Raw genomic sequence first — 56,636 nt, forward strand, 5'->3', positions numbered from 1 at the left:
CATCGCCCAGCGTCATCGGGTGCCCGATCTGCTGGCCCGTGTTCTCGCAGGCCGGGGCGTGGAGATCGACGATGTCCCCGGGCACCTCGATCCCACGATTCGCGCCTTGCTGCCCGATCCCAGCACGCTCACTGACATGGACGCCGCCGTCGAGCGTCTGGCAGAGGCGGTGTGCACGCAAGAGAGTGTCGCGGTCTTCGGCGATTATGACGTGGACGGGGCCACCGCCACCGCCTTGCTGGTGAGCACGCTGCGGGCGGGTGGGCTGGATCCCCATTTTCACATTCCCGACCGGATCTTCGAGGGCTATGGCCCCAATGTGGGCGCCATCGAGCAATTGGCCGCGCGCGGCGTTACGCTTCTGGTGACGGTGGATTGCGGCACCACCTCCACCGAGCCGCTCGCAGCCGCCCAGCGGCTTGGCCTTGATGTGGTGGTGCTCGACCACCATCAGGCCGGCGAGCGCCTGCCCACGGCCACCGCCATTGTTAATCCCAACCGGGAAGACGACCTCTCGGGCCTTGGCCATTTGTGCGCGGCGGGTGTTGTTTTCCTGACCTGCGTCGGCCTTGTGCGCCGGCTGCGGGAGGAAGGCCACTGGACCACTGCCCGCCCCGCGCCGGACCTGCTCTCGAACCTCGATCTGGTGGCGCTGGGTACGGTCGCGGATGTGGTTCCCCTGACCGGCCTCAACCGCGCCTTCGTGACCAAGGGCCTCATTGCGCTGCGCCGCCGGGAACGGCCCGGGCTGACCGCCCTCATGGATGCCTCGCGTCTCGATGGCCCGCCGCGTCCCTGGCACCTGGGTTTTCTGCTCGGGCCTCGCATCAATGCGGGCGGGCGCATTGGAGACGCGACCTTGGGTACGCGCCTTTTGCTGACGCAGGATGGCATGGAGGCGCGCGCGATCGCGGCCGAGCTGGACCGGCTGAATACCGAGCGCCAGGAGGTGGAGCGCGCCATCCTGGCCGCGGCCGAGGCCGAGGCCTTCGCCGCCCACGGCCTGGATGATGCCGGCGCGGCCGTGGTTGTGAGCGGCGATGGCTGGCACCCGGGCGTGGTGGGTCTTGTCGCTTCGCGCCTCAAGGAGAGGTTCAACAAGCCGGCCTTCGCCATTGCGTTTAATGGGGAAACTGGAACAGGGTCTGCCCGCTCCATTCCCGGGGTCGACCTCGGCAAAGCGGTTCGCTCAGCGGTCGAGGCAGGGCTTCTGGTGAAGGGTGGCGGGCATGCCATGGCGGCCGGCCTGACGGTTGAGCGGCACCGGCTGGGAGACCTGAGGCTTTTCATCGAGCAGGCGCTGGCCGCCTCCGTGCTGAAGGCGCGGGGGCAGGATGCCCTCTCCATTGATGGCGCCCTGACCGCCTCGGGGGCGACGCCGAACCTTGTGGACATGATCTCCCGCGCCGGTCCTTTCGGCGCCGGCTGTTCGGAGCCGGTCTTTGCCTTCCCGAACCACAAGGTCACCTATGCGGAAGCATTTGGGGCCGGCCACGTGCGCGCCCGCCTCACGGCCGCCGATGGCACCAGCGTGAAGGCGGTCGCCTTCCGCGTTGCCGAAGAGCCCATCGGCCGGGCGCTTCTGGGTGGGCGCGGACGCATCCTCCATGTGGCGGGAACGCTGGATGTGGAGCACTGGCAAGGCGAGGCCCGCGTGAGCGTACGCGTGCGGGACGTGGCGGAACCCGCCTGAACCCCTGAAACTCGGTGAATCGGCCTCTTTTCAATAAGTTAGAGGGTGATTCGCCGATCCGGAGGAACTGACTTGCAGTTCCGGAGGGTCGGATCGCGCTCTAAAGCATTTCCGAGAAAGTGGGCACCGGTCCGCGTGAAGGAAGTGCGTGAAACCAAGGAGATAGAGCCCTTCAGGGGTGCCATGAATAGCTGAAACGTTAGCCGTCCCGCTGTCGCTTGCCGCGCTTGCCTGTGCCGAGAAGAATGCCGCGCTCGACGGCGGCATCCCCGAATTTGGCCTTCAGCTTGTCCATGGCCGCCTCCGCCGCCTTGATGCGGGGCGTTCGGGTGTCGATGAGGTCCACCGGGTCAGCCTCATCCGCCGGGCCAAGGTCGGAAAGGCCAACGCCAACCAGGCGATAGCGCGTGCCGTCCACTTCCTTCACCAGCAGGTCATGCGCCGCCTCATAGAGGCGGGCGGCCAGGATGGTTGGGCTCTCCAGCATGCGCGAGCGGGTACGCAGGCGGAAATCGGCTGTCTTCAACTTCACTGTCACGGACCGCCCCGCCATGTCCTTGCGCTTCAGGCGGCCGCACACTTCCTCGCACAGGGCATAGAGGGTCTGCTCCAGCGGGCGCAATTCGGCGATATCGGTGTCGAAAGTGGTCTCGGCGGAAACGCTCTTGGCCTCGCGGGAAGGCTCCACCGTGCGCCCATCAAGCCCCTGCGCCAGCCGCCACAGGCGCAAGCCCTCTGCCCCATAGAGCCGGCCGAGCTTTGACGCGTCCGCCCGCTGGATGTCGCCGATGCGCGAAAAGCCATCCTTCGCGAGCCGCGCGCCAAACGCCGGGCCGACACCCCAGATGAAAGTCACCGGACGTCCGGCAAGAAAGTCTGCCGCCTCCTCCAGCCCCAGAACCGAGAAGCCGCGTGGCTTGTCGAGGTCGGAGGCGGTCTTGGCCAGGAACTTGTTGGCGGCAAGGCCCACCGACACGGTAATCCCGATCTCCCGCTCCACCTGCCCGGCAAAGCGCGCCAGCGTGCGCGCTGGGGAGAGTCCGTGCAGCTTCTCGGTGCCGGAGAGATCGAGAAAGGCCTCGTCGATGGAGAGTGGCTCCACCAGCGGTGTCAGGTCCTGCATCATCGCGCGCACCTGTCGGCCCACGGCGGCGTATTTGCGCATGTCCGGCTTCACGATCACCGCCTGCGGGCAGAGCGCCTTGGCCTTGAACATGGGCATGGCGGAGCGCACGCCATGGATGCGGGCGATGTAGCAGGCGGTGGACACCACGCCACGTACGCCCCCGCCGATGATGACGGGCACATCCCGCAGGGCAGGGTTGTCCCGCTTCTCAATGGCCGCATAGAAGGCGTCGCAATCCACATGGGCGATGGAGAGGGTGTGGATCTTGGGATGCCGCACCAGCCTCGGACTGCCGCAGACCCGGCAGCGCGGCCCATCCCCCGCCTCCGCCAGGCAGTCGCGGCAGAAGCCGGGGGCAGGGCGGGTCCCCTCGCTCATCCCCGGCGGACCGGGGAATCGGGGTCGAAAGGCGGGTCGAGCACCGCATGGGCGCGAATCACATCCTCCGGCCGAAAGCCCGCGTCGGCGCAGAAGGCCAGCAGCATGGGCTCGTCGGACAGGATGAAGCCCAGCACGCCGGCCCCGAATTCCGGCTGGGACGCCGCCGCGCGCAAGTCCGCCGGCCCCATGCCGGTGGCGGCCAGGAAGCCGCCGATGCGCTCCACATCCTTGGCCAGGAAGGACAAAGCGGTCACGGCAAGCTCCTGCGCGGCGGCGCGGACCTCCTTGGGCGAGCGCGAATTGAAACCGGGGCGATCCTTGATAGGCATTTGCGCTTCCGCAACGATTGGTCTCTAGCTATGCCCATGATGGACGATCCGCGCGCCCCTGCGAAGCGGATCGGCAGGTGGCGGGGACCAGCGGGCATGCCGAAGACCGTGATGATCGTGGAAGACAACGAGCTCAACATGAAGCTCTTCCACGATTTGCTGGAAGCGCACGGCTATCGCACGGTGCAGACCCGCAATGGCATCGAGGCCATGGGCCTCGCCCGCCAGCACATGCCCGACCTCATCCTCATGGACATCCAGTTGCCCGAGGTGTCCGGCCTTGAAGTGACAAAGTGGTTGAAGGCTGATCCGGAACTGAAGTCGATTCCCGTCGTGGCGGTGACCGCCTTCGCCATGAAGGGCGACGAGGAGCGCATCCGCTCGGGCGGCTGCGAGGCCTATCTCTCCAAGCCCATTTCGGTGGCTAAGTTCCTGGAGACGGTCAAACAGTATTCAGGCGGCTAAGACACAGACGATTCTCTCGCGTTGATTTCCTATGGCTTTCCGCTACCTTTTAAGGTGAAGGCACTGCCTCTCGGGCAACCGCCACCGGCGATGTCCGATGCCATAGCCCTGCGGGGTGCTCAGGTCCGCCGCATCTCCTGGGTCCGTGGGGTTCGGCCGGCGTGCGGGCGACATCGGGTGGCCTCCCCGACCGCTCGCCGCCGGCCACCTTCATACAGGGGCCACCTCTTTCAGGCGCCAATCCTGCCGCCGATGCTGTACCGCGATCGGCCACGCTTGACGGGCCGGCCGCCCCCGGATACGCCCGATCCATGACGTCAAAAGCCTTCATCGTCGGCCTTTCGGGGCCGGTCCTGACCGTGTCCGAGAGGTCCTTCCTGGCGGCGCATTCGCCGTGGGGCCTGATCCTCTTTGCGCGCAATGTGGAGACGCCGGATCAGGTGCGCCGACTGGTGGAGGAGGCCCGTGCCGCCATTGGCTGGCGCGTGCCCGTCCTCATCGACCAGGAGGGTGGGCGCGTCCAGCGCCTGAGGCCGCCACATTGGCCGGAATACCCCGCGGGCGAGGTCTTCGGCGCCCTCTATCGCAAGGATGCGGCCGCCGGCCTTGAGGCGGTGCGCCTGAACTCACGCCTCATCGCGGCCGATCTCCATGCCCTTGGCATCGATGTGGACTGCCTGCCAGTTGCGGACCTGCGCCTGCCCGAGGGTCACGGCATCATCGGCAACCGGGCCTATGGGGAGGAGCCGGTCTCGGTGGCCGCGCTCGCCCGCGCCGCCGCCGAGGGGCTGCTTGAGGGCGGCGTGCTGCCCGTGGTGAAGCACATACCCGGTCATGGGCGCGCCCCGGTGGACAGCCATGAGCGCCTGCCGGTGGTGCATGCGTCCCGCGCCGAGCTGGAACGCAGCGACTTTGCCGCCTTCCAGCCGCTGGCCGACCTGCCGCTCGGCATGACCGCGCATGTGGTCTATGCGGACCTGGATGCGGAGCGTCCCGCCACCACCTCGCCGGTGGTGATGGAAGAGGTCGTGCGTCGCTTCATCGGCTTTTCCGGCCTCGTCATGAGCGACGATCTTTCCATGGGCGCGCTCTCGGGAACTGTCGCGACACGGGGCGAGGCCGCCCTCGCCGCCGGTTGCGACATGCTGCTCCACTGCAATGGCCGCCTGGACGAAATGGAGCCCATCGCTGCCGTCACACCGGCGCTCTCGGGCCTCGCGCTGGAACGGGCGGAGCGGGCGCTCAAGGCGCGCATTACCCCCGCGCCCTTCGATGCCGAGGCTGCCCGCGCCGAGCGCGACCGGCTCCTGCGCCTGACCGATTGAGGCCATGACCAGCGCGCCCGTCTCCCCCGATTTTGCCGAGGACGTGCTGCCCTCGGAGGCGGCGGACGGGGCCTTCGTCGTGGACATTGACGGGTTCGAGGGACCGCTCGACCTGCTGCTCGCCTTGGCGCGCACGCAGAAGGTGGACCTGACCCGCCTGTCTATCCTGGCACTGGCCAACCAGTATCTCGCCTTCATCGAGGCGGCGCGGAAGGTGCGCCTGGAACTGGCCGCCGACTATCTGGTGATGGCAGCCTGGCTTGCCTACCTGAAATCGCGCCTCCTCCTGCCGCCCCCGCCGCGCGAGGACGGGCCGAGCGCGGAGGAACTGGCTGATGCCTTCGCCCGCCGCCTGCGGCATCTGGAGCGCATAAGGCAGGCGGCCGAGAAGCTGATGGCGCGCAAGCGTCTCGGCATCGACGTCTTTCCCCGCGCCCAGGTTGAGGCGCCGGAGGTGGAGGGCAAGGTCACCTATACGGCGACGCTCTATGACCTCCTTTCTGCCTATGCCGCGCAGCGGCAGAAGTCGGCGCTGTCCTACGTGACGCTCAAGACACGGGCCGTCTGGTCGCTCGCCGATGCGCGCGCGCGGCTGGAGCGGCTGGTGGGCCTGACGGGGGACTGGATCCGGCTCGACCAGTTCCTGATCGAATATCTCACCGAGCCCGACCAGCGGGCCACCGCCATCGCCTCCAGCTTCACCGCCAGCCTGGAACTGGTGAAGGAAGGCCTCCTGGACATCCGCCAGGACGCCCATTTCGCCCCGCTCTGGCTGCGGCCGCGAGCGGACGACAAAGGCGGGGAGGGGGTGTCGTGAGCCGCGCCCCCAGCCGGTCGGCGCCGCGCATTGACCTTTTCGATGAACGTCCCCTGGACGCGCGGGAAGAGGCGCTGGCGCGGGACGTGCGCGTGATCGAGGCCTTGCTCTTCACCGCCACCGCCCCTGTAACGGCCCGCGAGATGGCGCCCCATCTGACGCGCGAGGCGGACATCGGCGCCCTTATGGATCTGCTGACCGCCGACTATGCCCGGCGGGGCGTCAACATCGTCAAGGTGGCCGGCGGCTGGATGCTGCGCACCGCGCCGGACCTCGCCCATCTGCGCGCCGGCGCCGGCCCCGAACCGCGCAAGCTGTCGCGCGCCGCCACCGAGGTCTTGGCCATCATCGCCTACCACCAGCCGGTGACGCGGGCCGAGATCGAGGAGATCCGTGGCGTCACCACCTCCAAGGGGACGTTGGATGTCCTCCTGGAAAGCGGCTGGATCCGCCTGAGGGGACGACGCAAGGCGCCTGGGCGTCCCGTGACCTATGGCACCACGTCCGCCTTCCTCATCCATTTCGGTCTGGATGCGGTGCAGGATTTGCCCGGCCTGGACGAGCTGAAGGGAGCCGGGCTCCTGGACGGCCGCATTCCGCCCGGCTTTGCCATTCCTCTCCCCAGCGACGATGACGCCTTGCGCGACGACGAGGAGCCGCTGGAGGAGACCCCGCTGGACTTCACGCTGACCTCCGGCCAGAAGGACGAGGATTGAGGCGCCTTTCCTGTGGGAGGGCGCGCCGGATTTGCGGCGGCACGCGCTATATAGGGTCGCATGATGTCCCCGTCTTCCGCCGAGTCGTTTTCCCCTTCCACGCCCGACCCGTCGCGCGAGCCCAGGAACATCCTGCGCCACGTCTTCGGCTACGAGGCGTTCCGGGGGCGGCAGGCGGAGATTGTCGACCATGTGGTGAGCGGCGGCGACGCCCTTGTCCTCATGCCCACGGGCGGTGGCAAGTCGCTGTGCTACCAGGTGCCGGCTCTCGCGCGAGCGGGCACGGGCATCGTCATCTCCCCGCTCATCGCCCTGATGCACGACCAGGTGCAGGCGCTGCGCCAATTGGGCGTAAAGGCGGCCATGCTCAATTCCTCCCTTTCCCCGGCCGAGGCCCGGCAGGTGGAGCGGGACCTGGCCATGGGCGAGCTGGACCTCCTTTATGTGGCGCCCGAGCGATTGCTGACCGATGGATTCCTGACTCTGCTGCAGGGCGCGCGCATCGCCCTCTTCGCCATCGACGAAGCGCACTGCGTGTCCCAATGGGGGCACGACTTCCGCCCCGAATATCGCCAGCTGACCATCCTGCATGAGCGCTTCCCCTCGGTGCCGCGCATCGCGCTCACCGCCACCGCGGACGGCCCGACCCGGCGGGAGATCGTGGAGCGGCTGGGGCTGGAGGACGGGGAGGTGTTCCTCTCCTCCTTCGACCGGCCCAATATCCGCTATCGCATCCAGCCCAAGAACAATCCCAAGGCCCAGCTCCGGGCGCTGCTCGACGCCCATGAGGGCGAGGCGGGCATCGTCTATTGCATGAGCCGGGCGAAGGTGGAGGCCACGGCCGAGGCGCTGGCCGACGAGGGGCGGGTGGCGCTGCCCTATCATGCGGGCCTCGATCCCCAGGTGCGCGCCCGCAACCAGGACCGCTTCCTGAAGGAGGAGGGGGTGGTGATGGTGGCCACCATCGCCTTCGGGATGGGCATCGACAAGCCGGACGTGCGCTTCGTCGTCCACCTCGACCTGCCCAAGAGCATCGAGGCCTATTACCAGGAGACCGGCCGCGCCGGCCGCGATGGTCTGCCCTCCGAGGCGCTGTTGCTCTATGGCATGGAGGACGTGGCCAAGCTCATCCAGTTCGTGGATGCCTCCGACGCCTCCGAGGCCAGGAAGCGCGTGGAGCGGCAGAAGCTCGATGCGCTGCTGGGCCTGTGCGAGACGGCCAGTTGTCGCCGCCAGGTGCTGCTGGCCTATTTCGAGGAGGAACTGCACGAGCCCTGCGGCAATTGCGACACGTGCCTCGAGCCCGTGCGCACCTATGACGGCACCGAGGCGGTGCAGAAGCTGCTCTCCTGCATCTATCGCACCAAGGAGATGTTCGGGGCGGGCCACGTGATCGACGTGCTCACTGGCACCGCCACCGACAAGGTGCACAAGTTCGGCCATGAGAATTTGAGCACCTTCGGCATCGGCAAGGAGGTGAGCCGCGACGAGTGGCGGGCCATACTGCGGCAGGTGGTGGCGCTGGGGCTCGTGGCGGTGGATGTGGAAGGCCATGGGGGCTTGTCCCTTACCGCCGCCTGCCGGCCGGTGCTGCGCGGCGAGCGGCGCATTGAGCTGAAGGTGGAAAAGCGCACCCGCCCGGCCCGCACCCAAGGCGGCGCCCGCGTGCCGCGCGCCGGCCCCACCGATCCGCGCGACGAGGCGCTCTACCAGAAGCTGAAAGCGCTGCGGCTGGAATTGGCGCGGGCGCAGGGCGTGCCGCCTTATGTGATTTTCCACGACACCACGCTCTTGGACATCGCCCATGCCCGGCCGCGCTCCCTGGCGGCCTTCGGCGACATTTCGGGCGTCGGCGAGGCCAAGCTCGAGCGTTATGGCGCCCAGTTCCTGGCCGTCGTGCGGGAGGCGGGCGAGGGGCGCTGACGGGGGAAGGGCGGTGAGCGCCATTGCCTCCCCAATTCCCCCCTTGCTATAGGCCACGACGAGGATTTTTCCGGAGGCCCGCCCCGTGCGGGCCATCCACGGGTCAGCAGAGGGCCACGCCGCCGATGCATCAGGGTCGGGGCGGCCCAGGGAGCAAGACATGTCCGTCGATCAGGCGACCGTACGGAGGGTGGCGCATCTGGCGCGCATCGCCGTGCGCGAAGAGGAACTTTCCGCGCTCCAGGGCGAGCTGAACGCCATCCTCCAGTTCGTGGAGCAGCTCTCCGCCCTCGACGTGTCGGGCGTCGAGCCCATGACCGGCGTGGTGCCGCAGAACCTGCCCATGCGCGAGGACGTGGTCTCGGACGGCCATTATCCCGAAAAGATCCTCGCCAATGCCCCCGAGGCCGAGGGCGGCTTTTTCACGGTTCCGAAGGTGGTGGAATGACCGCGCTCAACCAGCTCACCTTGACCCAGGCCCGAGAGGGCCTCGCCCAGGGCGAATTCACCGCGGTCGAACTGACCGAGTCGTACATCTCGGCCATGGAGCAGGGGCGCGATCTCAACGCCTATGTGCTGGAGACCGCCGACAAGGCGCGCGACATGGCCAAGGCCAGCGACGAACGGATCGCGTCCGGCGATGCCGGCCCGCTGGAGGGCTTGCCCCTTGGCGTCAAGGACATGTTCTGCACCGAGGGGGTGGAGACCACCGCCTGCTCGAACATCCTGAAGGGCTTCGTGCCCCAGTATGAGTCCACCGTCACGAGCCAGCTCTGGAAGGCCGGCGCGGTGATGCTGGGCAAGCTCAACAATGACGAGTTCGCCATGGGCTCGTCCAACGAGACCTCGGCCTTCGGCCCCACCGTGTCGCCCTGGCGGCGGGACGGGTCCAGCGCGCCGCTGGTGCCCGGCGGCTCGTCGGGCGGTTCGGCGGCGGCGGTGGCCGGCTTCCTGTGCGCCGGTGCCACCGGCACCGATACGGGCGGCTCCATCCGCCAGCCGGCGGCCTTCACCGGTACTGTGGGCATCAAGCCCACTTATGGGCGCTGCTCGCGCTGGGGCATTGTCGCCTATGCTTCCTCTCTCGACCAGGCTGGCCCCTTCGCCCGCACGGTGAACGATGCCGCCATCCTCCTGAAGTCCATGGCCGGTTATGATCCCAAGGATTCCACCTCGGTGAATCTGCGGGTGCCGGACTATGAGGATGCGGTCGGCCAGTCCGTGCGCGGCAAGCGCATCGGCATTCCCCGCGAGTATCGCGTGGATGGCATGTCGCAGGAGATCGTCGAGCTCTGGGACCAGGGCACGGCCATGCTGCGGGACGCCGGCGCCGAGATCGTCGACATCTCCCTGCCGCACACCAAATATGCGTTGCCGGCCTATTACATCGTGGCGCTGGCGGAGGCCTCCTCCAACCTCGCCCGCTATGACGGCGTGCGCTATGGCCTGCGCGAACCCGGCCGCGACGTGGTGGAGATGTACGAGCGCACCCGTGCCGCCGGCTTCGGCGCCGAGGTGCGCCGGCGCATCATGATTGGCACCTATGTGCTCTCCGCCGGCTATTACGACGCCTATTATGTGAAGGCGCAGAAGGTTCGCACCCTCATCAAGCGCGACTTCGACGACGTGTTCGCCCAGGGCGTGGACGCCGTCCTCACCCCCGCCACGCCCTCGCCCGCCTTCGGCATCGCCGAAAAGGTCAGCGCCGATCCGGTGGAGATGTATCTCAACGACGTCTTCACCGTGACGGTGAATCTGGCCGGCCTGCCGGGCCTGTCCCTGCCGGCGGGCTTCTCCGCAGACGGCCTGCCGCTGGGCCTCCAGCTCATCGGCCGTCCGTTCGAGGAGGAGACGCTGTTCTCGCTCGGCCAGGTGATCGAGGAATCCGCCGGCCGCTTCCCGGTGGAAGACCTCTGGTGGGTGGATTGAGCCCCGTCCCGGAAGGCCTTCGTGCCGCCCGCGTGGAGATCGACGCCATCGACGATGCGATGGTCGATCTCCTGGTGCGGCGGCTGAAGGTGGTGGAGAAGGTGGTGGCCATCAAGGCGGAGGCGGGAATCCCCGCCTTGCTGCCGGATCGCGTGGAAGAGGTGGTGGAGCGGGTCTGCACCCGCGCGCGCGCATTGGGCCTGCCGGAGGACCTGCCGGAGACCCTGTGGCGGGAAATCATCGCCTGGACCATCCGCTACGAAAATGCCCATCTCCCCGAGACGGGAGCTTCCGGCGCCTCCACCTGAGGCGCCGTTTTTTTATCCGGGCATGCGCTTCATGAAAGAGCGCTTGAGCTTGCGCAGGCGCGCGGCGAGCGCCTCGCGGAAGGGCGCGTTGCGCTTTTCAAGCGTTCGCCGTGCCACTTCCAGCTCACGCGCGCCGGCCCGCCCGGTCTCCACCAGCGTATCCAGCGCCGACATGATGCGGCGATAGGGAAAAGCCTGCGCCAGATGCGGATAGCGCAGGGCGCCGCGCCGATCGGTGAAGGGCTGGCGCCGCAACGGACCGACCGATTCGGGGATATAGGCGGCCAGCAGCGCCGCCGGATCGCTCACCGCCAGGGCCGGCTCGGCCGCCAGGAGGCGAGCGCCATCCATGTGGCGGATCGCGGTGGTTGCTTGATAGTCCGGCCGCGCGCGCCAGCGCACATATGAGGCGAGGCACTTGGCCACCAATTGGTCGGTGGAGCGCACCGGAAAATGGGCGAGGTCCGCATTCGGCAAAAGCACCGGCGCCACGTCCTTGTGCCAGTGGCTCACCCCGTGATTGCCGTCCGAGATCAACGTTTCGGGATGGGCGGCGAGGGACCGGGGCACCACCACCTTGTTCACCTGCCGGGGAATGTCGAGCACATAGGTCAACCGCGCCAGCGGGTCGGTCTCGGTGAGATCGTCCTGCGGCTGCGGGATATAGTGCGTCATGGAAAAGGCGCCCACCGCCCCGGCCGGCAAGCTTGCCAACTCCGCCTCAAGGGCCGCGCGGTCGGGCAAGGCGATGAACTCGTCCGCATCCAGCGGCAGGATGAAGTCGAACGCCTCGTCCGCCATGGCGCGGTGCATAAGGGCGGTGGTGCGCACGCCTTGGTGATAGGCGCCATGCACGCCGTCGGAGACCACCACCAGCGGAACGCCCTCCGCCGCAAGGAGACGCAGGATGTCCGGCGTCGCATCCGTGCTGCCGTCATCCACCACATAGAGGCGGTCCACGAAATGCAGGTTGTGGCGGACGAAGCGCTCGATAATGTCCGCTTCGTCCCGCGCCAGGGTCACTGTGGCAAGCCGCATATGCCGTTCCGTCTCTCACCGCCTCCGGCCGGCCGAAAGCGTCGCAGCCTATAGCACAGGTGGGCGAGGCGGTTGCCAGAGAGCCAAGCCTTCGAGTAGGGACAGAGTTTGATAAACGCGGCCCCGCCGCGCGCCAGTTGCAGGGACAGACATGACCGCTCATACGCGACCCGCCGACGCCAAGAAGCTCATCCGTGGAGCCACCGGCGATTGGGAGGTGGTGATCGGCATGGAGGTGCACGCCCAGGTCTCCTCCAACGCGAAGCTGTTTTCCGGCGCCTCCACCGCCTTTGGCGGCCCGCCCAACGACCATGTCTCGCTGGTGGATGCGGCCATGCCGGGCATGCTGCCGGTCATCAACGGGGAATGCGTTGCCCAGGCGGTGCGCACGGGCCTTGGGCTGAAGGCGCAGATCAATCTGCGCTCGGTGTTCGACCGGAAGAACTATTTCTACCCGGACCTGCCCCAGGGCTACCAGATCAGCCAGTATAAGAGCCCCATCGTGGGCGAGGGCGAGGTGATCGTCGACCTCGCCGACGGCGAGAGCATCGTCGTCGGCATCGAGCGCCTGCACCTAGAGCAGGATGCGGGCAAGTCCATCCATGACCTCTCCCCCTCCCTGAGCTTCGTGGACCTGAACCGCTCCGGCGTGGCGCTCATGGAGATCGTTTCCCGCCCCGATCTGCGCTCGGCGGACGAGGCCCGCGCCTATGTGACCAAGCTGCGCTCCATCCTGCGCTATCTCGGCACCTGCGACGGCGACATGGAGAAGGGCAATTTGCGCGCCGACGTGAACGTCTCCGTGCGCCGCCCCGGCGAGCCCTTCGGCACACGCTGCGAGATCAAGAACGTTAATTCCATCCGCTTCATCGGCCAGGCGGTGGAGACCGAGGCGCGGCGCCAGATTGAGATCATCGAGGATGGCGGCGTGATCGAGCAGGAAACGCGCCTGTTCGACCCCGTGCGGGGCGAGACGCGCTCCATGCGCTCGAAGGAAGAAGCGCACGATTACCGTTACTTCCCCGATCCGGACCTGTTGCCCCTGGTGCTGGAGCCGGGCTTTGTCACCGAGCTTGAGGCTGACCTGCCGGAATTGCCCGACGCCAAGAAGGCCCGCTTCATCGCCGATTACGGCCTCACCCCCTATGACGCCTCGATCCTCGTGGCCGAGAAGGAGACCGCCGATTATTTCGAAGCGGCGGTGCAGGCGGGCGGCGTCGCCCGCAATGCCAAGCTGGTGGCCAACTGGGTCATGGGCGACGTGGCCGCCGCGGCCAATGCGGCGGGCCTGTCCATCGCCCGTGGTGTCGTCTCCGCCGAGCAGGTGGCCGGCATCGTGGACCTGATTTCGGACGGCACCATTTCCGGTAAGATCGCCAAGGACGTGCTGGTCATCATCCTGGAGGAGAAGTCCACCGCCCATCCGCGCGAGCTGGTGGAGGCGCGGGGCCTGAAGCAGGTGACCGACCTTTCCGCCATCGAGAAGGTTGTGGACGAGATCATCGCCGGCAATCCCGACAAGGTGGCGCAGGTCCAGGCCAAGCCCACCATGCTGGGCTGGTTCGTCGGACAGGTGATGAAGGCCTCGGGCGGCAAGGCCAATCCGCAGGCGGTCAATGATCTCTTGAAGAGCAAGCTGGGTATCTGATCCGGCCAGTCCGGTCGGCTTTGGCCACGGGGCGGCAGGTGCCGCCGGGAGGGGTTCATGGGGGCGTTCCATATCCTGGGCGGTGTCGTTGCCGCAGTCTGCCTCGTCGCGCCCGCGCAGGCCGCTGACGTGCCGAACCTGGTGGGCCGCTGGACGGCTCTGGAGACCTCCGGCTCGTCGGTTGTGGTCACGCCCATGGACCAGATGAGCAAGCCGGCGGACCCCTCCGTCCTGGCCAGCCGCCCCAGCGGCGAATCCTGGGATGTCCGCATCGATGCACAAGACGGGCGCGCTTTGGCCGGTGCGCTGATCTCCAAGGGCGGCAAGGAGCAGACATTGCTCGGCACGCTGCGCCTCGACGGCAAGCGCCTCGTGATCGCCACAGACTTCAGCGCCGGATCCGGCGAGTTGGAGGGCGACACCATGGAATTGTGCTGGGTCGACCTGATCCCCAATTACATCGCCACGTCCTGCACGGTGTACAAGCGGGCGAAGGCCGGCGCGCAATAGGGCGGCGACCACCTCCGGGTCGCCCCTTGCGCGCGCTGGAGCGGTCCCTCGTCAACAGGTCCGCGCAGGCGCCATGGTCATTTCGGCAGCCTGTGCGCCCACGCGACGGTTCAGGCCGCCACGGGGGCCGTGAGCGTCTCCGCCCGCACGGTGGGTCCGAAAATCTCTTCGAACGCGACTTTCAGAACCGCGTCCACTTCCGCCATTCCCACCAGGTGGCCCAGTGCGACGAGGCTCGTCACCCCGTGCTCGCGCACCCCGCAGGGGACGATGCCGGAGAAATGGTCGAGGTCAGGGTCCACGTTCAGCGATATGCCGTGGAAGGTCACCCATTGGCGCACGCGGATGCCGATGGCGGCGATCTTGTCCTCGCCCCCGGCACGGGGCACCCAGACGCCCACACGGTCCTCCCGGCGCTCGCCCGTGACGTTGAAGGCGGAAAGCGTGCCGATGAGCCAGTCCTCCAGACCCGCCACATAGCGGCGCAGGTCCGGCACGCGCCGCTTCAGGTCCACCATCACATAGGCCACGCGCTGGCCGGGGCCGTGATAGGTGAACTGCCCGCCGCGCCCGGTCTCGAAGACAGGGAATCGCGCGTCCAGGAGATCCTCGCGCCGCGCGCTGGTGCCGGCGGTGTAGAGCGGGGGATGCTCCACCAGCCACACCGCCTCCGCGGCCCGGCCGGCGGCAATGTCCGCCACACGCGCCTCCATGAGTCGCACGGCCTCGGGGTAGGGGACGAGGGAATCGGCCACGATCCATTCAACAGGCGGAGCGCCGGATTCCCGCGGCATCAGGCGGGCGTCGAGGGAAGAACGGCTGGAAACGGGTGCGATCATTTGGCTGCCAAGGTTTTGACGGGGCGGCACGCCGCACTCGTCCACAGGCTTCATATAGATGTTGCGATCGTCGCTGTTGAGGCCTTGTAGCGCCGGAGTCGATCTGTTAGACGATGGCCCCCGGCGGACGGGACCTGAACAGGAAACACCGCCGAGCCTGATCTGAATGCGGTCGTGGCGGAATTGGTAGACGCGCTAGCTTGAGGTGCTAGTGGGGAGACCCGTGGAGGTTCGAGTCCTCTCGTCCGCACCAGATTGGCTGGGTTTTCCCGCCCGGTGCAGGGAAACGAAAAAGGCGGCCGCGAGGCCGCCTTTTTCGTTTCTGTGCCTGAAGGAAGCGGCCGACGCGCCGTGGGTGCGCCGGGCTTGCCTCATTCCTGCGGCGTGCCACTCCCGGTGGCATGGGCCTGGCCGTCCGGCTTCGGCGTCATGTCCGGCAGCAAGCGCGGCCACAGTTGGTTGAAGAAGGTCTCCACCGGATTCTTCGGGGCCGGCTCCGCCTCCGCCACAGGAGCTGACGCGGGCTGGGGCAGGGGCGCGGGAACGGGGCGCGGCGCGGCTGCCGGCTTGGCGGGCGTCACGGCCACGGCCGTGGTGGTCGCGGGAGCACCGGCGGGGAGCGCCGCGGGCTGCACGCTGAGGGTGGCAGGAGCGGCCGGCTTGCCGGGGGCGAGGGCCACCGGCGCGGTGGTCGCCGGCTCCACATGCACCACCTTGAAGCCCCGCGCCTTCAGCTCCTTCAGGAAGGTGGGCAGCATCACGGCCGTGGAGGGCTGGATGTCGTGCAGCAGAAGGATGCCCGAGCCGCGTGCCTCCAGGCGGTCGAGCGCGCGCTTCATCACTTCGTCCGGCTTCAGGTGCATCCAGTCGTCGGCGACGAGATCGACGCTGAAGACCGAGATGCCGTTCTGCTGGAGATAGTTCTCATAGAACTTGGTGCGCCCGAGCCCCGGGAAGCGGAAGAAGGGGCCGGAATGGGCGCCAATGGGCGCAAGGCCTGCATCGGTTGAGGCAAAGCCCTGGCGGATCTCCTGGAGGCCTGCCTCCTGGGTGAGCTTGGGAAAGATGAGCGGGTGCGTCTGGCTGTGGGTGCCAATGGAATGGCCGTCCTGAACCACGCGCTGAAGCACAGCGGGATGGGCGCGCGCCATCGTTCCGACGATGAAGAAGGTGGCCTTCACGCACTCCGCCTTCAGCGTGTCCAGGACTCGCGTGGTGTAGGGCGGCAGGGGGCCGTCGTCGAAGGTGAGAATCACCTCGCCCTTCTGGAGCGGGATGGTCTGCTTGTATTGCAGGGTGCCGAGGAGCGGCATGGCCTTGGGATCGACGGTGACCGCCCGCGACGTGCCGAGCGCATCCGGATTGGGGCAGCTTTCCGCAGCGAGCGCCCCGCCGGCCATCACCGCCATCGCTCCGGCCAGAAGAAGGGAACGCATGCCCGTCACTCCAGTTCGCCCCTTAGGGCCCGTCCAGGGGGCCCAGAGCCGCAGGCTCCGGTAGCGGCTCAACAAGAGAAGCTCTTAGTGACCGGCGGATGTCTGACCGACTGGAACCACATGAACAATGTGATAACCAAGCTTTCGTAAAGCCTGCAAGAACGACGGAATCATGGCTGCGGTATAGGTCTTGGTGTCGTGGAAGAGCACGATACCCCCCTTCGAGGCCTCGAGCCGTTTGAGCACCAGGTCCAGTTCCTGCTCGGGCGTCATGACGTTCCAGTCACTGGCCCAAAGGTCCGCCCCGAACACGGCGATGCCCCGTTTTTCCAGATAGGCGAGCAATTGGGGGGTCGAGGCAAAGCCCGGAAAGCGGAAGAAGGGCACGCGCGGGGTTCCGCTCGAGGTGCCGTAAGCGGCCTTCTCGTCCGCCGCGATGCCCTTTTCGATCTCCCCCACCGCCGCTTCATAGGGAATGTGCGCGAGGGTCGCGGCCGGATGGGTCATGGTGTGGTGGGCGAGGGTATGGCCCTCGGCGACGATCCGCCGCGTCAAGGCTGGCCGGGCCTGGGCATTCTGGCCGATGACGAAGAAGGTGGCGCGCACGCACTCCGCCTTCAAGGCGTCCAGCACGGTGGCCGTGGTGCCAGGCCAGGGGCCGTCATCGAAAGTGAGCACCACCTCCTTGGGCGCAAGGGGCAGGGTTTGCGGGAAGGATTTGGTGCCCACCCGCACGCCTGCCGGCACTTCAAGCACGCGGGCGGTGCCGAGAGCGTCCGGCCCGCAATCCGCGGCGGCTGCGGGATATGTAAGTGTCAGCAGGCACAAGCCGACGAGGCCTGGAAAAAGGCAGCGGGCCAGGGCGAACAGCGGACGAGAGCGCTTCTTGTGCATGGCCCTTCTTAATGCGCGGCGACAGCCCCGAAAAGCTGCGCAGCACCGGGCCTTGCTGCATCGCACACTTTTTCCCGGGCGCGGGCCGGAACCTTGGGCGAGGCCGGGCCGTTGCACAGGGAGAAGCAAGCCTGTCGTGCAAAGATCAGGACCGGGTGGAATGCCGCCGGTTGGCGCTTCCCTATGGCAGCTTGCCGCACTAGTAAGACGAGCAGTTGCGAAGCGTTCTGAGTTCCAGCGCGGAAAGGGGAGGGGATGCGCGAGCACGATCCCGCCATCGACGACAAGGTCGCCCCCGCTGTCCGCGATGAGGAGGGGGCTCTCCTTCCTGAATTCACCTCAAAAGTGTCCGCCGCCATCGCGGAGATGGACCGGGGCACGCTCAAGCAAGATCTGGCCGGCCTGCATGAGGCCGATCTCGGCGACCTCATCGAGGCGCTCGATCCAGAGCAGCGCCCGCAGCTCATCGAACTGCTGGGGCGGGATTTCGACTTCACCGCCCTGACTGAACTCGACGAGACCATGCGTGTCCAGATCCTCCAGGCGCTCAAGCCCTGGACGGTGGCCGAGGGTATCCGTGACCTGGATTCGGACGACGCGGTCTACATCCTCGAGGATCTCGAGGAAGACGAAAAAGCCGACATCCTGAAATACATTCCCGCCCCTGAGCGGGTCGCGCTGCAGCGCTCTCTGGACTATCCGGAGGAGAGCGCCGGCCGGCGCATGCAGACCGAGTTCATCGCCGTGCCGCCCTTCTGGACGGTCGGCCGCACCATCGACTATCTGCGCGACACGACGGACTTGCCGGAGACGTTCTACGAGGTGTTCGTGGTGGATCCCGGCTACCGCCTCATCGGGGCGGTGGCGCTGGACCGTCTGTTGCGCACCCGCCGCCCGACCTTGCTCACGGCGGTCAAGAACGAGCAGCGTCATGTGGTGAAGGCGAGCGACGACCAGGAAGACGTCGCCCGCATGTTCGAGCACTACAATCTGGTTTCGGCCCCCGTGGTCGATGATGCGGGTCGCCTCGTGGGGGTCATGACCATCGACGACGTGGTGGACGTGATCCAGGAGGAGGCCGACGAGGACCTGCGCGCCATGGCCGGCGTCGGCAGCGACGAGGAGCTGTCCGACACGGTTCCCTACACCGCCCGCAGCCGCCTTCCCTGGCTGGTGATCAACCTTGGCACCGCTTTCCTCTCCGCCTTCATCATCGGCCTGTTCTCGGCCACCATTGAGCAGATGGTGGCGCTGGCCATCCTCATGCCCATCGTGGCCTCCATGGGCGGCAACGCCGCGAACCAGACCATGACTGTGGCTGTGCGCGCCCTCGCGACCAAGGACCTGGGAAGCCATAATGCCCGGCGCGTGGTGACCCGCGAGGTCTTGGTGGGCCTCCTCAACGGGGCGATCCTGGCGGTGGCCCTCGGCATGATTGCCGCAGCCTGGTTCGGAAACATCCAGCTCGGGGGGGTAATTGCCGCCGCGCTGGTGGTGAACATGCTGGCGGCCGGGCTGTTCGGCATTCTGGTTCCGCTGACAATCCAACGCTTGAAACTGGATCCGGCGGTTGCATCGGGCGTGTTCGTCACAACCGTAACGGACAGCGTTGGTTTCTTTACCTTTCTCGGATTTGCTTCGCTCTGGTTTGCAAAAGGTTAATATTCACGCCGAGGCGCAAGTTGCCCTTGCGCATTCGACGTCGCTCCTCCAAATACGGCCTCGCTGCCAGAAAAGAAATTCAGGCACAAACGTGCAGCGGCGCTACGGAGGCTGAAATTCCCAGGCGTTCGGGCGCCGTAGCCCACACCTTTACTTTCGCCACCGCGGCAGCGGTGTCGGTCATTCTCGTCTGCCTGCTGGCCCTGGTGGTGCTGGTCATGGTCGATCGGGACCGGCGCGCTCTGCGTGCCGAGCAAAGAGAAGTGCGTGCCGCGCTCCACCACCATGCGGAGGTGATGAACCGCACCCTTGCGCTGTTGGCCGAGGAAGCAGGACCCATTGCTGTCTCCCGCAGGGACGCCGCTTACCAGATCCACGACCGCCTGGCGGCCCCCCTGTTTCAGCGTTACTCCTATGAGCGCACCTACCTCGTGGATGGCAGCGGCACCGTGCTTTATGCCACCTCCGACGGGGACCCGGTGTCCGATCCGGCAAGCTTCGAGGCCCTGCGGAACACGTTCCGCCGCCTGACGTCCGAGCCAACCACACTTGCCGAAGGCGGCAGGGAAGGGATCCTGGTGGACGGTAACACGGTGGGCCTTGCCACGGTTCGCCGCATGTCATCGGCGGGAGAGACGGGGCCGCATACCCTATACCTGATCGCCGTGGACTTGCTGGACCGGGACCTCCTTGGCCAGATCGAAAGCCGCGTCGGGGTCCAGGACCTGCGCCTCACCGCCGAGCCCGCGGCGCAGGCGAGCGAGAATGGCATCGCATTGGCCTCGGTGAACGACACCGGCATGATCAAACTGCTGCTGGCGTGGCGGTCGGAGCGGTCCGACTGGATGTCGCTGGAGCGCGTGACGCCCATGGTGGCGCTGCTGTCCTCGCTGCTGCTGGCAATCTGCGTCACCCTGCTGGTCCGTGCCCGACGCTATAGCCGGGCGCTTGCCTCCAGCGAAGCCCGCGCCCGCGCGCTCGCCTCGCGGGACTACCTGACCGGCCTTCACAATCGGGGCCATTTCATCGGCGAACTGACGCGTCAGGTGGACGGACTGAAGGAGGGGGAGAGCCTCGCCCTTCTCTTCATCGACCTCGACGGCTTCAAGGACATCAACGACACACTGGGCCACTCTGTCGGCGATGACCTTCTGCGGCATGTGGCCGAGAACATTCGCGACTGCCTCGGGTCCGACGGCCTGACGGCGCGGTTCGGCGGCGACGAGTTCGTGGTGTACCTGACGCCAGACGGCATCCAGAAAGCCTTCGACTTGGCCCCCCGCCTCCTGGAGGCGGTGCAGGTCCCCTTTGACGCCGAAGGCCACGGGCTGAGCGTCGGCGCCTCCATCGGCATGGCGTTCGCGCCCGAGCATGCCACCGAGGCGCGCGAGTTGATGCGACTTGCCGACATTGCCCTCTACCGGGCCAAGGAGGAGGGACGGGGGATCTTCCGGGTCTTCGAGAAGCAGTTGGAAGTGGAGGTCCGCAACCGCCGCTCTGTCGAGCAGGAGCTGGAAAACGCCATCGCCCGTGGTCAATTGCTGCTGATGTTCCAGCCCATCATAGAGGTCGAGGGCGAACGGATCGTGGGGTTTGAGGCGCTGGTTCGATGGCAGCACCCGGTACGGGGCCTGCTGCTGCCGGAGGCCTTCGTGCCCGTGGCCGAGCGCACGCGGCTCATGCCCAGTCTTGATCGCTGGGTCCTGCGGGAGGCGTGCCGGCTGGGGCGCGACCTGCCAGGCGTGTCCATCGCGGTCAACATGTCCGCGGTGAGCCTGCGCCAGATCGATCTGGCCGACCGGATCCTGGAGATTCTCCAGGAGGAAGCCTTCGATCCGACGCGGCTGGAAATCGAAATCACGGAGAGCGCCCTGTTCCAGACCACGGGTCATACGGGCCCCGCGCTCCTCCGCCTCCGGGAGGCGGGGGTGCGGATTGCGCTCGATGACTTTGGCACGGGGCACGCCTCCCTCATCCATGTGCGTCACGTGCCGGTCACCAAGATCAAGATCGACAGGTCGTTCATTTCCAACCTGGGGGTGGACCGGGACGCGGCCTCCATCGTGGAATATGTGGTGCGCCTTGGCCGTGCGCTGGGGATCGTGCTCACTGCCGAAGGTGTGGAGACGCGGGAGCAATTGCGGTTCCTGCGTGCCTTCGGGGCCCAGCAGGCGCAGGGCTATCTGTTCGCTCCGCCCTTGGCCATCGGGGTTGCCCGCGCCATGCTGGCGGCGCAGGATATCCAGCCGCCGCAGGCCGGCGCCCAACGTCGCCTCGTCGATCCGCCGTCCGGAACCGATGCCGTTTCCTGAACGCCGCAAACCTGACCACCTGCATATTCAGGTTGAATAAACGGCCATTCGTTTTATTTTTGTCGCGCCCCGGGCAGTGGAACCCGCCGCAGGCGTCGCCGCGCAAAATGGTCGAGGGGCTGGAGGAGATCGCTCATGTTGTCCAACTCCCATCGTGGCTTCGACTTCGACCTCGGCGAGACCGCCGACATGCTGCGCGACACGGTGCGCGCCTTCGCCGATGACAAGATCGCCCCGCGCGCCGACGAGATCGACAAGACCAACCAGTTCCCCCGGGACCTGTGGCCGCAGCTCGGCGATCTCGGACTGCTGGGGATTACGGTCGAGGAGGAATATGGCGGATCGGGGCTCGGCTATCTCGAGCACGTCATCGCCATGGAGGAAATCAGCCGCGCCTCCGCCTCGGTGGGCCTGTCCTATGGCGCCCATTCCAACCTGTGCGTGAACCAGATCCGGCGCAACGGGTCCGCCGATCAGAAGGCCCGCTATCTCCCCAAGCTCATTTCCGGCGAGCATGTGGGCGCGCTCGCCATGTCGGAGCCGGGCGCCGGCTCAGACGTGGTGTCCATGCGCACCCGCGCCGAAAAGAAGGGCGACCGGTACATTCTCAACGGCTCCAAGATGTGGATCACCAATGGTCCCATCGCCGAGACCCTGGTTGTCTATGCCAAGACCGATCCCAATGCCGGCCCGCGCGGCATGACGGCCTTCCTGATCGAGAAGGGCTTCAAGGGCTTCTCCACGGCGCAGAAGCTGGACAAGCTGGGCATGCGCGGCTCCGATACGGGCGAGCTGGTGTTCGAGGATTGCGAGGTGCCGGAGGAGAACGTGCTCGGCGAGGTGGGCCGTGGGGTCAACGTCCTCATGTCCGGTCTCGACTATGAGCGCGCCGTCCTCGCCGCCGGCCCGGTGGGCATCATGCAGGCCTGCATGGATGTGGTGCTCCCCTATGTCCATGAGCGCAAGCAGTTCGGCCAGCCCATCGGCACCTTCCAGCTGATGCAGGGCAAGATCGCCGACATGTATGTGACCATGAATGCGGTGCGCGCCTATGTCTATGCGGTGGCCCGCGCCTGCGACCGTGGCGCCACCACCCGGGAGGACGCGGCCGGCGCCATCCTCTTTGCCGCCGAAAAGGCCACCTGGATGGCGCTGGAGGCGATCCAGACCTTGGGGGGCAACGGCTATATCAACGACTATCCCACCGGCCGCCTGCTGCGCGACGCCAAGCTCTACGAGATCGGCGCGGGCACCAGCGAGATTCGCCGCATGCTGATCGGACGCGAACTGTTCGACAAGACCGCGTGACCTTTTTACCTCCAGGCCGCGACAAGGCCAGAAAATATCCTGTCGCGGCCACACTATCTGAGGTGATGGAAGGCTGAGGTTGCTGTCCGCCCCTTTCCCTCCCTGTCCCGAATGTCTAAGCCGGGGCGCGGGGTAGGGAGAGGCACGTGGACGATTTCTTCACGTTATCGAAAATCCTTTGGACCCTCGCGGTCCCCTCGAACCTTTTACTCCTGCTCTCCGCCATCGGCTTCGTCATGCTGCTGGTGGGGGTGTGGCGGCCGGCCATCCTGGCCTTGGCGCTCGGGATTGGAGGGCAGGTGGTGGCGGGCTTCTCGCCGCTCGCCAACTACCTCGTCTCTCCGCTCGAGGAGCGATTCCCGCCTTTCGTGCCCGACGGGAAGCCCGTGGATGGCATCATCCTGCTGGGCGGGTCGGAGGTGCCGGACATCGCGCTTACGCGCAATGTGCCGGCGGTGAACGATGCGGGCGAACGGGTAATCGTCTTCAGCGCCTTGTCGCGGGTTTACCCGGAGGCGCAGCTGGTTTTTTCCGGCGGCTCCGGCGAGCTGGGGGAGAGCGCGCCCATGGAGGCGCGGGCCATCCGCGCGGCGCTGAAGGACGTGGGCGTGGATCCCGATCGGGTGCTCTATGAGGGACGCTCCCGGAACACGGCGGAAAATGCGAGCTTCGTGCGCGCCATGATCGAGCCGAAGCCCGGCGCGCGATGGCTCCTCGTCACCTCGGCCTTCCACATGCCCCGGGCGGTCGGCGCCTTTCGCGCCGTCGGCTTCCCCGTGATTGCCAGCCCGGTCGACTATCGCACCATTGGCCCGGATGGCCTTGGCACGCCGTTTCTGCGGGCCGCCCAAGGATTGGACCTGACTGATCTGGCGACCAAGGAATGGGTGGGCCTGGCGGCCTACTATCTGACAGGTCGTACGACGGCACTTTTCCCCGCGCCGTGATGGCGATGCAGCCTCAGTCGTTGCGGGGCAGCCCCAGTCGATAGACGCCCCGGAACTCTTCCGGATCCACCGGCTTGCCTTTTCGGAAGATCATGAGGCGGCCTTCGCGGGCAAGGGCCACCGCGACCCGGCGCACGAGGGGCAAGGCCCGCTGCCACTGGTCCGGCGGCAAAAGGGCTTGCGCCACCTGCGTGGGGGAGATGGTGCCGGTCTCTCCGCTTTCGGCGGCGAGAGCCAGGAGGGTGCGGCTCACCTCATCCTCGGCGGGAAGGGGCGCGCGGCTGGTGTCTGCGTCAGGCATGCTCATGCGCTCCGTCTGGCATCACAGGCGGCTGCGCGCAAGGCTCGAGCCCTCATTGCCGGCCTGTGGCCCGGTCCCGGTCGCGACCGCATGGAAGAAACGCCGCAGGGCGAGTCGCTCCATACGGGCGGGGCTTGCATGAGGCTGTGCATTGCACAACGATCGCCATTGCAGTTTGATGAACAATTCATTAATTAACGCGTTTGCGCAGTGCATCATGCACGTGGCGCTGCGGCGGCCGCGTCAGCGCCACGTAATCAGACCAACACGTCCAACCAAGACACCCAAGGGTATCCTTGTCATCATGACAACCTCGACCGATCGCTCCTGCTGGTGCTTTGCACGTCGGATGATCGCCGTTTTCCTCGTCGCCATCTGCCTCGTCTATCTTTTTGGCGGTTTTGAGCCGACCCTCGTCGCAGGCCGGTGAGGCCTGCGCGGTTTTCCCTTTCCTGATGCCTCCCTCGATGGTGGGGAGCCGTCGCTTCGCCTGTGGGCGGCGCGCGGTTCGTATGAGCTTGGCCGGCGCCCTGCTGTAAGGTGGGACGCGCCGGGCGGTTCGCGACGGATCGCAGGGAGGGGCACATGACACTCACTTTGATCATCGGCAGCAAGAATTATTCCTCCTGGTCCATGCGGCCCTGGCTGGCCATGAAGGCTGCCGACCTGGATTTCGAGGAGCAGTTGCTGCTTCTCGACAGCGATCAGTTTCGCCAGACCGTGCCAGGGCTCGGCGCCGCCGGGCGGGTGCCGGTCCTCGTAGATGGCGAAGACAAGATCTGGGAATCGCTGGCCATTATCGAGCATGTGGCCGAGCGTTATCCTGATCGCCCCTTCTGGCCCACGGATCGGTCCGCCCGCGCCATGGCTCGGTCAATCGCCGCCGAGATGCATGCCGGCTTCGCGCATCTGCGCCGTCACCTTCCCATGAATCTGTGGCGCCCGCCGGAGCCGCGGGCATTGAACGAGGGCGTCGAGGCTGATCTTGCCCGCGTCACAGAAATCTGGACCACGGCGCGGACGCGGTTCGGCAAGGACGGGCCGTTCCTGTTCGGCCGCTTCAGCGCCGCGGATGCCATGTTCGCCCCGCTCGCCACGCGCCTGCGCACCTATGACGTGCCCATGGCGCCGGAGGTGGCGGACTATGTGGCCGCCATCCATGACTATCCCCACTTCATCGCCTGGCGGGATGCCGCGCTCACGGAGACCTGGTCGGTTCCGGCGGACGAGGTGGACTGGCCCCTGGTCAAGCGCTTTCCGGCGCCGCAACAGGCCCCAAAGGCATGAGCGCACCGCTCCATCTCATCAAATTGTGCGTGGGCGCGGAGTCGGTCGAGGACCTCACCGACTGGATCGCCGAGCGCCTCGCCGAGAAGGAAGCGCGCGGCGAGCCGGTGGAGCAGTATCACACCACGCGCATGGTGCCGTCCCGCCCCGACGAGCTCAAGGCGGGCGGATCGCTCTATTGGGTCATCAAGGGCGAGGTCTTGTGCCGTCAGGCGCTTTTGGACATCCGCCCGTTCGTGGACGGGGAAGGTATCCGCCGCTGCCGGCTGGTGCTGGATCCGCAGGTGGTGCGCGTGGTGCCGCGGCCCTCGCGCCCGTTCCAGGGCTGGCGCTACCTGAAGGCAGCCGATGCGCCGGCCGATCTCGATGCGGCCCGCAGCGCCCCCGATTTGCCAGAGGCGCTGCAGAAGGAATTGCGGTCCCTCGGCCTGTTGTGAGCGCAGAGACCGGGCGCGCGATCAGGCGCTCTTTTCGATCGGCTTGCCGCTGGAGGCCCATTCGGTCCAGGAGCCGTCATAGAGCGCCTGCGGGCGCTTGCCGACGCTCTCCAGCGCGATCCACAGGATCGCCGCCGACACGCCCGAGCCGCACGAGGTGATGACGGGACGGGAGAGGTCGACCCCCGCCGCCTCCAATTCCTTGCGCACCACATCCGGCGGCACCAGCTTGCCATCCTGCACCAGGTTCGAGGAGGGCAGGTTCAAGCTCCCGGGGATGTGGCCCGAGGACAGGTTCGGCCGGGGCTCCGGCGCCTCGCCGGTGAAACGGGCGGCGGCGCGGGCGTCCAGGATTTGGGTCGGGGTGCCGATGGCCTTCTCGATATGGGCGATGTCAGCCACCACCGAGCGGTCGAGCCGGGAGGTGAAGACCGCCGGCTTGCGGGTTGCGGCGCCCTGATCCAGCGGGCGGTCCTCGGCCATCCATTTGGTGAGGCCGCCTTCCAGGATCTTCACATCCTGCGCGCCGAAGGCCCGGAAGGTCCACCACACGCGCGGCGCCGAGAACAGGCCGACCGTGTCATAGACGACGATCCGCACGCCATCGCCGATGCCGAGCGCGCCGACAGCGGTCGCGAAGTCGCGCGGCTCGGGCAGCATGTGGGGCAGATCGGTGCTGTGGTCGGAGATGCCATCCAGGTCGAAGAAGACGGCGCCGGGAATGTGACGCTCCAGGAACTCGGCCTTGCCGTCGCGCTGCGCATTGGGCAGGTACCAGGACGCATCCACGATCACGAGATCGGGGGCGTTCAGATTGTCCGCGAGCCATTCGGTGGTGACGAAGATCGACATGGTGGGCCTTCTCAATCGGGCGTTTGGACGCGTCCTTCAGACGAGGACGTTGGGAACCTCGGCCTTGCGCTCCAGCCAGCCGGGAACCGGCAAGGATTTGGACCGCAGGAAGTCCGGGTTGAACAGCTTGGACTGATAGCGCGTGCCGTAGTCACAGAGAATGGTGACGATGGTATGCCCCGGCCCCAGTTCCCGCGCGAGGCGGATGGCTCCGGCCACGTTGATGCCCGACGAACCGCCCAGGCACAGGCCCTCGTGCTCCAGAAGGTCGAAGACGATCGGCACCGCCTCCTCGTCGGGGATCTGATAGGCGAAGTCCAGGGGTGCGCCTTCCAGATTGGCGGTGATGCGGCCCTGGCCGATGCCTTCCGTGATGGAGGAGCCTTCGGACTTCAACTGACCTGTCGTGTAGTAGGAATAAAGCGCCGCACCCATGGGGTCGGCGAGGGCGATCTTGACATTGGGGTTGCGCGCCTTGAGGGCCATGCCGATGCCGGCGAAGGTCCCGCCCGTGCCGACCGCGCAGACGAAGCCGTCCACCTTGCCGTCGGTCTGGTCCCAGATTTCCGGACCGGTCGTGTCGATATGGGCCTGCCGGTTGGCCACATTGTCGAACTGGTTGGCCCAGACGGCGCCGTGCGGCTCGGTCTTGGCGAGCGCTTCGGCGAGGCGGCCGGAGACCTTCACGTAATTGTTCGGATTGGAATAGGGAACGGCCGGCACCTCCACCAGAGTGGCGCCGGCGAGCCTCAGCATGTCCTTCTTTTCCTGGGACTGAGTCTCGGGAATGACGATGACGGTCTTGAACCCGAAGGGTGCCGCCACCAGCGCAAGGCCAATGCCTGTGTTGCCTGCCGTGCCTTCAACGATCACGCCGCCGGGCTCCAGCGTGCCCTTGTCGATGGCGTCGCGGATGATGCCCAGCGCCGCGCGATCCTTCACCGATTGTCCGGGATTGAGGAATTCAGCCTTGCCCAGGATCTCGCAGCCGGTCTCCTCGGAGGCCCGCTTGAGGCGGATCAGGGGGGTGTTGCCGATGGAGTCCACCAGCCCGTTGCGAATGTTCATGGCACCAACCTCTCGCACGCCGGACGTCATCGCCAGTGCCGCGCCGCCCTGCCGGCCAGGGGAGGGCATCTGCCGTCCTTGCTCATTACCCCCATGGTGCGCGTGAAGAAAGGCGAAATCCAACAGAAACGACGGGCGCATTGTCGCTAAGACCGAAGGTTTTCTGTGATTTATCCCGCTGCCCGCTTGATCTTCTCGAAGGCGGCCAAAGCCCGGTCGCGGGCGGCGGCATGGTCCACCATCGGGCGGGGATAGGTGACACCGAGCTTCACGCCGGCCCGCTCCAACGTCGCGCGATCCCCCGTCCAAGGCTTGTGGATGAGCGCCGACGGCATGCGCGCCAATTCCGGGACATAGGTGCGCACATAGGTGCCATTGGGGTCGAACTTCTCGCCCTGAAGTACCGGATTGAACACCCGGAAATAGGGTGCGGCATCGACCCCTGATCCCGCCACCCATTGCCAGCTGGCCGGGTTGTTGGCGGGGCAGGCATCCACCAGCGTGTCCCAGAACCACGCTTCACCGTGTCGCCAGTCGATCAGCAGGTGCTTCGACAAGAAGGAAGCCACCACCATGCGCACCCGGTTGTGCATCCATCCGGTCTGCCAGAGCTGGCGCATGCCGGCATCGACAATGGGATAGCCGGTCAACCCCTTCTGCCAAGCGGAAAGCTCGGAGGGGGCGTGGCGCCAGGGGAAATCGTCGAAGGCAGCCTGGAGATTGCGCCCGGCCATGTCCGGCTCGGCGGCGAGCAGGTGATGGGCAAATTCCCGCCAGTATAGTTCCGATTCGAACTTGTCCGCGTCCCGTGCGGACACCGCCCCCGCTTCCTCCGCGTGGCGCGCCACCGCGCGCACTTGTCGAGGTGAGATTTCCCCGAAGCGCAGAGCGGGAGAGAGGCGTGACACATGCTCGGCTGAAGGCACGTCGCGGCCTTCTGCATAGCCCTTAAGCCCCTCAGAGACGAAGGAATCCAGACGCGCCTGCGCCGCCGCCTCCCCGCAGGTCCAGGTGGCGCGCAGTCCGGCGGCCCAGTCGGGCGATGTGGGCTCCAGGCCCCAGGTGTCGAGGGAATCGCCCTTGATCTCGCCGGACCATCCGGTGAGGGGCTCGGGAACGGGCAGGGGCGCCCGCAGCCGCCGCTCCTTCAAGGCGGCCCGCTGAAAGGAAGAGAAGGTGCGCGGCAAGGTCCCGGCCTGGGTGGACACCGTCCCCGGCGGATGCAGCAAGTGCCCGTTGAAGACCTTCACCTCGGCCTCAAGGGAGCGAACCGCCTCGGCAACTTGGGTGTCGATGGCGTGCTCGGCCGCGCCGGGACGGGCATCGAAGGTCAGCGCCTCGGCTTTCAGCTCCGCCATCACCGCCGGCACCACTTCGCCCGCCCGCCCTCGGCGCAGCACCAGGGGAACCCCGCGGGCGGAAAGGTCCGCCGCCAGCGCCCGCAGCGATTGGGCGAGCCACCAGCGGGCGGCACCGCCCAGCGGTCGAAGGCCGGCGCTCTCCTCATCCAGCACGAACAGGCCGACCACCGGGCGTCCCGCGCGGGCGGCCTCGGTCAAGGCGGGATTGTCGGAGAGGCGGAGATCCGTTCGGAACCAATGCAAAGCGGGAGACGGCATGACACCTCGCGAACCGGGACCGACCTGCGCGCGGCCGCGGTAGGCGATTAACGCATATGCAAGGCGGGCGGATCAGTGCTGCGCCATTGGGCTCGTGCCGGGCTTTAATCCGGCTATGATCCAGGTGTCAGCCAAAACTTCCCGAGGACCGCTTTGCCCGACATCGGAACCGTCGTCCAGGACATCGCCGCCCGCATGTCGCTCCGCAAGGAGCGCGGCAAGGTGGCGAGCTATATCCCCGAGCTGGCCAAGGTCTCACCCGACCAGTTCGGCATCGCGGTGGTGACGGCGGAAGGCGAGATGCATGTGGGCGGGGATGCCGACACCCATTTCTCCATTCAGTCCATCTCCAAGGTCTTCACCCTGACGCTGGCCCTCGGCAAGGTGGGCGACGCTCTGTGGAACAAGGTGGGGCGGGAGCCGTCGGGCCACCCGTTCAACTCCATCGTCCAGCTGGAATATGAGAAGGGCAAGCCCCGCAATCCCTTCATCAATGCCGGCGCCATCGCGGTCACCGACGTGCTGCTGGCCGGCCACCAGCCGCGCGAGGTGCTGGGCGAGATCCTGCGCTTCATCCGCTTCGTGTCCGAGGACGACAGCATCGCCATGGACCAGCACGTGGCGCGCTCGGAAAAGCAGACCGGCTTTCTCAACACCGCGCTCGCCAATTACATGCGGGCCTTCGGGGTGTTGGAAAACCCGGTGGACCATGCGCTGGGCGTTTATTTCCACCATTGCTCCATCGCCATGTCCTGCCGCCAGATGGCGATGGCCGGGCGCTACCTTGCCTTTTCCGGCCGCCTGCCGGGCTCGGGCATCCGTGTCATTTCCGCCGAGCGGGCGCGTCGCATCAATGCGCTGATGCTCACCTGCGGCCATTATGACGGCTCCGGCGACTTCGCCTTCCGCGTCGGCCTTCCCGGCAAGAGCGGGGTGGGCGGCGGCATTCTCCTGGTGGCGCCCAACAAGGCATCCATCTGCGTCTGGTCGCCGGGCCTCGACCCGCAGGGCAATTCGGTGCTGGGCACCCAGGCACTGGAAGAATTGGCCAAGGCCATGCGCTGGTCCGTGTTCGGCGAGTAAGCCGCCGCTTTCCCCAACGCCCCAACTTGTCTAGTTTGCCGCAGGTTCGCGTCGCGCCTTCGCGCGTTGGTCTTCGTGCATTGTTCGGAGTTCGAGGTCTTGCTTTACGTCTCCACCCGCGGCGAGGCGCCGCCTTTGTCATTCGCCGATGCCCTGCTTGCCGGGCTTGCGCGCGATGGTGGACTTTATGTGCCGCAGGACTGGCCGACGCTGAAAGCGGACGAGATCGCCGCCCTTGCGGGCAAGCCCTATGCGGACGTGGCGCGCCGCATCATCACGCCTTTCGTGGACGGGGCCATTCCCTCGGCCGCGCTCGACGTGATGATCACGGATGCCTACCGCACCTTCCGCCACACCGCCACGACGCCTCTGGTCCAGATCGCGCCCAACCGCTTCATCCTGGAGCTGTTCCACGGCCCGACCTTGGCGTTCAAGGATGTCGCCATGCAATTGCTGGCGCGCATGATGGACCATGTGCTCGCCCAACGGGGCGGACGGGCCACCATTGTAGGCGCCACCTCGGGCGACACCGGCAGCGCCGCCATCGAAGCGTTCCGGCATTCGGACGCGGTGGACGTCTTCATCCTCTATCCGCACAAGCGGGTGTCCGAGGTGCAGCGGCGCCAGATGACCACGGTGGGCGGGGCCAATGTGCATGCCATCGCGGTGGAAGGCACGTTCGACGATTGCCAGGCCCATGTGAAGGCCATGTTCAACCATCACGCCTTCCGCGACCGGATGGCGCTGGCGGGGGTCAATTCCATCAACTGGGCCCGCATCGTCGCCCAGGTGGTCTATTACTTCTACGCCGCCTCGGCATTGGGCGCGCCCCACCGCGAGGTCTCCTTCGTGGTGCCCACCGGCAATTTCGGCGACATCCTCGCCGGCTGGGTGGCCAAGCGCATGGGCCTGCCGGTGCGCGACCTGACCATCGCCACCAATGTGAACGACATCCTCGCCCGCACGCTGGAAAGCGGGCGCTATGAGGTGAAGGGGGTGCAGCCCTCCTCCTCCCCGTCCATGGACATCCAGGTCTCGTCCAATTTCGAGCGTCTGATCTTCGAGGCGGTGGATCGGGACGCGGCCAGCGTGCGCACCCTGATGGCCCAGCTCAGCCAGTCCGGCAGCTTCACCCTGCCGCGCCCGGCGCTGGAAGCCATTGCCGGCGACTTCTCCGCCGAGCGCGCCGACGAGCCAGAGACGGCAGCCACCATCCGCAAGGTCTATCAGGACACCGGCTACGTTCTCGATCCGCACACGGCGGTCGCCATGGCGGTGGCGAGCAAGGTGGAGCATGCCGCCCGCGTACCGCAGGTGGTGCTCTCCACCGCCCATCCGGCCAAGTTCCCCGATGCGGTGGAAGCCGCCACCGGGAAGCGCCCGCCTTTGCCGCCCCATATGGCGGACCTGATGACGCGCAAGGAGCGCACCTCCGTGCTGCCCAACGACATCGGCGCCATCGAAGCCTTCATCACCAGCCATGCCCGCATCTCGGCGGGGGCGCACGCATGAGCGTGAAGCGCACCACGCTGGAGAACGGCATCACGGTCATTTCCGACGCCATGCCCCATCTGGGCACGGCTTCGCTCGGCATCTGGGTGGGCGCGGGCGCGCGCGACGAGGAGGAGGGCGAGCACGGCATCTCCCACCTTCTGGAACATATGGCCTTCAAGGGCACGCGCCGACGCTCCGCCCGTCGGATCGCGGAGGAGATCGAGCAGGTGGGCGGCGACATCAATGCCGCCACCTCGGTGGAGCAGACCTCCTACAATGTGCGGGTGCTGGGCGAGGATGTGGGGCTCGGCCTCGACATTCTCTCGGACATCCTCACCGAGCCGGCCTTCGCCCCCGACGAGCTGGCGCGGGAGAAGAATGTCATCGTCCAGGAGATCGGCGCCGTCCAGGACACGCCCGATGACCTCGTGTTCGACCTGTTCCAGGAGACGGCCTTTCCCGGACAGGCGGTCGGCCGCTCCATCCTGGGCACCCCGGAGACGGTGCGCGCGTTCGATCCGCAGGCGCTCGGCGCCTATCTGGCGCGCACCTATCGCGGGCCCCGCATGGTCGTCTCCGCCGCCGGCGCGGTGGACCATGACCATCTGGTGGAAGAGGCGGCGCATCGCCTGAAGTCCGTTGCGCCCGTCCAGAAGCCGGTCACGCCCGTCGCCCGTTATGGCGGCGGCACCTTGCTCACCCCGCGCGACCTGGAACAGGTGCACGTGGTGCTGGGCCTGGAAGGGCGCACCTACAAGGATCCCGGCTATCACGCGTTGCAGGTGCTCACCAATGTGCTGGGCGGCGGAATGTCCTCGCGCCTCTTCCAGGAGGTCCGCGAGGAGCGGGGCCTGTGCTATTCCATCTATGCCTTCCACTGGTCCTATGCGGACACCGGCCTGTTCGGCGTCTATGCCGGCACCGACGTGGGGGATGTGGGCGAGCTGACCAGCGTGGTGATCGACCAGATCATCGCCGCCGGCAACACCGTCATCGAGACGGAGGTGGCGCGCGCCAAGGCACAGATGAAGGTGGGGCTCCTGGCCGCCCTGGAAAGCTCCGGTGCGCGGGCCGAGCAACTGGCCCGGCAGATCCTCGGCTTCGACCGGGTGATCCCGTTGGAGGAGATCGTGGCGAAGGTGGAGGCGGTCACGGTGGAGGGCGTGCGCCAGGCGGCGCGCGACCTCGTCGCTGGCGGACACCCCACCCTCGCGGCGATTGGTCCGGGCGCGGGGCTTGAACCTGCCGCCCGGGTGGTGGAACGTCTGGGCGCATAGCCGGCACTGGAATGCTCGGGCCGGTCGTCTTTTTGGCGTAAGGTGCTGTTGCTGCTGGCGCTCGCGAGAGTGCGCGCAGCTCCGGCATTGTTCAAAGTCGCTGGCACGAGCCCCGTCCATGTGGTTCCTGAGGACCGTCTTCGGCAATGAAGTGCTTCCCGTGATCCCGGGGCGCGGCGTCTATCTGCGGGTGCCGCAGATGCAGGACTACCCCGCCTGGCGCGACCTAAGGGAAGAGAGCCGCGCGTTCCTCACGCCGTGGGAGCCCCTCTGGCCGGCGGATGACCTCACCCGCACCGCCTTTCGCCACCGCCTGCGCCGCTATGCGCGGGACATGATGTCCGACGAGGCCTACCCGCTTTTCATCTTCCATGAGCGCGACCACGTCCTCTTGGGTGGCCTGACCCTGTCCAACGTCCGCCGGGGCGTGTGCCAGGCGGCGAGCCTCGGCTATTGGATGGGCGCGCCCTATGCGGGCAAGGGCTATATGCGGGCGGCGGTGAGCGCGGTCCTTCCTGTGGCCTATGAAGCGCTCCGCCTGCGCCGGATCGAGGCCGCGTGCATGACCAACAATATGGCGTCCATCCATCTGCTCGAACGGCTGGGCTTCATCCGCGAGGGCTATGCCCGCCAATATCTGTGCATCAACGGCAATTGGGAGGATCATTTCCTCTTCGCCCGCCTGGCCAGCGATCCCCCGGCGGAGCTGGCGGCGTCCTTGAACGGGCGCACGCGGCAATCCCAGCCGGCACAGTGAGTCCTGACCTTATGGCGGAGGATGAGCGGCAGGATTCGCTCAGAACCTCAAGAGCTCCAATCAAGCCTTTGGATTCGCACGCGTTTTAAGTCTCATCGTCACCACTTCACTGGGGCGAGGGCGCCTTTGTCGTGGCGTCAGTTCCCTGCCTTTGCCGGCACGGGGGGCAAGGCGGAGGGCTTGGCCAATTGCTCGATCACCGAGCGCACCGCCGCCTCCCCATTGGTCCGGTTGCGCACGGCCTCGAGCAAGGGTTGGGCGGCCCCGGAGCGACGGATCAGCATCTGGGGATCCAGCACCACGAAGGCACCGCTCCAGGGACCCTGCACCATGAAGGGCAGGTCGAAGTCGGGCTTGGGGCGCTCCGCCCCCGTGGCGGGCGCTGGCGAGAGCAGGATGGCTTCGCCCTTCAGGTCGATCTCCCGCCGGGCCACCGACACATTGCCGGCGAGACTCAGGCTGACCTGCTTTCCGCGGATGGATGCCTCTTCGATGGTGGCTGTCCCGCCGTCGAGACGGATCTTCGCGGCCAAGGTGTCATAGGCGGTCTTTCCGCCGCGCAGATCGCCGCCGCCGGACAGGGGGCGCCGCTCGATCCGATTCAGCACCTGCGCGACGTCGATGCCCAGCACCGCGCCATTGGCACCGGTCAGTTCGATATGGCCATTCAGGGACTGGGCGATGTCGAGAATGCTTACCCCCGATCCTTCCAGCTGCACTTCCAGGTCGCCGGTACCGTCCAGACGGCGGACACCCATAATGTCATCCAGGGCAGGCAGCAGAGCCACCTTGTTGCCTTCCGCCTCGGCCCGCACCAGGGCGCCGCCATTGGCGTTCGGCCCGACTGAGAGCGAGGCGCGGATGTCCCCACCCCAGGCCTGTGCCGTGCCAACAGCAACCGTCAGCCGGCCGGAGCGGATCATGGCGCTCGTGGCGACTCGTTCGAACGTGCTCGCATCAGCCGTCACCGAAGCGGCCGAGAACCGCAGGTCGAGATCGAGCCGATTGAGGGTCCTCAGGTCGAGCGGCGTACGGTCCCACACATTGGTGGCGCTGTCGGCGAGGATCATGCGCCCATAAGGCGTGACATCGAGGCGGTCGGTGGCGAACGTACCCTGGATTGTGGGATGCCCGGCTTCCAGCTTGGCGCTCAAGGCGCCCTCGGTCTGGTTGCCGTCCAGCTTCAGAGTGACGGCGGTAAAGGCGGCCGAATCCTCAGTGGCTTGAACCTTGCCGGAAAAAGCGAAGTGCTTCAGCCCGCCGGCGGTGGGCGGCTCGACGCCGATCCAGGTGAGCAGCCCCCGCAGCGATGGGGTCTCGCCGGAGACATCGCCCGTCGCGCCCGGCTTGCGCCCGCCGGAGGCCGTGCCACGAAAGCGCGCCCAGGAGCCGCCGGTGGCCAGTTCGACGCGGGTGTCCGCAGCCTTGCCGGTCAGAAAATCCAGGACATTGGCGATGGAAATGCGGGCCTCGCATTCCACATCCCGCCAGATGAAGGCAGCCGAAAGGGAAGCGCCCGCGCCGCCCGCGGTGCGCACCAGGCGCGCATCGATGCCGTTGATGATTTCCCGCGTCAGCCCGTCGCGCGAGCGCAGGACAACGGTGCCCTTCGTCAGCCTCAGTTCCGGCGCGTCCTTGGCCACCACCAGCGCAGCCACGGCCACGGGCGGCGCGGAAGCGGTGGAGGTTACGACGAGGGTTGGTCGTTCCAGCGCGACGTCGGCCACCTCGATGCGACCCACCAGAAGCGGCATCAGCTTGAGATTGGCGACGGCGCCCTCGGCATCCAGCGTCCCGCCGCCGGGCAAGGGAAACACCACCCGGGTGAGATGCACCTGGGGGAGAGGGAAGAGCTTGAACTCGGCCTCGCCATCGAGGGCCGCCATCTGCCCCGTCGCCTGCATGATGGCGTCGGTCGAGAGACGGCGCAGGTCGCTCTTGGACACCAGCATCGGCACGAAGGCCATGGCTGCAAGGAGCGCGAGCGCGAGGCCACCGATCACCGCAGCCGAAATGGCCAGGGCGCGGCGAGCCGTGTCTTGGAATGTCACCACCAGATCTTCCGGTCTTCGGTCAGACAGGACCGCGCTCAGCCAACGACTCGCCCCCGTTTGCCTGAGTGGTTTCCCGTGTTGCAAAGACTTTCCAGGCGGTCTGTGTCGGTTTCAAGGCTGGACGGGCTTTGCAGGCGATCGGGCTAGTTGCTGGCAGAGCCCTGTTGCAGGGAGGCATCACTTGGCTGGGGGCGGCGGGAGAGGCGCGCGAGGAGGAGAACCGGGCCGAGGCCCACTAGGATGATGGCGAGGGCAGCCAGTGCGCCGTCCTCATAGGTGCCGCGGGCCGCCTCTCCATAAATATGCGTGGCGAGCGTCTCGACCCCGAGGGGACGCAGCAACAAGGTGGCGGGCAATTCCTTCATGCCGTCCACGAAAACGATCAAAGCGGCCGTTGCCGCCGCCGGGCGCAGGAGAGGCAGGTGAATGCGGTTGATCACCCGGGCGCGGGTGGAGCCCAGGCTGCGCGCCGCCATGTCCAGGTGCAGGGACATTTTGGCGTAGCCCGCCTCCAGGCCGCCAATGGGAATGGACAGGAAGCGGACGGCATATGCGATCACCAGCGCCGCCCCTGAGCCGGACAGGAGAAGGCCCGTGCCGGTGCCTGTCATCTCCACCATGAAGCCGTTGATCAGATTGTCGAAACCGGCCATGGGCGTCAGCAGCCCGATGGCCAGCACCGTTCCCGGGATCGCATAGCCGGTGGAGGCAAGCCGCGCCAGCGCGGGTACGAGGGGCCCGCGGGACAGGCGCAGGGCCACCGCGACCACCGCTCCCAGCGCCAGGGCCAGCAGCGTGCCCCCGCCCGCCAGCACCGCGCTGTTGCGCGCTTCTGCCCACAGCGAGGCGGGGATGCCATTGATGCCCAGGCGGGTTCCTGCGGCATGGGCGAGATGAAGCACCGGGACGATGAAGCCCAGCGTCAGCGGCAGGAGGCAGGCAGCGATCGCGCCTGCCGCCTGGACACCCGTCAGGCGCAAGGCGGGCCGGCTCCGGCCAGATCCGGCGCCCACATAGCGGGCCCCCTTTCGCGCCACCCGCTCCGCGGCGATGAGCCCGAGGACCACCACCAGCATCACGAGGGCGATCTGGGCCGCGCCCGGCAGGTTCGAGCGGTTCACCCAGGTGGCGTAGATGGACACGGTCAAGGTCCGCATGCCGAGGAACTCGGATGCACCGATGTCGCCGAGAACTTCCAGGAGGGCGAGCGTGACTCCGGCCACGATGGCCGGGCGCGCCAGGGGCAGGGCGATGCGCATGGCGGTCCGCCACGGTCCGGCCCCCAGCGTGCGGGCCACTTCCAGCACCGCCGCCGACTGCATCATGAAGCTCGCCCGGGCGGACAGGTAGACATAAGGATAGAGCACGCACGACAGCACGAAGATGCACCCGCCCGCCGAGCGCAGATCCGGCAGGCGCAGGCCCCGCGGGCTTGAAATGCCCAGCAGCCATCGAATGGCGCTCTGGACGGGCCCGAGCGGGTGCAGAATGTCGAGATAGGAATAAGCGACGATGTAGCCGGGAACGGCCAGCGGGAGCAGCAAGGCCCAATCGAGGGTCCGCCGACCGGGAAAATCGCAGGTGGAGACGAGCCAGGCGCACGGCACCGCGACGAGGACGGTGAGCACCCCCACACCCAGGAGCAAGGTGCCGGTCTGGACCATTGCCTCCGGCAGCACATGGGCGATCAGGTGCGGCCACAAATCGCCGGAGCCCTGAGCCGCGATGGCGATCAGGGCTCCAACCGGAAGGCACACGACAGCCGCCACCAGCCCCGCCGCCAGGACCAACCCGTTGAGCCGGGTGGGGCGAGAATGGGCCGAGCGGGCCCGACCGGGAGCGGCTGTCACTGTCACGCGGGAGGCGTCGTTCAGCTGTCGAAGCCGACCTTGTCGATGAGTTCGCTCGCCTTCTTGCGTGCCTTGGCAATGTCGACGATGGAGATGGGATCCACCTTCAGCGGGCCAAGCTCGGCAATCAGCGGGTCAACCGCAGCGCTGGGAAGCACCGGATACTCGAAATTCTGCTTGGCATAGAGCGCCTGCATCTGCGGCGACACGGCAAATTCGAGCAGCTTGATGGCGTTGGCCTTATTGGGAGCATTCTTGGCCACGGCGGCGCCCGACACGTTCACATGGGTTCCGCCGCCCTCGAAGGTCGGCATCACCACGGTGATGGCCTCGCCCCACTTCTTCTGCTCCGGGTTGCCCTGGCGCATCAGGGCCACATAATAGGAATTGCCGATCGCCAGGTCGCAGATCCCGCCGAGAATGTCTCGCGCGCCTTCGCGATCGCCACCGGTGGCCTTGCGGGCGAGGTTGGATTTCAGACCGCGCAGCCAGGCTTCGGTCTTTGCCTCGCCGTGATGGACGAGATAGGCGGCCGTGAGCGCCACATTGTAGGGATGCTGGCCCGACCGAATGCAGATCTTGCCCTTCCACTTGGGATCGGCGAGGTCCTCGTAGTGGAAGTCGGCCAGCATGGGGCCGTCCTTGGTCTCGTAGACCAGCCGGGCGCGCATGGAGAGGGCATACCAATTGCCCTGCGGGTCCCGAAGGTTGGCGGGAACGGCGGCGGTGAGCACGGAGCTCGTCACCGGCTGGGTGACGCCAGCCTCCACCACGTCGAGAAGGTTGCCCGCGTCCACGGTCATAAGCACGTCGGCGGGGGACGCGGCGCCCTCAGCCTTGACGCGCTCGGCCAGGCCGTCCTTCACGAACACGCTGTTGACCTTGATGCCGGTTTCCTTGGTGAACGCCTCGAACAGCGGCGCTGCCAAGCCCGGCTCGCGGGTGGTGTAGACATTCACCACCTCTTCCGCAAAGGAAGGCGCCGAAACGAAGCAGAGAGAGACGCCAGCGGCAAGAACAGAGCGCAGCAGGAGCGGCTTCAGCATGAGGTCCTCCGTCGCCCGCAGATTTTTTGTGTTGCGGGACTGTAACCAGGAAGACCGGCTAACGCGTGGCCACGCTTTGCGTCAATGAAAATACAAGTGTGGCCAATAGGTTAGATTTTCTCTAAAAAGCGAGGCTTCGCGTCCTTGAGAAGGCTCTGGCGCAGGCCAAAGGTGACCTCGCGGAGTCAACACGCTGCCGGATAAAGAAAAAGGCCCGTGCATCACTGCCCGGGCCTCTCTGTCACCTGAGCCTTTTCAGGCAGAGGATCAATCCTCTTCAAGCTCGCCAATGTGGTGCTGGGCGTAGAGCTGCACGCCGAGCTTGGCCACGAGGTCGAGCTGGGTCTCGAGGAAGTCGATGTGACCTTCCTCGTCCGTCATCAGTTCCTCGAACAGGTCACGGCTCGGGAAGTCCTTGACCGTCTGGCAGTAGGCGGCGGCCTCCTGGTAGAGGGCGCGGGCGCCTTCTTCGGCGGCAAGATCGGCTTCCAGGATTTCCTTGATATCCTGGCCAATCCGCAGCGGGTCCAGAACCTGCATGTTCGGGAAGCCGTCGAGGAACAGGATGCGGTCAACGAACTTGTCCGCGTGCACCATCTCCTCGATGGACTCGGCGCGCCACTTCTTGGCCAGCGCCTTGTAGCCCCAATTGTCGAGCATGCGGTAGTGCAACCAATACTGGTTGATCGCGGTCAGTTCTGAACGCAGGCCCCGATTGAGGTATTCGATGACCTTCGCATCACCCTTCATGATCGCCGACTCCTTTTGCGGGCCCGAAAGGCCCCCGGCTTGTCTGGAAACAGAGTTAGAGGAATTCTAATCTAAGCGCAAGATGTCACCCGCTGTGCGCGAGACGGCGCACCTCACTCGGCCGCGAGCATGCGGGTGGAGAGATTGGCGGCGGGGCATTCCACCGGGCAAGCGGCGCATGACCCCTGAACCTGATCGAGAATGGCGCGGATGGTCCGGGCGCAGCGTCCGCACTGGGGCGCGCAGCCGAGACACCGATACACCTCACCGGGCGAGCGCACCCCCTCCGTGGACGCGACCGCATCGCGCACCTGATGATCGGAGAATACGTTGCACGAACAGACGATCATCGCTTTCCGGGCTCGCCGATGTTTAGATACATTCTAAACACTCTCTTTGACGCTCATTTACGCAGAACTGGCCGCGCATCGTCAATGGTACGCCGTGCCACATGGGCATCAAACGACGCATTTTCGAGCCTGGAAACGCTACATTCTAATAATTCTACTCTGGAGCCCTCGTAGGAATACGTAGAATTTCGGAGGGGGTGAGCAGGTGCAGCGCGTCGGGGAAGGCAGGCGAGCGTCCTCGCCCCGCGCGGCCGGGCAACAGATCCAGAATATCGCGGGAAGGCGACTCAGGCGGGAAAGGAAACGTCCACCAGCACGCCCCCGCCGGTGCCCCGCTGCAGGGACATGGTGCCGCCTTCCGCCCGCACGAGGGCCGACAGGCGGGCGAACCGGAATGGCAGGCCTGCGGCGCTGAAGCGGTCGCTCACGGGGGCGCTGGCGAGGGCATTTAGGGCCTGGGCAATTTCAGGTTCGGAGAGGGCATCTCCGGCATCGCGAACCCGCAGCAGCACCGCCGGTCCGTCCTGACGGATCGAGACCATCACCTGGCCACCCACCGGGGTGGCGCGGATCGCCTCTTCGAGGAGGAGGCGCACGACATATTCCAGCGCTGCCTTGCGGGTGGCGCAGGCGAGGGTCGGCGGCACGTCGCGGCGAACCAGGACGCGGCGGCGCTTGATGATGTCGCCCAGATGGGCCAGGGCTGCGTCGAGCACCTGCGGAAGATCCACCCGCTCCGGCTCGCCGAGAGGCGAAGCGGGGAAGAGATGTTCCACATCCTCCAGAACGGCCAGGAGATGCTGCCCGGCCAATTGCGCAGCTTCCGCGTGCTTGGCATAGCGTGCATTGCCGACCGGGCCGAAGGTGGACGAGCGAACCGCATCCACGAAGCCGAGTATGGACGTCAAGGGCGTGCGAATGGCGTGCGACATGCGGCGCGCCAGCGCGTCCACGGCCGCGCGCCCGGCCGGTGCATCCAGCGCATCGGCGCGGCCGCCACCCGCCACTGGGCCGGGGAGGGAGGAGGAGGCGCTTTCGGTTGCCGGCCGCAGGACGAGGCAATAACGCTGCGCCTCGCTGGCGACCCGCGCCAGCGTCGCCGCCATCTGCACGTCGCCCCCCTTGCGCGAGCGCACGGTCAACACAGCGCTGCAGGGAAGGGGGGGCTCCTGCAGGGCCGCCTCATCCAGCAATTGCACGGCCCGGCTCTGACTGTGCGTTGCAAACAGCGCGGTAAAGGGTTCGCCGCGCAGGTCTTCCCGGGGAAATCCGGCGTACCGGCCCACGGTTTCGTTGGCCTCGGCGATGGCGCCCGCCCGGTCCAAGAGAACGACGCCCACAGGAATGAGATCCAGGGTCTGCTGGAGGGCATTCGTCGCGGCGACCTCGTTCCCGGGAGGCGCATCGTCGAGCCGGCGCACCACATGGACAAGCGCCGGCCGCCCCGCCCAAGTGGCGGATACGACCCGAACCTCCACCGGCAATTCCGCGCCCTCATTGGTCCTCAGGCACAGCGGCTTGACCGCATCCGGGCGCGACAGGCGCGGAGGCAGTCCGCCGGCGGCCTCGAAATCGTCCATACTCGCATCGCCGCACCAGGACAGCAGCGTCCGGTTCACGCGCACCAGCTCACCCTGCTGATGCACGACCACGCCGAGCGGCAGGCGGTCGAGGACCCCTTCCTCGCCATCGGTGGAACTGCCCTGACCAATGGGTGGGGCTTCGTTCACATCCGGGAGCGGCGGTGCGTCCCCGGTTTTTTGCCAGGAATCGATGGCGTCATGGAGGGTCCGCGCGATCTCGTGAAAGGCGGTGCGCTCGCGGGGTGTGAGGCTTCCTCCACGCAGCGGAACGACATTGGGCGCATGGAGGACATCCGGCGGGGAAAAAGGCGTGGCGGCTTCCGGTTCTGCCGCCCCACCCTCCGGCACTGCCGGCGGCAGGCTTGGCTCGCCTGGTGCACCTTGGACGGCGGGCGTGCCCCAGAACTGTCCGAAGCCGCGTGTGCCCGTTTGCAGGCGCGACGCAGAAAAGAGGGCCACGCCGCCGAGCCTTAAGCGCCCCGCATGGCCTTCCAAGGCAATGTCGGAAAAGGTGGTCTGGGACGAGAGGGCCGTTTCCAGCGTGTCGCCACCGGAAAAACCGAGGTCGGTCAGCAGCGGAACGAATGGCTGCCCTGTCCAGTCGCCCAAGGGAAGCGCAGCGCGAAAGCTCTCGGAGAGCCGGGTCAGGCGGCCCGCGGCATCCACCTCCCAGGTGAAGCGCACGGCGCGCGGCTCACCGCCCCCCGTGCGGCGCGGCTCCGACGAAGCCACCGCAGTGCCCTGCGCGGAAGTGCTGAGGCTCCGAGGGTCTGCAAACATCACAAACTGGCCGGTGGGGGTGAGAATCGAGCGGCAGGAGAATAGCTGCGGCTCGGGCGACAGGGGGAGAGAAATTCGCTCCTGAGAAGCCGCCTCATGATCGCGTGCGGCGATACGGCGCGCCAGCTCGGCGGCGGCGTTGGGCAAAGGCTGGTGGGGGGCGAGGCCGAGCGGCGAGCAAGCTTGGGTCGCCGCCACCAGTTCGCCCTGCGGCAGGGCAACGACGAAAGACGGCAAATCCTCCCGGTGCAGGGGCGCGAACACCGGATCGTTCAGCGGTAGCGTACGGATGGTAGGTTCGCTCATCGCTCCGTCTATTGCACGTTCCGTGCCCCTCAAGCCATTTCCTCATAATCGGTGGGCGTTTTTGTGCGTCCCAGCCTAAGGTTGTGGCAGGCAATTCTTAATATCGCGGCAATTGCCGCTGGTGTTGCAATCTTTCTCATTGCGACGGCCCCATGTGGCATGACTAAAATCAGGACGGAGCGGCTGTTCCCCGCTGACCGCCCCATGCCCGAGGAGTGACGACGATGACTGCGAAATTCGGTCCCGACCTCGAATTGCCGCCCGAGTTGCGGGCCCTTGCCGAAAAGAATGTGGCCCAGGCCCGCCAGGCCTTCGACACGCTGTTCGACACCGCGCGCACGGCGGTGGGAGAATCGGAGGGCCGCCTGGAGGAAGTGCGCACCGGCGTGAAGGAACTGCGCCAGAAGACACTGGGCCTTGTAGAAGCCAACGTCGCCGCCTCCTTCGATTTCCTGGGCAAGCTGGTCCAGGCCAAGAGCCCCCAGGAGGTCTTCACCCTCCAGGCGGAGTTCCTGAAGAAGCAGGTGGAAGCGGTGGCGACCCAGGCCGCTTCGCTCAGCAATGATGCCCGCTCGCTGGGCGAATCCACCGCCCGCACCCTTGATGAGCATGCCCGCGCCCTGGCCGAGCGGGTCCAGGCCCTCGGAACCGCCGCCGCGCAGCAGGCCAAGACCGCCGCGGAAGAGTTCCAGGCAACGGCCTTCAAGACCGCCAAGGAAGCGGCGGAAAAGGCCACCAAGGCGCCGTCGGGGTCCGATCAGACCTACTGAGACCCTGAGCCGGCATTCCTTCTCCCGCAGGTGCGATAAAATCGATTGTGCGGCGCAAAAATCATTTTGTGCCGCACACTTGGTGCGATATGATCCGATAGAGGTTGACGATCGGGTCCCGTCCATCCTGGATTTCACATTTCAGGCGTGGGTTTGGGCATGCGGATCGCAGTCAGGGGTTTGTTACCGCACCGAGGAAGCCATGAACGAATTCACCAAAGCGTTCCAGGACCAGATGGCCGCTGCCAGCGGCGCCTTCGGCAAGTTCGAGGTTCCCGCGCCGTTCCGTGATTTCGCGGAGAAGAGCGTGGTCGCGGCGCGCGGCAATTACGAGAAGTTCAAGTCCGCTGCCGAGCAGACCACCGAGGCCTTCGAGGGCACCTATTCCACCGCCACCAAGGGCGTTGCGGAATACAATGTGAAGTCGCTCGAGATCCTGCGCACGAATGTGAATTCCGCGTTCGATTTCTTCGCGTCCGTGCTGGGCGCCAAGTCCACCGCCGAGGCGGTCGAGCTGTCCACCACGCACCTGCGCCAGCAGTATGAGAGCCTCCAGGCCCAGGCCAAGGAACTCTCCGCCCTGGCCCAGAAGATCGCGACGGAAAGCTCCGAGCCGATCAAGTCCACAGTTGAGAAGACCTTCAACAAGGCGGCCTGACGCCTTCGCTTCTCGGCGCTTTCAAGGGAAGGGCATCGGCGCAGGCCGGTGCCCTTCTTTTTTGCTCGGCACATCGGCGCAGCCGCTTCCCATCTCTCGCGCCTCTGTCATACACCCCGCGCGTCGCCCGCCCCCTGCGCATGGCTTGTACCTCGCTTGGTTCGAGCGCCTTGACGCGGGCGCGTCCCCTTGCCAAGAGGGCGAGGAAGGGGCCCGCAGGGTGCCGCGGTGCACCGTGGCGATGCCCGGAAGGTCGGGTCGAGATTCCATGCGTGCATTCGGTTCCGTATCGCCCATCCTGCTTGTCGGCCCGTCCTGGGTCGGCGACATGGTGATGGCTGCGAGCCTGATCGAGAGCCTCAGGGTCCGGGATCCCGGCCGCCCGGTGGATGTGATCGCCCCGCCCGCCGCCCTTCCCATCGCGCGCCTCATCCGGGGCGTCCGCCGCACCATTCCTCTGGGCCTTGGCCATGGGGAACTGGGTCTGATGGCCCGCTGGCGGGCCGGCAGGGCCTTGCGGGGAGAAGGCTATGGCACGGCCATCATCCTGCCGAGGGCGTTCAAGGCCGCCATCGTGCCGTTCGCCGCCCGCATTCCGGAGCGCATCGGCTATGCCGCCGAGGGCCGCAGCCTGCTGCTGACGGAGGCGCGGGACGACAGCGCCCGCAAGACCGCGCGCACCATTGACCGGTTCGTGGCTCTCGGTGCCCCCCGCGGGGACCAGATGACCGCGCCGCGTCCCCGCCTCGTTCTGCCCGATGGTGCGCGGGAGGCGGCGGAAGGCCGGTTTCCCTTGGCCGGGGAGGGGCCTGTGATGGCCCTGTGTCCTGGCGCGGAATATGGGCCGGCCAAGCGGTGGCCGGCGGAAAAGTTTGGTCGGCTGGCGGCCACGGCGGTCGCCGCCGGCTATCGGGTGCGCCTCTTCGGCGGCCCGAAGGATGCGCCCATCGCGGAAGAGATCGCCCGCGTCGCTGGCGTACCCGTGGACAATCTTGCCGGTCGCACCAGCCTCATCGAGGCGGCGGCGCTGCTGGCGGCCTCCGACGTGGTGGTGTCCAACGATTCCGGCCTCATGCATGTGGCCGGCGCGCTCGATCGTCCTCTGGTGGTGCTCTACGGCTCCAGCTCCGAGAAGATGACGCCGCCCACCGCTCCGAAGGCCCTGGTCGTCTCCCACGATCTGCCCTGCCGGCCCTGCTTCAAGCGGGAATGCCCGCTGGGCACGCTCGCCTGCTTCGAGGCCATCACCCCGGCCGAGGTGATGGCCGCCGCCGTTCGCGTGCGGGCGTGAGGCCATGAAGATCCTGGTGGTGAAGCTGTCCTCGCTCGGGGATGTGGTGCACACCTTCCCGGCGCTCACCGATGCATGCCGCCGCATTCCCGGTCTCGTCGCGGACTGGGCGGTCGAGGAAGCGTTCGTGCCCCTCGTGAAGCTGCACCCGGCGGTGCGGCGGGCCATTCCGGTGCCGCTGCGCCGCCTGCGCAAGGCGCCGTTCGCCGCCTGGCGCAACGGCGACTGGTCCCGCCTCGGCGACGCCCTGTCGGCGGAGCCCTATGACGCGGTGATTGACGCCCAGGGGCTGGTCAAGAGCGCCCTGGTCGCCCGCCGGGCGCGCGGAACACGCTCCGGCTTCGACCGGTCCAGCGCGCGGGAGGGCCTGGCCAGCCTCTTCTATGACCGCACCTTCTCCATTCCCGAAGTGGAGCATATGGCGCTGCGGATCCGCCGCCTGTTTGCCGGCGCGCTCTCCTATGATCTGAATGGCCTGCCCATCGATGCCGGGCTTTCGGTTGCGCCGGCGCCGGGCGTGCGTCCCTATCTGATGCTGCTGCATGGCACCACCTGGCCCACCAAGACCTGGACCGTCGCCCATTGGCGCGCGCTGGCCACGCTTGCGGACAAGGCCGGCTTCGATTGCCGCCTGTTCGCGCAAGGCGAGGTGGAGAGCCGGCGCGCTGCCGCCATCGCGGAGGGCCTGCCGGGAATCGAGATCGTGCCGCCGGGTCCGCTGGACCAGCTTGTTCCCGTCCTGGCCGGTGCGGCGGGCGTGGTGAGCGTGGATTCAGGCCTCGGCCACATGGCGGCCGCCCTCGGCCTGCCGACGGTGGGCCTCTATGGCCCCACCGACACGCGCCTCACTGGCCTCTACGGCCCCAAAGTGCTGGAATTGCGCTCCTTCCGGCCCTGCGCGCCCTGCGAGAAGGCACGCTGCCGCATCGCGCCGGAAACGGTGGAAGGCCCGCCATGCCTTGCCGACCACAAGGCGCAGGATGCATGGCGCGCGCTCAATGTGCTCCGCCTCGGGCACGCCGAGGGACGGTAACCTCCGCCAGTCCCGCTCTGGACAAGCCCCGTCGTCGCGTGGCACAGGGACCGCCTTGTTTTCCGGGAGCCGTCTTATGTCCCGTCCGCTCGTCCGCGACACCGTCCTCGTCACCGGCGGGGCGGGGTTCATCGGCGCCAACATCGCCCGCGCCTTTGCGTCCGAAGGGGCGCGCGTGGTGGTGGCGGACTGGCTGGAGGACGGCCCGAAATGGCGCAACATCTCCGACATCCTGCTGGATGACGTGATCCGTCCCGAAGCGACGCTGGACTTCCTGGAGCGCGAGGCGGGCCGAGTGGCGCTGGTGGTCCATATGGGCGCCATCTCCGCCACCACCGAGCGGGACGGGGACCGCATCGTCGCCCGCAACATCCGACCGACGCTGGATCTGTGGGCGTTGTGCGCGCGCAAGGGCCTGCGCTTCATCTATGCCTCCTCCGCCGCCACCTATGGCGACGGCGCCGGCGGATTCACGGACGACCAGAGCCCCGCCGCGCTCGCCGCTCAGGTCCCGCTCAATGCCTATGGCTGGAGCAAGCTGATGGCCGACCGCCGTTTCGTGGCGGACGTGGAGGCCGGGCGCCCGACGCCGCCCCAGTGGGCGGGCCTGCGCTTCTTCAATGTCTATGGTCCGCGCGAGGACCATAAGGCCGACATGCGCTCGGTCATCAACAAGATCTACCCCACCGCCCGGGATGGCGGCGCGGTGACGCTCTTCAAGTCCCATGTGCCCCAATATGAGGATGGCGGCCAGCTGCGCGACTTCGTCTATGTCGGCGATTGCGTGGACGTGGTGCGCTGGCTGTTCGAGACGCCCTCTGTCTCTGGCATCTTCAATGTGGGCACGGGCGCCGCCCGCAGCTTCGCCGACCTTGCGCGGGCGGTCTTTTCCGCGGTGGGGCAGCCGGCCCGCATCGATTATGTGGACATGCCGGAGAGCATCCGCAACGCCTATCAGTATTTCACGCAGGCGGACATGACCAAGCTCAGGGCCGCCGGCTACGATCGGCCCTTCACGGCGCTGGAGGAGGGGGTCCGGCGCTACGTCACCGAATATCTGCGCGGCCGCAACGCCTGACGGCGCGACCATCTAAAGGCTCGCTCATGCTGACGCAAAACCCGCCGGGACCCGTCGCCATCATCGGCGATGTCATGGTGGACCATTACATTTCCGGCTCGGTTTCCCGCGTTTCGCCGGAGGCGCCGGTGCCGGTGCTGGTGCATGGCGTCGAGCGCATCGTGCCCGGCGGTGCCGCCAACGTGGCGGCGAATGCGGCGGCCCTCGGCGCTCCCGTATATCTGGTGGGACTCGTGGGCGATGACAGCCGGGCAGGGGACCTGCGCACCGCCCTCGCCCGCCATCCCGCCATTGATCTGTCCGGCCTTGTCGCCGATCCGAACCGGCCGACCATCACCAAGACGCGCGTGATGAGCGGACGCCAGCAGATCGTACGCATCGATGCCGAGGACACCCGCGCGCCCGACGCGGCCGTGATCGCCGCGCTGATCGCAGCCGCGGAGGCTGCCATCGCCCGTGCGGCGGTGGTGATCCTCTCCGACTATGCCAAAGGCGTGCTGGGCGATGCGGTCATCGCGGCGGCCATGGCGGCGGCGCAGGCGCGCGGAATACCGGTCATCGTCGATCCCAAGCGCCGCACTTTCGAGGCCTATCGCGGTGCCCAACTCGTCACGCCCAACCGGCGAGAGCTGGCCGAGGCCACCGGGCTCGCCGACGACACGGATGCCCAGGCGGCCGAGGCGGCGGCAGCGGCGGCGGCGCAATTCGGCGGCGACGTGCTGGTGACCCGTGCGGAAAAAGGCATGACCCTGTGGCGCCGCTCCGGCAGCGTGCTCCACATTCCCGCCCAGGCCCGGGAGGTGTTCGACGTCTCCGGTGCCGGCGACACGGTGCTGGCGGCGCTCGGCATGTCGCTCGCCTGCGGCCAGCCGCTGGAAGTGGCGGTGCGTATCGCCAATGCGGCCGCCGCCCTGGCGGTGGCCAAGCTCGGCACCGCCGTGGTCACGCGCGCGGAATTGGCGCAAGTGCTCGAACAGTCCCTCGAGACGACGGTGCCCCCCGGCGCCTGCGTCACCCGGGGCGAAGCGCAGGAGATCGTCGCGCGCTGGAAGGCCAGCGGCGCGCGGGTGGTCTTTACCAATGGCTGCTTCGACCTGATCCATCCCGGCCATGTGGCCATGCTGGAGGCCGCCGCGCGCGAAGGCGACCGCCTGGTGGTGGGTCTGAACTCCGACGCCTCGGTCCAGCGCCTGAAGGGCCCCACCCGTCCGGTCCAGGACGAGGCGGCGCGGGCGCGGGTCATGGGCGCCATGCGGTGCGTTGACCTGGTGGTCGTGTTCGACGAGGACACGCCGCTGGAGACCATCGTGGCCCTGATGCCGGATGTGCTGGTGAAGGGCGCCGACTATCGCCCGGAGGACGTGGTGGGCGCCAAGGAGGTGACGGCCGCCGGGGGACGCCTGGTGCTCGCCGACCTGGTGGCGGGGCGTTCCACCTCCGCGCTTGTGGCCAAGGCGCGCAGCTAATCTAGAGCCGCTAACAGGGCAGGTGAGGAGCGGCGTCCGACGTCTCGCCTGCTTCCCGCAAGGCACTGAAATCACGCGAATGTCCTGCGGGCGCGGGATGTCGCGTACGACTCAAGTGAAGCATCAGGTGGGGCATGGCATGATCGCAGGCGAAAATCCCCATCTCATCTTCGTGCTGGGCGGCGCGCGGTCCGGCAAGAGCGGATACGCCCTGAGGCTGGTGGAGCAGCTGCCCGGCCCCTATGCCTTCCTCGCCACCGCCGAAGCCTATGATGCGGAGATGGCGGATCGCATCGCCCGCCACCGCGCCGAGCGCGGGCCGCAGTGGATCACCCACGACGCGCCGCTGGATCTGGCCGGGGTCCTGCGAGCCCTGCCGCAGGATCGGCCAGCCCTGATAGATTGCCTGACTTTGTGGCTTTCCAATCACTTGCTGGCCGATGCTGACCTGGAAGATCAGGCGGAGTGCCTTTCGGAGGCCCTTGCACAGCGCACCGCTCCCACCGTGGTGGTGTCCAACGAGGTGGGGCTCGGCATCGTCCCCGACAATGCGCTGGCCCGCCGGTTCCGGGATGCGGCCGGGCGCTTGAACCAGCAGGTGGCGCGGCAGGCGAGGGCGGTCGTTTTCATGGTGGCGGGCCTGCCTCTATTCCCGAAGGGATGCCCCGACTGGACTTGACTACCGCCGCCTTAAGGCGCCTGGAAGAGCTGGAGCGTGACGCGGATGCAGCATGACGACCAGGCATGGATGAGCCGGCGCAGGATCTGAGGCCTGCGGCCATTGTAATCTTCGGCCAGAATTTTTCATCTTGCAGCGCATCAAGTCGCGGGTGCGCAGCGCTCAAAGCGCGTATAAAGAAACGACGCACCTTCCAGCGATCAAGGATGATGGGTCTACCATGCGCGTTGCGATGATTGGGACAGGGTATGTGGGGCTGGTTTCCGGCGCGTGCTTTGCCGATTTCGGCCATCACGTTACCTGCATCGACAAGGACGCTCGCAAGATCGCCATGCTCGAAGAGGGCAAGATCCCGATTTTCGAGCCGGGCCTGGACGAGCTTGTGCACCGCAACGTGGCGGCCGGCCGCCTGAAGTTCGCCATCGACCTGACCGAGGCGGTCCGCTCCGCCGACGCCGTCTTTATCGCAGTCGGCACGCCGTCCCGCCGTGGCGACGGCCATGCGGACCTGTCCTATGTCTATGCCGCCGCCCGCGAGATCGCGAGCGTTGCCGAGGGCTATACGGTGGTGGTCACCAAGTCGACCGTGCCGGTGGGCACCGGCGACGAGGTGGAGCGCATCATCCGCGAGACCCGTCCCGAGGCGGACATTTCGGTGGTCTCCAACCCCGAATTCCTGCGCGAAGGCGCCGCCATCGAAGACTTCAAGCGTCCCGACCGCGTGGTGGTGGGAACCGAGGAGCCGCGTGCGAAGGAGGTCATGAGCGGCCTCTATCGTCCGCTGTCGCTCAACAACCTGCCGATCCTCTTCACCAGCCGCCGCACGTCCGAGCTGATCAAATATGCCGGTAACGCCTTCCTGGCGATGAAGATCACCTTCATCAACGAAATGGCGGACCTGTGCGAGCAGGTCGGCGCGAACGTGCAGGAAGTGGCGCGGGGCATCGGCCTCGACAACCGGATCGGTTCCAAGTTCCTGCATGCCGGCCCGGGCTATGGCGGGTCCTGCTTCCCGAAGGACACGCTGGCGCTCACCCGCACCGCCCAGCAGGCTGGAACCCCGCTGCGCATCATCGAAACGGTGGTGACCGTCAACGAAGTGCGCAAGATGGCCATGAGCCGCAAGGTGGTCAACGCGCTCGGCGGCGACGTGCGCGGCAAGACCGCGGCCATATTGGGCCTCACCTTCAAGCCCAACACCGACGATATGCGCGACAGCCCGGCCATCTCCATCATCAACGCGCTGATGGATCGCGGCATGAAGGTACGCGCCTACGATCCGGAAGGCATGGACGAGGCCCGCAAGGTTCTGCCCGTGGGCGTGGAATACGGGGCAGGGCCCTATGAGATTGCCGAGGGCGCCGACTGCCTGGTGATCGTGACCGAATGGGACGCCTTCCGCGCCCTGGATCTCGACCGCCTGAAGGAGATCCTGAATCACCCGATCATCATCGACCTGCGGAACATCTACCGCCCGGACGAGATGGAAAAGGCCGGCTTCATCTATGAGAGCGTGGGCCGGCCCCAGGGCGAAAAAACCTCTGCCGCGACCCTGACCGCCGCCGAGTGATTGGAGGGCCGGTCGGGCCTGTGAAGATGGATTGAGGCCTCCGCCTGCGGGCGGAGGCCTTTTTTTGCGCCTCACGCGCAAACGCACTGGCGACACCGTGTGTAGGCACGGCGAAGGGGCCGAAAACCGCAAAAAATGGTCTTCCTGGCGGTGGTCCATTCCAACGCCGCCCGCAATGTTGTCCATGCAGCGGCGGGTTGACCTCTTAAGGTCTGGTCATGCACGGGGCGGCCATGGCCATCTCTACCGCTTCGCCGTGTGGCGCGAACCCGGCTGGCCAGGGCAGGGCACCTCGACTGGATGCAAGGGTTCAAACAGGAGGCGTCGGGCCATGGGGTCTAGGTCGAATTCGCAGAAGAGATATTATGGAACATTCTTCCTTACCCGGATCGTCCATGTCGGCTCTGCGTTGGAGGGACGGAAGCCGGCGGAGGTGCTGCGCACGCCGAACTCCCTTCGCAACCGGTTTCCCGGTCGCTGAGGCGCCTCCGACGAAGACCGGGATCTGTCTCTAAGCGAGACGAAGACAGCGCCGGCGGGTTGCCGGGAGAGCGTGGCGCTGGCCAGCGGCCAGTGGCCCAGGGAGCGAGCGGCAGCGGCGCTCTCGTATGCCGGGCTGTGACCGTCCTGCACTCTGACGCCGCCGGGCCGAGCGCCAACAATGCTGGCGCGTTGCTCCGGGAAAAGACGGTGGATCGGCGGAGGTGGCCGCTCTCACCCCGCTGGGGTGGAGAAGGACATCATGTCGTAGGCGGGTTCGACATTCTCAGGCACCACGCTGGCGACGGCCGCATAGTCCAGGTCCGTGTGCAGGTTGGTCAGGATGGCGCGTCGGGGCTTCATCAACGCCACATGATCCAGCGCCTCGCCCAGGGTGAAATGGCTGGGGTGGGGATGCTCGCGCAGCGCATCGATGATCCACACATCGAGCCCCGCCAGATGCTTCAGGCTGTTCTCGGGAAAGGCGTTCACGTCGCTGGAATAGGCCACGTCGGCAAAGCGGAAGCCGAAGGAATCGATCTCGCCATGGCGCTGGCGGAACGGAAGGGCAATGATCGGCCCGCCTGCCCCATCCACCTGGATCGGCCTGCCCTCATGGAAGCGATGTTCGGTGAGAATGGGCGGATAGACGCCGCCGGGAGGGGTTTGGAAGCAATAGCCGAAGCGCTGATGCAGCGCCTTGGAGGTCTCCTCATCCAGGAACACGTCCAGGCGCTTCCGGTGCATGATGGCCAGGGGCCTCAGGTCGTCAATGCCATGGGTGTGGTCCGCATGCTCGTGGGTGATGAGCACGCCATCCAGCTGGGTCACGCCCGCATCCAGCAATTGTTCCCGCAGGTCCGGAGAGGTGTCGACGAGGACCGTCGTGACGCCATCTGGACCCCGGCGCCGCACCAGCAGGGAGCAGCGACGACGGCGGTTTCGTGGGTTGGTGGGGTCGCACGCGCCCCATCCCTGCCCCACCCGAGGCACGCCGCCAGAGGAACCGCATCCGAGAATCGTGAAGTCCAGCGTCATGCCTGTGCTCGATCCCCCGAGGGCGCCAACCACCCCTCCCACGTCGACGTGGCCCGGACAGCTTTCGCCCGTGGGCGAACGCGCCGTGGTGCCGCAAAGCCGCCTGCGCAAAGCCAGCTGCACCACGCCCGCCAGTTCGCGCGGTGTCACTCTAGAGCAGGCAGCGATCGACCCGCAATGCGGCGCGGCCCGCCCTCCCCTGCCCGCACGGCATCCAAGACCGCCGTAGCCTTCCCGAGCCCTGCGCCATCCGACGCCAGGCCTCAAAAACACGAAAAGCGCCATGTGGCGCTCTCGTGCTTCGATTTTTCAAGGATTTGAGTGGTCGGAGCGAGAGGATTTGAACCTCCGACCCCTAGTCCCCCAGACTAGTGCGCTAACCGGGCTGCGCTACGCTCCGACGTGGAGGCGGGTATTAGACCATGATCGGGAGGACGACAAGCCCTCTGACGCACATCTGCGTCCTAGCCTGTGCACAACCGGGGGGCGGATGGGGGTGCGCGTGCCTTTCGCCGTTTGACCTTGCTGCGCCGCATGCAATGGTCGCACCCATCCTAGGACGAGCCGAGCGTGGCCATGCCCTTTCCTGTCACCCTCCTCGATCTGGCCGGCTGCATCGCGCTGCTCCTGTGGGGCACGCACATGGTGCAGAGCGGCGTGATGCGTGCCTTCGGGCCCCGTCTGCGCACGGTGCTCGCGGGCGCGCTGAAGACGCGCTTCCATGCCTTCTTCGCGGGCCTGGGGGTGACGGCCATCCTGCAGAGCAGCACCGCCACCGGCCTTATGGTGGCGGGATTCGCCGCCACGGGCGTGGTGGACCTGGTGCCGGCGCTGGCGGTGATGCTGGGGGCGAATGTGGGCACCACGCTGGTGGTGCAGGTGCTCTCCTTCGACGTGGCTGCGGTCGCGCCGGCGCTCATCCTGGTGGGCGTGGTGCTCTATCGCCGCGCGGCCTCCGGCATGCCGCGCGACCTGGGCAAGGTGCTGGTGGGCCTCGGCCTGATGCTCATGTCCCTGCACCGCCTCATCGAGCTGATCACGCCCTATGAGGATGCGCCCAACCTGCGTCTGCTCATGGGCGCCATTTCCACCGCGCCCTTCGTCGCCATGCTGGCGGCAGCGCTCCTGACCTGGGTGGCCCATTCCTCGGTCGCCATCGTGCTGCTGGCCATGTCGCTGGCGAGCAAGGGCGTGGTGCCGCCGGAAGCGGCCTTTGCCATGGTTCTGGGTGCCAATCTCGGCAGCGCGCTCAATCCGGTCCTGGAGGCCTCCAGCGGCCTCGATCCCTCGTCCCGCCGCATGCCCGTCGGCAATCTGATCAATCGCCTGGTGGGCGTGGTGGTGGTGCTCGCCTTGCTCGATCCCATTTCGCAGGTGTTCGTCACCTACCAGGCGGACATTGCGCGCGGCGTCGCCGACTTCCACACCCTGTTCAACCTGGTGCTGGCAGTCGCCTTCCTGCCGTTCCTGAAGCCGTTCTCACAGATGCTCAAGCACCTGTTCCCCAACAAGGCCGCCGAGGCGGATCCCGCCCAGCCGCTTTACCTCAACCCGGCCGCCATCGAGACGCCGGTGGTGGCGCTCGGCAATGCGGCGCGCGAAAGCCTCCGCCTCGCCGACACCCTGGAGACCATGATCCAGTGCACGCGCCTCGCCATCGAGAAGGACACGGGCAACCGCCTGGATGAGGCGCGTCGGCTGGACGATGTGCTGGATAGCCTCACCGGATCGATCCGCACCTATCTTCTGTCCCTCGATCCGGAGACGTTGAGCGACAGCGACCAGCGCCGGGTGGAAGAAATCCTGGCTTTCGTCACCAATATGGAACAGGCCGGAGACGTGATCGACACCAGCCTGCTGACCCTCGCCTATAAACGCCTGAAGCGCGGCATCCCCTTTTCCGCCGAGGCCAGGGGGGATCTGGGACAGGTGTTTGACCGGTTAACGGCCAACCTGCGCACCGCGGCTGCTCTTTTCGTGACGGATGATCCCCGTGCGGCGCGATTGTTGGCGGCGGAAAAGACCATCTTCCGCGACCTGGAAAGCAAGGCCAATCAAGAGCATCTGGCCCGCCTTCGCGCCGGGGGGACGGCGGCTGCGGAAGCCATGGCGATGCAACTGGACGTGGTGCGCGACCTCAAGCGGATCAACGCGCATCTGGTCACGGGCACTGCTTATCCGGTTCTTGAGCGCGGTGGAGAGTTGTTGACTACGCGTGTACAGGGCGTCGAGTAATAAGTAGTATCGAAGAATAGATCAGATCCCTCAAATGTAATCGGATGAGCCGTTAACTTATTGTGTGATATTCAGGCAACAGACCTTCCGTAAGGCCAGAAGAATGGTGCCAATCCGGCGCAAAGGCTCCGCCTGCCATTATTCTGCTTCACCCGCGTGACAATGCTGCCGCATTGCACGGTCATTCGACGATCTCCCACAACAACATGGAGGTCGAGGGTATGGAGTTACGGAAGGGGTTTTTGCTCGGATTTTTCGCGATCGCCGCGAGCACCGCCGCCCACCCAGCCAAGGCCGATTCCGAACAGACCGGAATCGCTTCATATTACTGGCAAGGGCGTGGCACGGCCAGCGGTGAGCGCTTCAATCCGGGTGCCCTGACTGCGGCCCACCGTTCCCTGCCATTCAACACAAAGGTCAAAGTTACCAATCTGAGAAACGGGAAGACGGTCATCGTTCGCATCAATGACCGGGGTCCCTTTGTCCGTGGGCGCATCATCGACGTGTCGCGCGCCGCGGCCAGCCAACTGGGCTTCACCGGCCACGGCCTGACCAAGGTCAAGGTCGCAGTGGTGCGGGAGGAAGCCCCGACCTTCAACCTCTTCGGCGCGACTGCGTCCGCCCAGAAGGGAGAGAAGGGACAGCGGACCGCTTCTGCGGACCCTTCTTCCGATTGATCTCTCGATCCTCCAGCGCCGGATGCTCCGGATGTGCCGTGCGGGACCTGACCGGTCTGGCCTTCCCCCTCCGTCCCTGACCTCGACCACCCGCTGACCGCCGACCGCGGCTCAGCTGCACCTTTCAGAGGGCGACCGGAACGCCGTTTCGGTCGCCCCTCTTTTATGCCCTCAAGACCTGCGCCCGGCAGACGGGTCGAGCACTTGGTCGAGAAGGCGACGGCATTCGCCCAGTTCGTGCAGCGCGCTCTGGAGGCGGCTCACGTCTTCCCGCGACAGCACGGGCACCGCACCGGGCGCCGCCAGGCGTGGGTCGGATCGCAAGTGCGGCGGCAGATACTGCTCGGGCGGCCCGCGGCGCGCATCTGAACGCGGCACATGTGTGCCATCGGGCGCATAGGCCTCGCGCGGCTCGAAATCGCCTTCGCCGTCCTCGTAAATTTCTTCCGGCGGTGCGTGCAGCGGCCCGCGATGGGGCCGGCCGCTTTCCGCGCCTGTCCAGGGATCGGCGGCGGAGCCGGCCCAGGGGTCGGCGGCCCGGGGCGCGCTCGCCGGCGGAGGCGCTGGAAGCGGATGGGGCGTGAACACCGGCTCTTCCCGCTCCTTCATGCGACGAATGCGAGCGTCCAGAGGCTCGGAAATCTGCTGGGCTGGCGGCTCAAGAGGCTCATCGTCAAAGAACGGGAGCAGGGGATCTTCCAGTTCCGGCACCGGAGGCGGCTCGGGCGTCCGGGCGGCGGGGCCCCGGCTCGGGCGGCGAGGCGGAATGGGCGCCGCTGCCGCCGGCCGCACAGGGGCGACCGAGGGGGCTGGCGGCAGCGGCGTGAAGTCCGGCGCGTCATACCCATAGCCGTCATCGACGTCGGGTTGCGCGTCATGGCCGTAGGCAGCACCCTCACCCGGATCGGAAAACCGGAACTGCTCCGGCGGCTCAGCCTCGAAGCGCGGCTCCACACGAGGTTCCATCCGTGGCGGAGCGGCATGGCCGTGGGCGGAGCTTTGGACGTGGCCCGCATGCGGCGGGGTGTAGTCCAACGGGCCGCTGCCGCGCCCGGCGCCGGGCGCCGGTTCGTCATAGCGGTCGTGCGCCCGATAATAGGTGTCCTCCGCGTCCTCATCTTCGAAAGCCGGGGGCGCGGCAGAACGCGGGGCCGGACGCTC

At 66.9% G+C, this 56,636-nt stretch carries 49 protein-coding genes and 2 tRNA genes (1 of these 51 only partly in view); 33 read left to right on the forward strand and 18 right to left on the reverse strand.

The genetic code is table 11. The features are described from left to right. Positions 1–1,693, forward strand: partial view of a single-stranded-DNA-specific exonuclease RecJ gene (recJ, locus tag PV781_RS00505; protein WP_274773695.1) — the 3' portion only. 101 nt of this gene lie to the left of the window's left edge; the window shows 1,693 of its 1,794 coding nt (coding positions 102–1,794); its start codon lies beyond the left edge, outside the window; it ends in the stop codon at positions 1,691–1,693. Between the two features lie 199 nt (positions 1,694–1,892). Here the strand turns inward: recJ and PV781_RS00510 are convergent, their stop codons facing one another. Continuing rightward, on the reverse strand, positions 1,893–3,197 hold the full coding sequence (locus PV781_RS00510) for a DNA polymerase IV (RefSeq protein ID WP_274773696.1): 1,305 nt from the start codon (positions 3,195–3,197) through the stop codon (positions 1,893–1,895). Then, a complete protein-coding gene (locus tag PV781_RS00515; RefSeq protein WP_274773697.1) occupies positions 3,194–3,529 on the reverse strand; it encodes a DUF3572 domain-containing protein in 336 nt (111 codons plus the stop codon). Before PV781_RS00515 ends, PV781_RS00510 begins: the two co-directional genes overlap by 4 nt. A 96-nt stretch (positions 3,530–3,625) precedes the next feature. Between PV781_RS00515 and PV781_RS00520 the strand changes: the two genes are divergently transcribed. From PV781_RS00520 to PV781_RS00555, 8 genes are all read left to right on the forward strand, one after another. Next, positions 3,626–3,994, forward strand: a complete 369-nt coding sequence (locus PV781_RS00520; RefSeq protein WP_209100294.1) for a response regulator — start codon at positions 3,626–3,628, stop codon at positions 3,992–3,994. Between the two features lie 311 nt (positions 3,995–4,305). Continuing rightward, entirely contained in the window at positions 4,306–5,319 is a 1,014-nt protein-coding gene (nagZ, locus tag PV781_RS00525) for a beta-N-acetylhexosaminidase (protein ID WP_274773698.1), read from the forward strand. A gap of 4 nt (positions 5,320–5,323) precedes the next feature. Beyond that, positions 5,324–6,136: a segregation and condensation protein A gene (locus tag PV781_RS00530; protein ID WP_274773699.1), complete on the forward strand. Its 813-nt coding sequence runs from the start codon at positions 5,324–5,326 to the stop codon at positions 6,134–6,136. Beyond that, a complete protein-coding gene (gene scpB / locus PV781_RS00535; protein WP_425532339.1) occupies positions 6,133–6,852 on the forward strand; it encodes an SMC-Scp complex subunit ScpB in 720 nt (239 codons plus the stop codon). The genes PV781_RS00530 and scpB overlap by 4 nt, the downstream gene beginning before the upstream one ends. 60 nt (positions 6,853–6,912) lie before the next feature. Further along, on the forward strand, positions 6,913–8,775 hold the full coding sequence (recQ, locus tag PV781_RS00540) for a DNA helicase RecQ (protein WP_274773700.1): 1,863 nt from the start codon (positions 6,913–6,915) through the stop codon (positions 8,773–8,775). Between the two features lie 160 nt (positions 8,776–8,935). Then, positions 8,936–9,223, forward strand: coding sequence for an Asp-tRNA(Asn)/Glu-tRNA(Gln) amidotransferase subunit GatC (gene gatC, locus PV781_RS00545; protein WP_274773701.1), 288 nt, complete (start codon positions 8,936–8,938; stop codon positions 9,221–9,223). Then, positions 9,220–10,704 carry an Asp-tRNA(Asn)/Glu-tRNA(Gln) amidotransferase subunit GatA gene (gene gatA / locus PV781_RS00550; RefSeq protein ID WP_274773702.1) on the forward strand — a complete coding sequence of 495 codons (1,485 nt, stop codon included), beginning with the start codon at positions 9,220–9,222 and terminating at the stop codon, positions 10,702–10,704. The genes gatC and gatA overlap by 4 nt, the downstream gene beginning before the upstream one ends. Beyond that, a complete protein-coding gene (locus tag PV781_RS00555) occupies positions 10,692–11,012 on the forward strand; it encodes a chorismate mutase (protein ID WP_274773703.1) in 321 nt (106 codons plus the stop codon). The genes gatA and PV781_RS00555 overlap by 13 nt, the downstream gene beginning before the upstream one ends. Before the next feature lie 12 nt (positions 11,013–11,024). Here PV781_RS00555 and PV781_RS00560 read toward each other — a convergent pair whose 3' ends face one another. Next, positions 11,025–12,050, reverse strand: coding sequence for a glycosyltransferase family 2 protein (locus PV781_RS00560; protein ID WP_274773704.1), 1,026 nt, complete (start codon positions 12,048–12,050; stop codon positions 11,025–11,027). Between the two features lie 151 nt (positions 12,051–12,201). Between PV781_RS00560 and gatB the strand changes: the two genes are divergently transcribed. Both gatB and PV781_RS00570 read left to right on the forward strand, forming a co-directional pair. Further along, a complete protein-coding gene (gene gatB, locus PV781_RS00565) occupies positions 12,202–13,698 on the forward strand; it encodes an Asp-tRNA(Asn)/Glu-tRNA(Gln) amidotransferase subunit GatB (RefSeq protein WP_274773705.1) in 1,497 nt (498 codons plus the stop codon). Between the two features lie 57 nt (positions 13,699–13,755). Beyond that, entirely contained in the window at positions 13,756–14,208 is a 453-nt protein-coding gene (locus tag PV781_RS00570) for a hypothetical protein (protein ID WP_274773706.1), read from the forward strand. 110 nt (positions 14,209–14,318) lie between these two features. Here PV781_RS00570 and lipB read toward each other — a convergent pair whose 3' ends face one another. Further along, complete coding sequence (gene lipB / locus PV781_RS00575; RefSeq protein WP_274773707.1) at positions 14,319–15,047, reverse strand: lipoyl(octanoyl) transferase LipB; 729 nt, start codon at positions 15,045–15,047, stop codon at positions 14,319–14,321. Between the two features lie 168 nt (positions 15,048–15,215). Between lipB and PV781_RS00580 the strand changes: the two genes are divergently transcribed. After that, a tRNA-Leu gene (locus tag PV781_RS00580) sits at positions 15,216–15,300 on the forward strand. A 118-nt stretch (positions 15,301–15,418) separates the two neighbouring features. On the opposite strand, the gene PV781_RS00585 is transcribed toward PV781_RS00580, so the two are convergent. Then, positions 15,419–16,483 carry a polysaccharide deacetylase family protein gene (locus tag PV781_RS00585; RefSeq protein ID WP_274773708.1) on the reverse strand — a complete coding sequence of 355 codons (1,065 nt, stop codon included), beginning with the start codon at positions 16,481–16,483 and terminating at the stop codon, positions 15,419–15,421. 84 nt (positions 16,484–16,567) lie between these two features. After that, on the reverse strand, positions 16,568–17,377 hold the full coding sequence (locus tag PV781_RS00590) for a polysaccharide deacetylase family protein (protein WP_274773709.1): 810 nt from the start codon (positions 17,375–17,377) through the stop codon (positions 16,568–16,570). Positions 17,378–17,632: 255 nt separating this feature from the next. Between PV781_RS00590 and mgtE the strand changes: the two genes are divergently transcribed. The 4 genes from mgtE (at position 17,633) to PV781_RS00610 (ending at position 23,606) form a co-directional block, all read left to right on the forward strand. After that, positions 17,633–19,039, forward strand: a complete 1,407-nt coding sequence (gene mgtE / locus PV781_RS00595) for a magnesium transporter (protein WP_274773710.1) — start codon at positions 17,633–17,635, stop codon at positions 19,037–19,039. A 173-nt stretch (positions 19,040–19,212) separates the two neighbouring features. Next, positions 19,213–21,351, forward strand: a complete 2,139-nt coding sequence (locus PV781_RS00600; RefSeq protein ID WP_274773711.1) for a putative bifunctional diguanylate cyclase/phosphodiesterase — start codon at positions 19,213–19,215, stop codon at positions 21,349–21,351. A gap of 135 nt (positions 21,352–21,486) precedes the next feature. Beyond that, complete coding sequence (locus PV781_RS00605; protein WP_274773712.1) at positions 21,487–22,659, forward strand: isovaleryl-CoA dehydrogenase; 1,173 nt, start codon at positions 21,487–21,489, stop codon at positions 22,657–22,659. Between the two features lie 146 nt (positions 22,660–22,805). Further along, positions 22,806–23,606 (forward strand): YdcF family protein, encoded by an 801-nt coding sequence (locus PV781_RS00610; protein ID WP_274773713.1) that lies wholly within the window; start codon positions 22,806–22,808, stop codon positions 23,604–23,606. A gap of 13 nt (positions 23,607–23,619) precedes the next feature. On the opposite strand, the gene PV781_RS00615 is transcribed toward PV781_RS00610, so the two are convergent. Next, positions 23,620–23,907: a DUF3253 domain-containing protein gene (locus tag PV781_RS00615; RefSeq protein ID WP_274773714.1), complete on the reverse strand. Its 288-nt coding sequence runs from the start codon at positions 23,905–23,907 to the stop codon at positions 23,620–23,622. A gap of 151 nt (positions 23,908–24,058) precedes the next feature. On the opposite strand from PV781_RS00615, the gene PV781_RS00620 reads away from it, so the two are divergent. The 3 genes from PV781_RS00620 (at position 24,059) to PV781_RS00630 (ending at position 25,631) form a co-directional block, all read left to right on the forward strand. Continuing rightward, positions 24,059–24,337 carry a hypothetical protein gene (locus PV781_RS00620; protein ID WP_274773715.1) on the forward strand — a complete coding sequence of 93 codons (279 nt, stop codon included), beginning with the start codon at positions 24,059–24,061 and terminating at the stop codon, positions 24,335–24,337. Between the two features lie 155 nt (positions 24,338–24,492). Then, positions 24,493–25,194: a glutathione S-transferase family protein gene (locus PV781_RS00625; RefSeq protein ID WP_274773716.1), complete on the forward strand. Its 702-nt coding sequence runs from the start codon at positions 24,493–24,495 to the stop codon at positions 25,192–25,194. Further along, on the forward strand, positions 25,191–25,631 hold the full coding sequence (locus PV781_RS00630) for a DUF1489 family protein (protein WP_274773717.1): 441 nt from the start codon (positions 25,191–25,193) through the stop codon (positions 25,629–25,631). The genes PV781_RS00625 and PV781_RS00630 overlap by 4 nt, the downstream gene beginning before the upstream one ends. Before the next feature lie 21 nt (positions 25,632–25,652). Here PV781_RS00630 and sseA read toward each other — a convergent pair whose 3' ends face one another. The 3 genes from sseA to PV781_RS00645 form a co-directional block, all read right to left on the reverse strand. Further along, positions 25,653–26,483: a 3-mercaptopyruvate sulfurtransferase gene (sseA, locus tag PV781_RS00635; RefSeq protein WP_274773718.1), complete on the reverse strand. Its 831-nt coding sequence runs from the start codon at positions 26,481–26,483 to the stop codon at positions 25,653–25,655. Between the two features lie 36 nt (positions 26,484–26,519). Beyond that, positions 26,520–27,551, reverse strand: coding sequence for a cysteine synthase A (locus tag PV781_RS00640; RefSeq protein WP_274773719.1), 1,032 nt, complete (start codon positions 27,549–27,551; stop codon positions 26,520–26,522). 170 nt (positions 27,552–27,721) lie between these two features. Continuing rightward, on the reverse strand, positions 27,722–29,170 hold the full coding sequence (locus PV781_RS00645; protein ID WP_274773720.1) for a cryptochrome/photolyase family protein: 1,449 nt from the start codon (positions 29,168–29,170) through the stop codon (positions 27,722–27,724). A gap of 153 nt (positions 29,171–29,323) precedes the next feature. Between PV781_RS00645 and PV781_RS00650 the strand changes: the two genes are divergently transcribed. The 4 genes from PV781_RS00650 (at position 29,324) to PV781_RS00665 (ending at position 33,781) form a co-directional block, all read left to right on the forward strand. Next, positions 29,324–30,253, forward strand: coding sequence for a glutaminase (locus tag PV781_RS00650; RefSeq protein ID WP_209100349.1), 930 nt, complete (start codon positions 29,324–29,326; stop codon positions 30,251–30,253). Positions 30,254–30,352: 99 nt separating this feature from the next. After that, positions 30,353–31,765, forward strand: a complete 1,413-nt coding sequence (gene thrC, locus PV781_RS00655; protein WP_274773721.1) for a threonine synthase — start codon at positions 30,353–30,355, stop codon at positions 31,763–31,765. Continuing rightward, complete coding sequence (locus PV781_RS00660) at positions 31,762–33,024, forward strand: M16 family metallopeptidase (protein WP_274773722.1); 1,263 nt, start codon at positions 31,762–31,764, stop codon at positions 33,022–33,024. Before thrC ends, PV781_RS00660 begins: the two co-directional genes overlap by 4 nt. A gap of 118 nt (positions 33,025–33,142) precedes the next feature. Beyond that, positions 33,143–33,781, forward strand: coding sequence for a GNAT family N-acetyltransferase (locus PV781_RS00665; protein ID WP_274773723.1), 639 nt, complete (start codon positions 33,143–33,145; stop codon positions 33,779–33,781). A gap of 137 nt (positions 33,782–33,918) precedes the next feature. On the opposite strand, the gene PV781_RS00670 is transcribed toward PV781_RS00665, so the two are convergent. The 6 genes from PV781_RS00670 to PV781_RS00695 form a co-directional block, all read right to left on the reverse strand. Further along, entirely contained in the window at positions 33,919–35,832 is a 1,914-nt protein-coding gene (locus PV781_RS00670) for an AsmA family protein (RefSeq protein ID WP_274773724.1), read from the reverse strand. Positions 35,833–35,978: 146 nt separating this feature from the next. Continuing rightward, positions 35,979–37,691 (reverse strand): ABC transporter permease, encoded by a 1,713-nt coding sequence (locus tag PV781_RS00675; RefSeq protein ID WP_342455432.1) that lies wholly within the window; start codon positions 37,689–37,691, stop codon positions 35,979–35,981. Positions 37,692–37,705: 14 nt separating this feature from the next. Next, the gene (locus tag PV781_RS00680; RefSeq protein ID WP_274773725.1) at positions 37,706–38,731 is read right to left on the reverse strand and encodes a Fe(3+) ABC transporter substrate-binding protein; all 1,026 of its coding nucleotides are present in this window, start codon (positions 38,729–38,731) and stop codon (positions 37,706–37,708) included. 267 nt (positions 38,732–38,998) lie between these two features. Further along, complete coding sequence (bfr, locus tag PV781_RS00685) at positions 38,999–39,481, reverse strand: bacterioferritin (protein WP_209100366.1); 483 nt, start codon at positions 39,479–39,481, stop codon at positions 38,999–39,001. 113 nt (positions 39,482–39,594) lie between these two features. Beyond that, positions 39,595–39,831, reverse strand: a complete 237-nt coding sequence (locus PV781_RS00690) for a (2Fe-2S)-binding protein (RefSeq protein ID WP_274773726.1) — start codon at positions 39,829–39,831, stop codon at positions 39,595–39,597. 287 nt (positions 39,832–40,118) lie between these two features. Then, positions 40,119–42,500: a PAS domain S-box protein gene (locus PV781_RS00695; protein ID WP_274773727.1), complete on the reverse strand. Its 2,382-nt coding sequence runs from the start codon at positions 42,498–42,500 to the stop codon at positions 40,119–40,121. Positions 42,501–42,724: 224 nt separating this feature from the next. Between PV781_RS00695 and PV781_RS00700 the strand changes: the two genes are divergently transcribed. From PV781_RS00700 to PV781_RS00735, 8 genes are all read left to right on the forward strand, one after another. Continuing rightward, positions 42,725–43,270, forward strand: a complete 546-nt coding sequence (locus PV781_RS00700; RefSeq protein ID WP_274773728.1) for a phasin family protein — start codon at positions 42,725–42,727, stop codon at positions 43,268–43,270. Between the two features lie 202 nt (positions 43,271–43,472). After that, complete coding sequence (locus PV781_RS00705) at positions 43,473–43,928, forward strand: phasin (protein WP_274773729.1); 456 nt, start codon at positions 43,473–43,475, stop codon at positions 43,926–43,928. A gap of 268 nt (positions 43,929–44,196) precedes the next feature. After that, positions 44,197–45,219 (forward strand): lipopolysaccharide heptosyltransferase II, encoded by a 1,023-nt coding sequence (gene waaF, locus PV781_RS00710; RefSeq protein WP_274773730.1) that lies wholly within the window; start codon positions 44,197–44,199, stop codon positions 45,217–45,219. A gap of 4 nt (positions 45,220–45,223) precedes the next feature. Further along, a complete protein-coding gene (gene waaC / locus PV781_RS00715) occupies positions 45,224–46,252 on the forward strand; it encodes a lipopolysaccharide heptosyltransferase I (protein ID WP_274773731.1) in 1,029 nt (342 codons plus the stop codon). A gap of 76 nt (positions 46,253–46,328) precedes the next feature. Then, entirely contained in the window at positions 46,329–47,330 is a 1,002-nt protein-coding gene (gene rfaD / locus PV781_RS00720; RefSeq protein ID WP_274773732.1) for an ADP-glyceromanno-heptose 6-epimerase, read from the forward strand. Between the two features lie 26 nt (positions 47,331–47,356). Next, positions 47,357–48,796, forward strand: coding sequence for a D-glycero-beta-D-manno-heptose-7-phosphate kinase (rfaE1, locus tag PV781_RS00725; RefSeq protein ID WP_274773733.1), 1,440 nt, complete (start codon positions 47,357–47,359; stop codon positions 48,794–48,796). A 139-nt stretch (positions 48,797–48,935) separates the two neighbouring features. Further along, positions 48,936–49,475, forward strand: a complete 540-nt coding sequence (gene cobU / locus PV781_RS00730; protein WP_274773734.1) for a bifunctional adenosylcobinamide kinase/adenosylcobinamide-phosphate guanylyltransferase — start codon at positions 48,936–48,938, stop codon at positions 49,473–49,475. A gap of 220 nt (positions 49,476–49,695) precedes the next feature. Further along, a complete protein-coding gene (locus PV781_RS00735) occupies positions 49,696–51,045 on the forward strand; it encodes a UDP-glucose dehydrogenase family protein (RefSeq protein WP_274773735.1) in 1,350 nt (449 codons plus the stop codon). A 714-nt stretch (positions 51,046–51,759) separates the two neighbouring features. Here the strand turns inward: PV781_RS00735 and PV781_RS00740 are convergent. Next, positions 51,760–52,563 (reverse strand): MBL fold metallo-hydrolase, encoded by an 804-nt coding sequence (locus tag PV781_RS00740; RefSeq protein ID WP_274773736.1) that lies wholly within the window; start codon positions 52,561–52,563, stop codon positions 51,760–51,762. A 322-nt stretch (positions 52,564–52,885) separates the two neighbouring features. Further along, positions 52,886–52,963, reverse strand: a tRNA-Pro gene (locus PV781_RS00745). 176 nt (positions 52,964–53,139) lie between these two features. On the opposite strand from PV781_RS00745, the gene PV781_RS00750 reads away from it, so the two are divergent. Continuing rightward, positions 53,140–54,798 carry a Na/Pi cotransporter family protein gene (locus PV781_RS00750; protein ID WP_274773737.1) on the forward strand — a complete coding sequence of 553 codons (1,659 nt, stop codon included), beginning with the start codon at positions 53,140–53,142 and terminating at the stop codon, positions 54,796–54,798. 221 nt (positions 54,799–55,019) lie between these two features. Further along, a complete protein-coding gene (locus PV781_RS00755) occupies positions 55,020–55,475 on the forward strand; it encodes a septal ring lytic transglycosylase RlpA family protein (protein ID WP_342455433.1) in 456 nt (151 codons plus the stop codon). Positions 55,476–56,636 lie beyond the last annotated feature (1,161 nt).

Origin of the sequence: Aquabacter sediminis (genome assembly GCF_028863665.1) — a bacterium.
GTDB lineage: Bacteria > Pseudomonadota > Alphaproteobacteria > Rhizobiales > Xanthobacteraceae > L1I39.

What these genes read in the sequence shown, in the direction of transcription:
- PV781_RS00510 (WP_274773696.1), bottom strand. Translation starts at nt 3,197, where the DNA reads ATGAGCGAGGGGACCCGCCCTGCCCCCGGCTTCTGCCGCGACTGCCTG.
- PV781_RS00515 (WP_274773697.1), bottom strand. Translation starts at nt 3,529, where the DNA reads ATGCCTATCAAGGATCGCCCCGGTTTCAATTCGCGCTCGCCCAAGGAG.
- PV781_RS00520 (WP_209100294.1), top strand. Translation starts at nt 3,626, where the DNA reads ATGCCGAAGACCGTGATGATCGTGGAAGACAACGAGCTCAACATGAAG.
- nagZ (WP_274773698.1), top strand. Translation starts at nt 4,306, where the DNA reads ATGACGTCAAAAGCCTTCATCGTCGGCCTTTCGGGGCCGGTCCTGACC.
- PV781_RS00530 (WP_274773699.1), top strand. Translation starts at nt 5,324, where the DNA reads ATGACCAGCGCGCCCGTCTCCCCCGATTTTGCCGAGGACGTGCTGCCC.
- recQ (WP_274773700.1), top strand. Translation starts at nt 6,913, where the DNA reads ATGATGTCCCCGTCTTCCGCCGAGTCGTTTTCCCCTTCCACGCCCGAC.
- gatC (WP_274773701.1), top strand. Translation starts at nt 8,936, where the DNA reads ATGTCCGTCGATCAGGCGACCGTACGGAGGGTGGCGCATCTGGCGCGC.
- gatA (WP_274773702.1), top strand. Translation starts at nt 9,220, where the DNA reads ATGACCGCGCTCAACCAGCTCACCTTGACCCAGGCCCGAGAGGGCCTC.
- PV781_RS00560 (WP_274773704.1), bottom strand. Translation starts at nt 12,050, where the DNA reads ATGCGGCTTGCCACAGTGACCCTGGCGCGGGACGAAGCGGACATTATC.
- gatB (WP_274773705.1), top strand. Translation starts at nt 12,202, where the DNA reads ATGACCGCTCATACGCGACCCGCCGACGCCAAGAAGCTCATCCGTGGA.
- PV781_RS00570 (WP_274773706.1), top strand. Translation starts at nt 13,756, where the DNA reads ATGGGGGCGTTCCATATCCTGGGCGGTGTCGTTGCCGCAGTCTGCCTC.
- lipB (WP_274773707.1), bottom strand. Translation starts at nt 15,047, where the DNA reads ATGATCGCACCCGTTTCCAGCCGTTCTTCCCTCGACGCCCGCCTGATG.
- PV781_RS00585 (WP_274773708.1), bottom strand. Translation starts at nt 16,483, where the DNA reads ATGCGTTCCCTTCTTCTGGCCGGAGCGATGGCGGTGATGGCCGGCGGG.
- PV781_RS00590 (WP_274773709.1), bottom strand. Translation starts at nt 17,377, where the DNA reads ATGCACAAGAAGCGCTCTCGTCCGCTGTTCGCCCTGGCCCGCTGCCTT.
- mgtE (WP_274773710.1), top strand. Translation starts at nt 17,633, where the DNA reads ATGCGCGAGCACGATCCCGCCATCGACGACAAGGTCGCCCCCGCTGTC.
- PV781_RS00605 (WP_274773712.1), top strand. Translation starts at nt 21,487, where the DNA reads ATGTTGTCCAACTCCCATCGTGGCTTCGACTTCGACCTCGGCGAGACC.
- PV781_RS00615 (WP_274773714.1), bottom strand. Translation starts at nt 23,907, where the DNA reads ATGCCTGACGCAGACACCAGCCGCGCGCCCCTTCCCGCCGAGGATGAG.
- PV781_RS00625 (WP_274773716.1), top strand. Translation starts at nt 24,493, where the DNA reads ATGACACTCACTTTGATCATCGGCAGCAAGAATTATTCCTCCTGGTCC.
- PV781_RS00630 (WP_274773717.1), top strand. Translation starts at nt 25,191, where the DNA reads ATGAGCGCACCGCTCCATCTCATCAAATTGTGCGTGGGCGCGGAGTCG.
- sseA (WP_274773718.1), bottom strand. Translation starts at nt 26,483, where the DNA reads ATGTCGATCTTCGTCACCACCGAATGGCTCGCGGACAATCTGAACGCC.
- PV781_RS00640 (WP_274773719.1), bottom strand. Translation starts at nt 27,551, where the DNA reads ATGAACATTCGCAACGGGCTGGTGGACTCCATCGGCAACACCCCCCTG.
- PV781_RS00645 (WP_274773720.1), bottom strand. Translation starts at nt 29,170, where the DNA reads ATGCCGTCTCCCGCTTTGCATTGGTTCCGAACGGATCTCCGCCTCTCC.
- PV781_RS00660 (WP_274773722.1), top strand. Translation starts at nt 31,762, where the DNA reads ATGAGCGTGAAGCGCACCACGCTGGAGAACGGCATCACGGTCATTTCC.
- PV781_RS00665 (WP_274773723.1), top strand. Translation starts at nt 33,143, where the DNA reads ATGTGGTTCCTGAGGACCGTCTTCGGCAATGAAGTGCTTCCCGTGATC.
- PV781_RS00680 (WP_274773725.1), bottom strand. Translation starts at nt 38,731, where the DNA reads ATGCTGAAGCCGCTCCTGCTGCGCTCTGTTCTTGCCGCTGGCGTCTCT.
- bfr (WP_209100366.1), bottom strand. Translation starts at nt 39,481, where the DNA reads ATGAAGGGTGATGCGAAGGTCATCGAATACCTCAATCGGGGCCTGCGT.
- PV781_RS00690 (WP_274773726.1), bottom strand. Translation starts at nt 39,831, where the DNA reads ATGATCGTCTGTTCGTGCAACGTATTCTCCGATCATCAGGTGCGCGAT.
- PV781_RS00695 (WP_274773727.1), bottom strand. Translation starts at nt 42,500, where the DNA reads ATGAGCGAACCTACCATCCGTACGCTACCGCTGAACGATCCGGTGTTC.
- PV781_RS00700 (WP_274773728.1), top strand. Translation starts at nt 42,725, where the DNA reads ATGACTGCGAAATTCGGTCCCGACCTCGAATTGCCGCCCGAGTTGCGG.
- PV781_RS00705 (WP_274773729.1), top strand. Translation starts at nt 43,473, where the DNA reads ATGAACGAATTCACCAAAGCGTTCCAGGACCAGATGGCCGCTGCCAGC.
- waaF (WP_274773730.1), top strand. Translation starts at nt 44,197, where the DNA reads ATGCGTGCATTCGGTTCCGTATCGCCCATCCTGCTTGTCGGCCCGTCC.
- waaC (WP_274773731.1), top strand. Translation starts at nt 45,224, where the DNA reads ATGAAGATCCTGGTGGTGAAGCTGTCCTCGCTCGGGGATGTGGTGCAC.
- rfaD (WP_274773732.1), top strand. Translation starts at nt 46,329, where the DNA reads ATGTCCCGTCCGCTCGTCCGCGACACCGTCCTCGTCACCGGCGGGGCG.
- rfaE1 (WP_274773733.1), top strand. Translation starts at nt 47,357, where the DNA reads ATGCTGACGCAAAACCCGCCGGGACCCGTCGCCATCATCGGCGATGTC.
- cobU (WP_274773734.1), top strand. Translation starts at nt 48,936, where the DNA reads ATGATCGCAGGCGAAAATCCCCATCTCATCTTCGTGCTGGGCGGCGCG.
- PV781_RS00735 (WP_274773735.1), top strand. Translation starts at nt 49,696, where the DNA reads ATGCGCGTTGCGATGATTGGGACAGGGTATGTGGGGCTGGTTTCCGGC.
- PV781_RS00740 (WP_274773736.1), bottom strand. Translation starts at nt 52,563, where the DNA reads ATGACGCTGGACTTCACGATTCTCGGATGCGGTTCCTCTGGCGGCGTG.
- PV781_RS00750 (WP_274773737.1), top strand. Translation starts at nt 53,140, where the DNA reads ATGCCCTTTCCTGTCACCCTCCTCGATCTGGCCGGCTGCATCGCGCTG.
- PV781_RS00755 (WP_342455433.1), top strand. Translation starts at nt 55,020, where the DNA reads ATGGAGTTACGGAAGGGGTTTTTGCTCGGATTTTTCGCGATCGCCGCG.